Genomic DNA, 57,671 nt, shown 5'->3' with positions numbered 1-57,671 from the left:
TGGCTCTCTGTGGATTATGTACAACCTGAACATCAATATGATGCTCGACTAAAGAGTTGCCATTATGTTTAAGAAATACCTGCAAGTGACCAAACCAGGAATTATCTTCGGAAATCTGATTTCTGTGATCGGCGGTTTTCTCCTTGCCTCAAAAGGCTCGATAGATTATCCGCTGTTTATTGCGACTTTGCTGGGTGTATCACTGGTCGTGGCTTCTGGTTGTGTTTTCAACAACTACATTGACCGTGATATTGACCGTATCATGGAAAGAACCAAGAATCGCCCTTTAGTTAAAGGGCTGATTGACCCGAAAGTTAGTCTGATTTACGCAACTGTGTTAGGTATTGCAGGTGTTGTGCTGCTACTCGTAGCAGCTAATGCACTGGCAATGCTGCTGGCGATAATTGGTTTCATTGTTTATGTTGGCGTTTATAGCCTTTATATGAAACGTAAATCAGTATATGGCACATTAATTGGCAGCCTTTCTGGCGCAGCACCACCGGTTATCGGTTACTGCGCAGTCACAAATGAATTTGATGCAGGTGCTCTTATCCTGTTATTAATCTTCAGCTTGTGGCAAATGCCGCATTCCTATGCCATTGCCATTTTCCGCTTTAAGGATTATCAGGCAGCTAACATTCCGGTTCTGCCGGTTATCAAGGGAATATCTGTCGCTAAAACACATATCTTCTTGTACATCCTAGCGTTTATGGTCGCAACGTTAATGTTGGCAATCAGCGGATACGCTGGTTATAAATATTTAATAGTTGGTGCAGCAGTGAGCTTATGGTGGCTTGGCATGGCTATTTCGGGTTTCAAAACCGAAAATGATGACCGTGTTTGGGCAAGAAAATTGTTCATCTTCTCAATTGTTGCGATAACTTCGCTAAGTGTGATGATGTCAATCGACCCTATCGTTTCAAGCGATACTGTTATAGCACTCGTTAGATAATTTATTCATCATTAATGATAAGCATATATAAATGGCGGGGGCTTCCCTGCCATTTTTATTTATCTCTAACTGCTTTTGCAACTCACTTTTACTTATTCTGCCTATCTATATTAATCTATTTTATGGTTAAATAGCCGCTTGCTATTTATAAGCTAGATATTAAATGCACTATTAAAAATGCTAATAGCTTGATTTAAATTATTTTTGCTACAACATAACGTGTTTATTCAAAATAGTTCGTGTTGTAGCAAGGCGGCAAACGAGGATACCTTAGGGAGCATACATAAGTATGTGACCTAAGTAGCCAAGAGAAGCCAACACCGCTACAGCACGAAATATGAAGAATAAAAATGAATGATAACAAAATGACCCCCCTAGAACTCCGCGCCACTTGGGGACTGGGTTCTATTTTCTCCCTTCGCATGCTTGGCATGTTTATGGTCTTACCTATTTTGACCAGTTATGGCTTACATTTGCAGGGAGCCAGTGAATTTTTAGTGGGTGTTGCTATTGGTATTTATGGTTTAAGCCAAGCACTATTTCAAATCCCTTTTGGCTTGATGTCTGACAAAATAGGCCGTAAACCCTTAATTATTTTTGGTTTAGTCATCTTTATTATTGGTAGTGTTGTTGCCGCCCTCAGCGATTCTATATGGGGAATTATTATTGGTCGCGCATTACAAGGGGCTGGGGCAATTTCAGCTGCCGTAATGGCTCTTCTTTCAGACTTAACCCGTGAACAGAATCGAACCAAAGCCATGGCCTTTTTAGGCATTAGCTTTGGGGTAACCTTTGCGATCGCCTTAGTATTAGGGCCTATCATCACGCATATGGTTGGATTAAGTGGGCTATTTTGGGGAATTACGCTACTGGCCATTGGTGCCATCGTTGTGACGATTTTTGTCGTACCCAATAGCAGTCATCATACAGTGAACCGTGAGTCTGCTTTTGTAAAAAGTAACTTAAAAACCGTGCTGATGCATCCGCCACTACTTAAGCTTAATATCGGTATTTTATGTTTGCACGCACTCTTGATGTCGAGCTTTGTTGCACTTCCGTTGATCATGACCGACGCAGGTTATTTAGCTAAAGATCATTGGAAAGCCTATTTGATCACCATGTTAATCGCCTTTGTCACTGTATTGCCTTTTATTATCTACGCAGAAAAATACCGCAAAATGAAGCAGGTTTTCCTATTTTGCATTGTGGTTCTGGCACTTGCGGAAGTGACGTTGTGGTTATCTGGCAGCCATTTATGGGTAATTTTTATCGGTATTCAACTCTTTTTCATTGCATTCAATGTGATGGAAGCAATTTTACCTTCGCTCATCAGCAAAGAAGCGCCGGCGGGTTATAAAGGTACTGCGATGGGTGTTTACTCTACCAGCCAATTTTTAGGTGTCGCTATTGGTGGAATTTTAGGTGGATGGCTATATGACTTTGATGGTGCAAGCACGGTATTTATCAGTGGGTTAGTGCTCACTATTGTGTGGTTCATTATCAGCCTAACAATGCAACAACCCCCTTATGTCAGCAGTATTCGCTTAATATTACCCCATCGCTTTAAAAATATAGCGCGACTTCAGCAACAGCTTGAGTCTCAAGAAGGGGTAATGGAAGTCGTGATAATTGATGAAGAAATGAGCGTTTATGTCAAAATTGATAGAAAAGTGATTTCGCGAGAACAACTCGAAGCAATTATTCACGCTGATTAACATTTATTCGTCTTCAAACTATTCTTTTTAAATGTATTATTTTTAGCTAAATTAGCCCACATAAAGTGGGCTAATCGAAAATCAATCGTGTAAATTAATCGCGGAAATTATTAAATTGGAACGGTTGACCTAAATCACCAGAACGCACTAACGCCATAACCCCTTGTAGGTCATCGCGCGCTTTCCCAGTCACACGGACTTGCTCACCTTGAATTTGCGCTTGAACTTTTAATTTACTGTCTTTAATCAGTTTAATGATTTTTTTCGCGGTCGCAGCATCAATACCTTCTTGTAGAGTAACCTCTACACTATAGGTTTTACCACTATGGACAACGTCTTCAGGCACTTTAAGTACCGCGCCATCAATACCACGTTTTGACATTTTTTCTCGTAGAATATCAATCAACTGAAGAACCTGAAAGTCTGACGCACTGGTCACTTTTATAGATTCATTTTTTTCGTTCAATTCAATGCTAGCTTCTACGTTTTTAAAATCCCAACGGGTTGTAAGCTCGCGCTGAGCATTTTCTACCGCATTACGGACTTCATTCATTTCAACTTCAGATACAATATCAAATGATGGCATATTAAGGCCTCCTGATAATCAATGTTGTGCGCATAATAACGTTTTTAGTTGCCATACTTCAAGTTGTTGCGCGAGCTGTTGCATTGTTAGCTGCGCTTATTCACTTATCTGTGCTCTGTGAGTCTCATTCATTTACTCTCTTCCTACAACTTGAATTCGTTAGAGTATATACTGGATATCTATCTGATAGACTTTACAAGGTAAAGTTTAGATAGCCTATTTCAAAGTGGTATTATTTTAGAGGGGCCCGATGAAAATAACCCTTATTGGTTGCGGTGCGATAGGCAAGCTCTGGCTTGCTTCGCTGACCTTGCAAGGCCATGATACCCAAGGCTGGTTACGTATTGCTCAACCGGATTTATTTGTTGATGTCAATGAGCCCGATGGCCGTACTTTTCGCGAACTCATTCCTTGTAATAATATTAATCACCTTAATACCAGCGAGTTAGTGATTGTCTGTCTAAAAGCGTGGCAAGTTTCTGATGCATTGCTGCCACTACTTAGCAGTATTCCTGAAACTAGCCCCATTTTACTGCTCCATAACGGAATGGGGACAATTGAAGAGCTCGGCGCTTTACGACACCCATTTTTAAGTGGGGTAACAACTCATGCTGCTTGGCAAGAGCACAACCAAGTCTTTCATGTTGCTAATGGTATTACTCATATTGGTGCCGTCAATTCTCAAGCTGAATTTTATTACCCTATTGCTGATGTCCTACATGAAGCCTTACCTGACGTTGCATGGCACAATCAAATTATAACGACCTGTTGGCGAAAGTTAATTGCAAACTGCGTGATAAATCCGCTCACTGTCGAATATAATGATAAAAATGGTGCGCTTATTCATCACGTTAAACAAGTTGAACGCATTATTGATGAAATTTGTCAGGTCATGACCGCTGAAGGATTACATACCGACAAAGCCGAACTTACCGAGTACATTTATGGCATCATTGATAATACAAAAGATAACTATTCATCAATGCTGCAAGACATTCGTAATCATCGGCGCACAGAAATTGATTACATTACTGGATATTTGATAAAGCAAGCCAGAGCTCATGGTCTCCAAACGCCGGAAAATGACCGTTTATATCACTTAGTTAAAAATAGAGAACAACAATATGACGGCTTCAGTTCTAATATGCGTAGCCAATGGTAGTGAAGAAATAGAAACAGTCACTACGGCTGATTTACTTGTCAGAGCTGGTATACAAGTGACGCTAGCTAGCGTCACCGAAGATAGCTCCGTTGAAATTACTGCATCAAGAGGAATGAAGTTTATTGCGGATACCCCACTAATCAATGTGGCGGATGAGCCTTTTGATGCCATCGTATTACCCGGAGGACTCGCGGGTGCTGAGGTTTTTCGTGATAGTCCTTTAGTGGTTGAAAAAGTACGACGCATGCATCTTGATGGTAAAATTGTGGCCGCAATTTGTGCAGCTCCAGTCGTGGTTTTAGAATATCACCAGTTATTTCCATTCGGTAATATGACCGCCTTCCCGACATTGAAAGATAAAATTCCAACGAATAGATGGGTCGATAAACGTGTTTACTTCGATGAGCGCGTTAATTTGTTAACCAGCCAAGGTCCTGCAACCTCATTTGATTTTGCATTAAAACTGATTGAATTATTACTTGGTCGAAAAATTGCTGGCGAGGTTGCATCACAATTGGTTTTACCCAACGGGATCAATGATTATTTAGAAGATTAGTACCTTAAAAAGAGCAGGTTTATTGGTTCCCCTGCTCTTTTTAAATAAGCGATTACGGACGATAAACCTTAATATTATCAAACCCTTGTTCTTTCAAGTATAGCGCTTGCAAACGGCTCATGACCCCACGATCGCAATACAACAAATAGGTTTTTTCTTTCGGTAAATCACCGAACTGCGTACTTAAACGGTAAAACGGAATGTGTTTAACTTCAATACCGTCAATCACCAAAGGCTTATCTTCATGTTCATCCGGTGAGCGGATATCTAAGACGACTTCATTAGCCGCGGATAAATCACTAACCATTTCAACTTCAGGCACCTTCTCAAGGCTTTCCTGCGCGATTTGGCGAATATCAATATTTTGTGATTGCTGAACAACCGCATCTAAAATACTAAAATCAAAGTTAGCTTCTTCCGCTTCAATTTTAGCTTTAACCGCTTTAACTGTTGGACTTTTTGAGATAACGCCACAATATTCAGGCATCGTTCTTGAAAACTCTTCAGTTCCAATCTGGCGAGCTACTTTAATAATGTGCTCTTTATCATGGGAAATAAGTGGTCTTAAAATCAAGGTATCAGAGGCATTATCGATAAGACGCAAATTAGTCAGTGTTTGGCTAGAAACTTGCCCTAACGCTTCACCGGTGACAATCGCTTGAACACCATAACGTTCAGCAACTTTAGATGCAGCGCGAACCATCATGCGCTTAAGCACAACGCCCATCTGACCGTCATCAACTTTTTCTAAAATTTCAGCGACAACAGGTTCAAAGTTAACCGAAATAAAACGAACTTTGTGCGAGCTACCAAAACGATTCCATAAATAGTGCGCAATTTGCTTCACACCAATTTCATGTGCCGCACCACCAAGATTAAAGAAGCAGTAGTGAACACGGCAACCGCGGCGCATCAACATATAGCTAGAAACACCAGAGTCAAATCCACCTGAAATTAAGGATAAAACATCTTCTTGAGTTCCAATGGGGAAACCACCAATTCCTTCAATACGCGCTTTAACTAAAATAAGATTTTCATCTTCAATTTCTAAATGCACAGTTGTATCAGGATCAGTCAGTTTAACTTTTGCTGTCGCAATGTGTTGATTTAACCCACCGCCAATATAACGCTCTGCCTCAATCGAGGTAAATTCATGTTTACCTCTACGTTTTACTCGAACACAAAAGGTTTTATTTTCAAGTGAAGGCGCATAATATTCATACACCATCTCATAGATATGGTGCAAGCTGGTGAAGGGTTTATCTTCCACTTCAAGAATATGGTGAATACCAGGAATACGACTTAGCATATCGCAAATTTCGTCGTGTTGTGTTTCCCCTTTTACACGCACTTCAATGTTATCCCAATGACGGACAACCGCGATTTCTTCACCAAACGGTTTAAGGACGTTACGGATACTACTGGTTAGGATTTTAATGAATCGTATTCTAACAGTCTGGCTTTTAATGGTAATTTCTGGGAATAACTTAATGATAAACTTCATAATAGCGGCATGTTCAAGGTTATAGGGAAAAACGAACGTATTTTAAACGCGACACACGTACACTTTACCGATTGTCAATAATGGGAAACATTATAACACTATCTTGCGCGGCGAATCTAAAAACACCAATAATAAATTGTAACCACGCCGAGACTGCGTTAGTCTGCTAAACAATTAAAATACCTTCGAACAAGTGATTTAACATTACTGGTTAATGAATGATGGCTAAAGAAAAATCCCAAAAAGTTCCAACTGTTAGTTTTGAAAACTCGCTAAAAGAGCTTGAGCAAATCGTTGCTCGCCTTGAGTCTGGCGATCTTCCATTAGAGGATGCGCTAAATGAGTTTGAACGCGGTGTTCAAATTGCTAAGCAGGGCCAAAAAGTCTTACAACAAGCAGAACAACGTGTTCAAATTCTGCTTAGTGATGATGAAAATAAACCCCTTGATGATTTTTCACCTGATACAGAATAAATTATGTCCGAAAAATACCTAAATAATTTCGTTCAGCAACAGCAACAAGCCCACGAAAGAGTTAATCAATATTTATTAACAGCCTTAGATGCATTACCTTTTGCTGATTTACCTTTAGCTCAAGCAATGAAATATGGCACATTATTGGGTGGAAAACGTTTACGCCCATTTTTAACCTATGCTGTAGGTTCAATGCTGGGTGTATCCCAAGAAAACTTAGATGTGCCCGCTGCTGCCGTTGAATGCATTCATGCTTATTCGTTAATTCATGACGATTTACCTGCTATGGATGACGACGACCTACGCAGAGGTCAACCGACTTGTCATATCAAGTTTGGTGAAGGTAATGCAGTTTTAGCGGGTGATGCCCTACAAACATTAGCCTTTCAATTATTGTCATCAGCACAAATGCCAGATGTTTGCGACAAAGACAGAATTGCAATGATTGCAGAGCTATCTTATGCAAGTGGCCTCGCGGGTATGTGTGGCGGACAAGCTTTAGATCTTGATGCAGAAGGTAAACGCATTGATCTTGCTGCCCTAGAACGTATTCATCAACATAAAACAGGCGCACTCATTCGCTCAGCAATTCGTTTAGGCGCATATTCTGCAGGTGAAAAAGGTCATTTATTATTACCGGCTTTAGATAAATATGCTGAATCTATCGGCCTTGCCTTTCAGGTCCAAGACGATATCCTAGACGTTATTGGCGACAGTTCGGTGACAGGTAAGCGTCAAGGTGCAGATGCTGAACATGAGAAAAGTACTTATCCATCCCTGTTAGGCCTTGAATCTGCACAACAAAAAGCACGTGAGCTCTATCATAATTCAATTGCAGCTTTAGAGACTATCCAATCGCAAGGCTATAATATAGAAATGCTGAAAGCTTTAGCTAATTTCATTATTGAGCGTAAAAGCTGACAATATGCTTTGCCTTTTGGCATTCATAAGGCCGATAATTACAACATTATTACCCGATGTAATTTAAATTGTATGACGGGTTATACCCTAATAATTCAAATTGTAGGTAGACCTATCCCGAGGAGCATACAAAAGTATGAGACTTGGGTGGCATAGCGAAACCAACGCCCCTACAGCTTGAAGTATGACGGGTATTTTTTTATTAATTAAAAGTGAGCACCTAATGAGTATCGACATCGCTAAATACCCTACGCTGGCACTAGCCGAGACACCAGATGAACTTCGTCTGCTGCCTAAAGAGAGCTTGCCTAAGCTTTGTGATGAGCTTAGGCAATTTTTACTTAATAGCGTGGGACGTTCAAGCGGTCACTTTGCTTCCGGTCTTGGTGCCGTTGAGCTTACCGTGGCATTACATTATGTGTATAAAACTCCTTTCGACAACCTTGTCTGGGATGTTGGGCACCAAGCCTATCCACATAAGATTTTAACGGGTCGTCGCGATAGAATTGATACTATTCGCCAAAAAAATGGTTTGCACCCTTTCCCTTGGCGCGCTGAAAGTGAATATGACATTTTAAGTGTAGGTCACTCCTCAACCTCAATTAGTGCAGGTTTAGGTATGGCGATTGCCGCCAAAAAAGAGAATAAAAATCGTAAAACTGTCTGTGTAATTGGTGATGGTGCGATTACTGCGGGTATGGCTTTTGAAGCAATGAACCATGCGGGCGATGCAGAAACAGATATGTTGGTGATCCTCAATGATAACGAAATGTCTATTTCTGAAAACGTCGGTGCACTGAATAACCATTTAGCGCACCTACTCTCAGGCAAGCTGTATACTACGCTACGTGAAGGTGGCAAAAAAGTTTTCTCAGGCATTCCGCCTATTAAAGAATTATTGAAGAAAACTGAAGAGCACATAAAAGGCATGGTAGTACCTGGTACTATGTTTGAAGAATTAGGTTTTAATTATATCGGTCCTGTTGATGGCCATGATGTCGTTGCCTTAACCCAGACCTTAAAAAATATGCGAGACCTTAAAGGTCCTCAATTTTTGCATATTATGACCAAAAAAGGTCGTGGCTACGAGCCGGCAGAAAAAGATCCTATCAGCTGGCATGCAGTGCCTAAATTCGATCCAAGCACATTCACACTACCTAAAAGTAAAGAAACAGGTCCCACATTCTCTAAAATTTTTGGTGACTGGCTGTGTGAAGAAGCGCGAGATGACGAAAAACTGATGGCTATCACACCAGCAATGCGTGAAGGCTCGGGTATGGTTCGTTTCTCAAAAGAATATCCTGACCAATATTTCGATGTCGCGATTGCTGAACAGCACGCAGTTACCTTTGCCGCTGGTCTAGCTATTGGCGGTTATAAACCGATTGTAGCAATTTATTCGACTTTCTTACAACGTGGCTACGACCAAGTGATCCACGATGTGGCTATTCAAAAACTGCCCGTCATGTTTGCTATTGATCGCGCAGGAATTGTTGGTGCTGACGGTCAAACCCACCAAGGATCATTTGATATTTCATTCTTACGCTGCATTCCAACTATGATCATCATGACACCGAGTGATGAAGATGAATGTCGCCAAATGTTACATACAGGATATCAATACCAAGATGGCCCAACCGCAGTTCGTTATCCAAGAGGAACGGGAACCGGTGTGGAACTTAAGCCGCTATCGCCGCTGCCAATAGGTAAAGGTATTATTCGTCGTCAAGGTGAGAAAATCGCTATCTTATGCTTTGGTACTTTATTAAGCCACGCATTAGAAGCCGCTGAGCAACTCAATGCCACTGTTGTTGATATGCGCTTCGTGAAGCCACTTGATGAGGCACTAATCCTTGATATGGCAAACAACCATGAATTCATTGTGACACTGGAAGAAAATGCCATCATGGGTGGTGCAGGTAGTGGTGTTAATGAATTTTTGATGCGTGAAAAGAAAATTTTACCGGTATTAAATCTTGGATTACCTGATTTTTTTATCTCTCAAGGCAGCCAAGAAGAGCTAATCTCAGAACTTGGTCTAGATTGCGTTGGCATTGTTCGCTCGATCACCACTTATCTCGACAAACCTTAATCTTTAATTCAGTAGGCATTGCAATACGCAGTGCCTACTTCTATTTTATTGCATAAAAAGCAAACCACACCGAAGAACAGCTTCACACCGCTTGTGAGTAATAGTATTCATTTATATTACCATTTAAATATAAATAACTTTAAATCCTTTTTATTTACATTTTAAACGTATCCCAATATCATTCAATCTAATAAAAAAACATAATTAAAATTTATTTATAAGTAAAATAATTATTTTTACTTTTTATTAAAACAAGAACATCTGATTTAAATGTAAATATTACAAATAAAGGCATGCAAATTATTTTAAAATCTATTAGTATGAAGTGTATCACGGTGTTTCATGATAATTTAAATATTGAATTAATCTCATTAAACGCCCGTAGTCTGGGAATGCTTACCTTATGTATGCAGCGACTTAGACATAAGAAAGCAAATTTATAAAAGTGATAATATTAACTGTGTTAATTTAACAAATTTAACCCGAAATTAATTAATCGATATATTTATATTCTTATTTAATAACTTAATAACAGTTATTCACCAGTCAAACTAAAATTAGCATATAGTTTCTCTTTATTAGAAGAATTTAATTATTAGATTTTGGAGTGCTTATGTGTGGACAATATATTAATGAACCCTTGTATTTATCTATTGCAAGTTGGATCTTAAAGCAAGACCGTTGGACAACAGCCCGAGAAATATCAAATAATTTTGATATTCCGCATCCTAATGCGGTCAATATTATCTCTTATATTCTTTCAGATGTGACTGAGATCCAATGTGAAATTAAAATGATCCCAAATAAACTTGCAGGTAGAGGATGTCAGTGCCAAAGGCTGATTAAAGTCAAAGGTATTGATAACCAACTCTATTCTCGTCTTAGAGGCTATCAATCTGAAAAAGTAACGCTTAGCTCTCCTGCTAAAATGGCAGCAGTTCCGCCTACTGAGCTTAATAGAGAACAAAAATGGCAGTGGATGCTGTCAAAAGCACAGCGCCGTGAAGCGATTTAATATTGATCTGTAAAACGCAGGTTTATTGAATTTTTATAACTGCGTTTTACATTATCTAATCACGTAGAACTTATTTATTTACTGCCCTTTCGGTTTGACATCTGTTGTGCCGACTAGCAAAGGACGGTTTGCCTCGATCTCAGTTAATGGCATTGTTTCTTGTAATCCTAAATGGTATCGCCCCGCTAAATCTTGATATTCTTTGGTGTTTAAACGCTTCCAATACATTTCATCATCAGTGACTCGGCGAAGATAGCGAGCGGGACTGCCCACAAGAAGCTGCCTTGTTTCCCCAACAAACCCTGCTTTCACAAAGCTCATTGCCGCCACGATACTTTCATCGCCAATAACTGCACCATCCATAATCACACTGTGCATACCAATTAATGTATCACGACCAATAATGCAACCGTGCAGTATTGCGCCATGACCAATATGACCACATTCACGAACTATTGTTTCTACATTGCTGTATCCGTGCATAATGCAACCATCTTGGATATTTGCGCCAGCTTCAATAATTAAGCGTCCATAATCGCCACGTAAAGAGGCATGTGGCCCAACAAATACACCTTCGCCAATAATAACATCCCCAATAATAACAGCTGAGGGATGGATATAAGCGGTTGGATGAACCACGGGGATCACCCCTTCAAATGCATAAAAGCTCATAATGCCTCTATTATTACGTTAAGTTTAACGACCTTTCCAGTTTGGCTCTCTTTTCTCTGCAAATGCTAAAGGTCCTTCGGTCGCATCTTCAGAGTGAAGAACATCTGGATAATTTGTTAACGTACCACTGCGCATCAATTGATAGCCTTCCTCGACAGATAGCTCCGCTGTAGCACGGAAAATCTCTTTTAATGCGGCAACCGCTAATGGCGCACTCTGGGTGATTTGTTCAGCTATCTCACGTGCTTTAGTCATTAATTCATCGATAGGAACAACATAGTTAGCAATACCCCAGCGTAATGCTTCCTGCGCATCCATACGTCTGCCTGTCATCACCATTTCATTCACTATAGGCGCGGGTAATATTTTAGGTAAACGCAGGACACCGCCACTATCTGGTACGATACCTAATTGTGCTTCTGGCAAAGCAAAGCTGGCGTTTTCCGCACAAATAATCATATCTGCCGCGAGCGCAAGCTCAAATCCACCACCAAAAGCATAACCGTTTACCGCGGCAATAACAGGTTTATTCAGATTAAAAATTTCAGTTAACCCTGCGAAACCACCGGGGCCAAAATCTGCATCAGGGGCTTCGCCCTCAGCTGCGGATTTAAGATCCCAACCTGCGGAGAAAAATCGCTCCCCCGCCCCTGTAATAATCGCCACTCTCAGTGTTGGGTCATCACGAAAATTCAAAAATACTTCACCCATTTTGAAGCTAGTTTTAGCATCAATCGCATTGGCTTTTGGTCTATCGAGAACAATTTCCAGTACCGATCCATTGCGTGTTACTTTTAATGATTCGCTCATAGTTCAATCCCTTAATTATTAAAATACCTTGTGCGTTAAAATTGAAAACTGACAATTAAAAGTAAAATGATCAGTTCGCTCAATTATTTCAGATGCCTTTTCAACACCTTACCAGAACAGTTACGAGGCAGATCCTGACGAACCTCAACCCATGATGGCACTTTAAATTTCGCCATTTGTTTCTCACAAAAGGCAAAGAACTCTTCCTCAGTCAAAATTGCGCCTTCTTCGAGTACAATAAATGCCTTAATAGCCTCATCACGAATATCATCAGCGACACCAATCACCGCCACATCGACAATAGCCGGGTGTGATGCAATGATATTTTCAATTTCACTACAAGACACATTTTCACCACCGCGTTTAATCATGTTGCAACTTCGATCAACAAAGTAAAAAAAACCGTCGTCGTCTTGATAAGCAAAGTCGCCAGTATGTAGCCAATCATCGCTGTCATAAGCTTTTGCTGTTGCTTCGGGATTATTGTAATAGGCTTTAAATAACGTTTTTCCTCGTTCACCTTTCACACACAGTTCACCAATAACCCCCGTAGCGACGGGCTGATTTTGTTTATCGCGAATTTGTGCTTGATAACAAAAACCTACACGGCCAATCGATGGCCAACGACGCTTATCGCCAGGTCTATCACCAATCAAGCCCACAATGGTTTCGGTCATACCATAAGACGTTAAAAGCCGAACACCAAAACGTTCAATGAACTGGTCTTTTTCTTCATCGCTAAGATTGAGATAAAATAAAACTTCACGTAGTTGATGATTGCTTTCATTGTCAGCAATAGGCTGGCTCAATAAAGTTCGCATCATCATAGGAATACATTCAGTCACTGTGGCGCGATATTTGACTATTTGCTGCCAAAAACGACGAGCACTGTATTTTTCTAATAAAACGAAGGTGGCACCAACTGAAAAAGCTGCCATCGATGCAGTACATTGACAATCAATATGAAAAGCAGGCATGACAGTTAAATACACATCATCTGAACGTAGTGCGCACTGCCAAGAAGAGTAATATCCCGCAAAACGTAAATTATAATGGGTGATAACGACACCTTTAGGTTTAGATGTCGTTCCCGAGGTAAATAATATTTCAGCAGTATCACCAACATCGATTTCAATTAATTGCGTTAATTCTGGGGAGTGCTTAGCGAGTTCATGCATGAAATCTGATATGCCATCTTGTGGTTCAAGCGGCGTATCAGAAATAAGAAAAACATGCTCAAGTATTGTGCTGTTGTCATCTAAAATACGCTGATAAATATCAGCAAAATGAGGACGAGTGACGACCATCCGAGCTTGACAATTTTTCATGATCCAAGCACTTTCTTCATATCTAAATCTTGCATTCACCGGCACCATAATTGCGCCTATTTTTGCTAGACCAAACCAGCAAAAGAAAAATTCCGGGCAATTATCTAAATGCAAAGCAACTTTGTCTCCTTTTTGTATACCATGAGCTAAAAAGAGATTTGCAGTGCGGTTAATATGTTGATTCATTTGTGAATAACTTAACTCGCGTACATTCCCTTCACAGGATTCAAAGATAAGCGCAGTTTTATTTTTATAGGTATGAGCAAGGTCATCCCACATTTGGCGCAAATTTTGTTTACCGATTACATCCATCAATTGTTATCCCATCATTTCCCTGATGAATCTTCAGGCCAATTTAAGTTATTGACCTGATAATTCATTCAATTACTCAACAATTTTGGCCAGCCCCTTATCGACTAGCCCCCTAATATCATTTTCGTTATAACCAATATTTTTGAGGATATCGGTAGTATCCATGCCGTGTGATGGCATACCGCGCCAGATCTGCCCTGGATTATTTTTAAATTTAGGCATTACGTTAGGACCTTTACAGGTACGTCCATCCATTGCTTGCCACTCGGTAATGGATTCACGGGCAATATATTGTGGATTACTTTCAAGTTCAGGGATGGTCAAAACTTTCGCACTAGCAATGTTAATTTCAGATAACCTTGCTAGCACTTCATCTATCGAGCGAGCACCTAACCATTCGTCTAGCTTCTCTTCAACTAATGGGCCATAAGGGCATTCCACACGATGAATAAGCTGAGTGCCTTCTGGTATTTCAGGCGTTCCCAATAAATGCGCAAGACCAATGTCTTTAAAAATCTCTTGGATTTGCGAAATACCGACAATTTCCATCACGATATAACCATCGTTACAGCTATATAAACCACAACCTGCGTAGTATGGATCTTTCCCTTTGGTCATTCTTGGGCAAACTTCGCCACCATTAAAATAATCCATCATAAAATATTGCCCCATACGCAACATGACCTCGTACATGGCAACGTCAATACTTTCACCTTTTCCTGTTTCACGCGCTTTATACAATGCCGCTAATGCTGCGGTTGTTGCCGTCATACCTGAAAAATAATCAGCGGTATAAGGAAAAGCCGGCATTGGTTGGTCTTTATCACCATTTTGAATGAGGTAGCCACTAAATGCCTGAGCAATAGTGTTATAGGCTGCAAGGTTGGTATATTGCGGATCGCCATATTGACCAAACCCAGACAAGTGAGTGATAACCAATTTTGGATTATGCTGCCAAAGGACTTCGTCGGTAATACCACGTCGGGCAAAGGCAGGACCCTTACTTGCCTCAATGAATATATCGGTAGTTTCCATTAGCTTTAAGAATGCATCGCGCCCTTCATCCTTAAAAATATTCAGCGATAGTGCACGTAAATTACGGCGAGACAATTGTGGGTAGTTAGGCTGTACGCGAATCGTGTCTGCCCATGCGACGTTTTCTATCCAAATAACTTCAGCGCCCCACTCTGCAAACATTTGTCCCGCAAAGGGTCCTGCAATTTCAATCCCTGAAAAAACCACTCTGACACCAGAAAGTGGGCCAAACTGTGGCATTGGTAAATGTTCTGTCATGGTTAAATCTCCTGCGAAACTGGGTTGACCCACTAACTCAATGCTGAGCCAACCCGCGACAATTCAGCTATTAACGATACTGTTTCAGTACTGAGCGACCAAGTGTCAGTATTTGCATTTCATCAGAACCGCCAGAGACACGGTCAACACGTAAGTCACGCCAGAAGCGTGAAATTCGGTGTTCACCCGCTATACCTACACCACCAAGGACTTGCATTGCAGAGTCAACAACTTCAAATGCCGCATTTGCACAAAAGAATTTACACATGGCTGCATCACCAGAAGTGATTAAACCGTTGTCACTCTTCCATGCAGTTTCATATAACATGTTGCGCATTGAATTGAGCTTGATCGCCATATGTGCAAATTTTTCTTGAATCAGCTGATAACGACCAATGGCTTCACCAAATTGCACACGCTGATTTGCATAACGCGCCGCATCTTCAAATGCACACATCGCCGTACCGTAGTTGGTCAACGCCACCAAGAAACGTTCATGGTCGAACTCTTCTTTTACGCGATTAAAACCATTACCTTCACGACCAAACATGTCTTTTTCTTCAAGCTCGACGTTATCAAACGTGATCTCGCAGCAGCTATCCATGCGTAAACCCAGTTTTTCTAACTTGTTTACTTTGATGCCCGGTTTAGTCATATCAACAAACCATTCGGTAAAAATAGGTTTGTCAGGCGAACTTGCATCACGGCTCATCACCACCACATAAGGGGTATATGCACTACTGGTGATAAAACATTTGCTACCATTTAAGTAAACTTTGCCATCGCGACGCGTATAATTAGTTTGCAAACTACCTACGTCTGAACCTGCACCCGGTTCGGTGATCGCAGAGTTCCACATTTGTTTACCTGTACCGCGAAATGCCATAATTTTATCAATTTGCTCTTGAGTTCCTTCTCTAAGCACCGTATTAAAACCACCCGGCAATTGATACAGCACATAAGTTGGCGCACCTAAGCGTCCAAGTTCCATCCAGATAGCAGCAACGGTAATAAACCCTGCATCTAAGCCACCGTGTTCTTCAGGGATCAGCAGGTTATCAATTTCCATATCGGCTAATGCTTTAACAAAGCGTTCAGGGTATTTGCTGTCACGATCACACTGTGCGAAATAACCTTCCCAGTTTTCACTGGCCATCAGCTCTCTTACCCCGGCGACAAACAGTTCTTGCTCGTCATTCAATCTAAAATCCATATCAATAACCTCTTAAATGTTGTGTCTGTATAGGTAAATTAGTTGTCTTTCCAATGCACTTTTGCATCTTTAATAAAGGAGAGCGTTACCATGATGTTGACGAAAAAAAGTGGGCATCCTCCGGCAATGATTGCGGTTTGAATCGGTTTCAATCCCCCTAAAGCCAGTAAAACAATACCGATAACACCAACTAAGACCGACCAACCGATACGAATTAATAGCGGTGGCTCTTCGCCATCTTTCACAGCACGACAAGTCGACATGGCTAACGTATAAGAACAGGCGTTTATCAATGTTACAGTGGCAATAAAGCAGAGGATGAAGAAGCCCCAAATTGTTGCAGTGCTCAATGGTAAGGCAGCCCATGTTTCAATGATGGCGCGGGCAACGCCGAACTCTTCAATCAGTTGTGGAATGTTAATTAGATTTTTATCAATCAGTTGCAGTGTGTTACTGCCTAAGATGGTCCAGAGCAACCACGTTCCTGCGGTCAGTCCTGCGACCATTCCTAGACACAGCTCACGTACAGTGCGTCCTTTTGAAATTCGCGCGAGGAAAATACTCATTTGGATGGCATAGATAACCCACCACGCCCAATAGAATACGGTCCAGCCTTGTGGAAAGCCGCCTTTACCAATTGGGTCGGTATAAAACAGCATACGTGGCATATACATCATTAAAGTGCCGATAGATTCAGTAAAGTAGTTCACCATAAAGCTGGCACCACCTACGATAACAACCCATCCAAGCATTAAGAAACTGAGGTAGCTACGCACATCACTGGCAATACGTACCCCTTTTTGTAAACCAAATGCAACACAGATAGCATTCAATATTATCCAACAAAAAATAATGATGGCATCTAGCGCTAAGGTATGTGGAATACCAAATAAATACTGAATACACTCAGTAACAAGTGGTGTCGCCAAGCCTAAGCTAGTCCCCATTGCGAGTATTAAGGCGACTAGATAAAAGTTATCGACAATCGTACCGAACCAACCATTAACGTGTTTTTCGCCCACAAGTGGCACTAACGTACTACTTGGTCTGATAACTTCCATTTTTCGGACAAAAAAGAAGTAGGCAAAAGCAACTGAAAGGAAACTATAAGTCGCCCACGGTAAAGGCCCCCAGTGAAATAAGCTATAGGCGAGACCAATTCCTTTGGCTTGATTTGAATAAGGCTCAAAATCAAATGGCGGTGTTGAAATATAGTAATAAATTTCAATTGAGCCCCAAAAAAGTACCGCAGCGGAGGTACAAGATGCGAACATCATAAAAATCCAGCTCGCACGACTAAATTCTGGTTTTTCATCACCAAGACGTTTCTTGGCATAAGGACCAAAAATTAACCAGAACCAACCTCCGAACATGATAACCATGTACCATTCGAAGGCCCATCCCCACACATTAGTGACATAACTAAATACATCGTTGATAACGGCATTCGATGCATCTAAATCACGTACTGTTAACCAACACAATATTCCAACAATTATTAATGGCGGGAAAAAAACTTTAGGTTCTATTCCTGCCTTTTTGTTTTCTTTGCTCATAGGTGGATCCTAATTTATTATTTAATTTATAACCTTTAAAATAATAAATATTTAACATTCATGTAATAGTGTTTAAATAAATATTATTCCAACACACCCTCATTTATTTATCATTAAATTTAAATCAACTTAATTAATCATTAATTCACTATTCAAATCATGTCGGCTAGTCATTAACAATTCTGTTAGTAAGGTCACAATATTATTCGTGTTCATTAAATGTTATTGTTTTTTAATTTAAACAACTAAAAAAAACACAATAAATACAAATAGATAAAACATATTGTGACTTTAATGTTAATTAAAGCATTCAGTATTGGTGATTAGTGTACCAATATTGAACATTTCATTGCTAAGTGGATGATTTTTACAATATTGGTGAGTAGTGTAGCAACATGAAAACTTAAATCGCCTTTAATTTAAGGTTTTCAATATTGGTGACTTAGGTTTTATTTTTAAATATTAATTTAATGATAATTATATATTACTAAAACACAGACTATATCTATTAAACATATTTCCAGGAGATGTAATGAAAATTATTACATGCTATAAATCTGTCCCCGATGAGCAAGACATTATTGTTAATAGCTCAGATGGTTCTTTAGATTTTTCTCGTGCTGAGACTAAGATTAGCCAATATGATTTAAATGCAATAGAAACTGCAAATCAAATAAAAGCACAACAATCTGATAGCCAAGTTATTGCATTAAGTATTGGAGGCAAAGCGCTTACCAATATGAAAGGTCGTAAAGATGTACTATCTCGTGGCCCTGATGAATTAGTCGTGGTCATTGATGACCAATTCGAACATGCCCTTCCTCATCAAAGTGCAGTCGCTCTGAGTAATGCAGCAAAAAAAATTGGCTTCGATCTTATTATTTGCGGCGATGGTTCTGCCGATCTTAATGCTCAACAAGTCAGCATGCTACTGGGTGAAGAGCTTCAAATTCCAGCGATTAACGGCATTAAAAAAATTATTTCAATCACTCAAGACACACTTGTTGTTGAGCGTGAACTCGAAGATGAAATTGAAACTTTATCAATTACCTTACCTGCCATCATCGCCGTCACATCGGATATTAACGTCCCTACAATACCTTCAATGAAAGCGATTCTTGGCGCAGCGAAAAAGCCGGTTCAAGCTTGGAATATTGCAGATATTGGCTTAGATGAAGTGCCTACTTTGTCAGCACAAGTCATCGCAGCACCAAAACAAAAAGTACGTCAACGTATCATTATTGAAGGTGATGGCGATGACCAAATTGCACAGTTTGCTGAACATTTAAGAAAAATCATTAATTAATTGGGGGAGTTATGAGCAAATTATCGACCGTTTGGGTATTCAGTGACATGACTTCTCGCTTAGCTGAATTAATGGGTGGCGCACTAACGCTTGGTGAACAAGTGAATGTGCTCGCTCTAGATGAAGCGCAAAGTACACTCGCGTTTCAACTTGGCGCTACGCACGTTTTTCAATTAGATGGCAAGCCCGACGACCGCATTATTGAAGATTACGCAGATACCATTGTGAGCGTCATCAAACAGCATGGCGACACAGGATTACTTTTATTACCAAACTCACGTCGCGGTAAACTTTTAGCGGCACGTTTAGGTGCAAGACTGCAAGCTGCGGTGTCAAATGATGCAGCTTCTGTCACTGTTGATTCAGGCACTCCAGTAATCAAACACATGGTGTACGGAGGATTAGCCTTTGGTGAAGAAACGCTAAAAACAGTCTTTTCTGTTATCACCACAACGACAGGCACCTTCGAAGCAGCACAAAGTGATGCATCACGCACAGGAACAGCTCAATCGGCATCATGGGTGGCACCAAAACACGCAATTGTGCGTACCAATGTCCAGAAAAAAGAAAGCAGCTCAGTTGAATTAGATAAAGCTCGCCTAGTCGTCAGCGTAGGGCGTGGGATCGGTAGCCAAGAAAATATTGCTATCGCACAAGCACTCGCAACAGCAATTGGCGCTGAAGTTGCCTGTTCACGTCCTGTCGCCGAAAACGAAAAATGGATGGAACATGAGCGTTATGTTGGAATTTCTAATTTGATGTTAAAACCCGAACTTTATCTTGCTGTCGGGATTTCTGGTCAGATTCAACATATGGTCGGCGCCAATGGTGCACAATTCATTGTTGCAATTAATAAAGACAAAAACGCGCCTATTTTCCAATTTGCAGATTATGGAATCGTCGGAGATTTATTCAAAATCCTCCCGGCATTAACTCACCAACTGGCTAATTGACCTTAAAACAGTAGGGAAATCCTCCCTGCTGTTGTCGTAAATTTTGGAGAAACTATGTCCGATGATATTTTTGATGCAATCATTGTAGGAGCCGGTCTTGCAGGTTCCGTTGCTGCACTGGTTCTCGCCCGTGAAGGTGCTTCAGTTCTCCTAATCGAACGAGGAAACTATGCAGGCGGGAAGAATGTCTCAGGTGGGCGCATGTATGCTCACAGTTTAGAAAGGATCATACCTGGATTTACCCAAGAAGCGCCCATTGAACGCATGATCACCCGTGAAAAACTGTCTTTCATGACGGATACTGGCGCCGTTACCGTTGATTATCAAAATGGGGCAGAACAAAACCCAAATGAGACTTCTTGGTCAGTGTTACGTGGAAAACTCGACCCCTGGCTAGTAGAACAAGCTGAAAATGCAGGCGCTCAATGTATTACAGGCATTCGAGTCGATAAGCTGGTTGAACAAGATGGCAAAGTTATTGGTGTTGAAGCAGATGGTGACGTTCTCGAAGCGAGAGTCGTGATCCTCGCTGATGGCGTCAATTCATTACTCGCAGAGCAACTTGGCATGACTAAACCTGTTAGTGCTGAACATGTCGCTGTTGGTGTTAAAGAACTTATTGAATTACCAAAAGAAGTATTACAAAACCGCTTCAATCTACAAGATAAAGAAGGTGTGGCTTGGCTATTTGCAGGTTCCCCTACAGATGGTTTGATGGGGGGTGGCTTTTTATATACGAATGATTCAACCATTTCACTCGGACTCGTTTGTGGGTTACATCACCTTAAAGAGGCTAAAAAATCCGTTCCTCAGATGTTAGAAGACTTCAAACAACATCCTATCGTTGCGCCTCTTATTGAAGGGGGAAAAATGATTGAATATGCAGCTCACGTTGTACCTGAAGCCGGACTAAAAATGCAATCAGAGTTAGTCCGTGATGGCGTATTAATCGCGGGTGATGCTGCGGGTATGTGCATGAATTTAGGTTTTACCATTCGAGGAATGGACTTAGCGGTTGCCTCCGGCGAAGCTGCTGCGAATACGGTACTTAATGCCATGAAAAGCGCAGACTTTAGCAAACAAGGCTTAAGTGAATACCTTAAGTTACTGAATGATGGTCCATTACGTGATATGAAAATGTATCAAAAAATGCCTGATTTCTTGGACAACCCTCGTATGTTCGGTGCCTACCCGGAGATGGCCGTGGGTATCGCTAAAAAACTGTTCACCATCTCAGATGAAGCCCCAATTCCTTTACGTAAAACCATGATACAGCATGCAAAAAGAGTCGGTTTTATGAATCTGCTCAAAGATGGAATAAAAGGAGTGAGAGCGATATGAGTGCGCCTGTAAACGTAGATGTCAAACTCGGGATTAATAAATTTAATGTCGATGAAGAAAACCCACATATTGTCATAAAACAAAGTCCAGACATGCAAATTCTGGAAGTATTAACCAAAGCTTGCCCCGCAGGCTTATATAAAAAACAAGATGATGGTTCAGTTCGTTTCGATTACGCCGGCTGCCTAGAATGTGGAACTTGTCGCATTCTTGGGCTAGACAGTGCCTTAGAAAAATGGGAATACCCACGCGGCACATTTGGTATTGAATTTCGTTACGGCTGATTTTGCTAGGCTTTGACTCTCGGGGCTTAAGATTAACGGCTTCGAGAGTTTTACTTATTTGTCTAGGCTGACTCAGGGACTTATAATGCAACCGAAAAATTTTGATGATATTCAATTCTCCTCCGTGCATCGCCGCATCATGCTATGGGGCAGCGGAGGGCCTTTTCTTGACGGCTATGTATTAGTCCTCATTGGTGTTGCTTTAGAGCAATTAACTCCACTACTCAGCTTAGACAGCGAATGGATTGGTTTACTTGGTGCCGCCACTTTAGCTGGACTATTCATCGGTACGTCTCTGTTTGGTTATATTTGTGACCAAGTAGGGCGTCGAAAAATGTTTTTAATTGATATCGTTGCTATTGGCGTTATTTCAGTTGCAACCATGTTTGTCTCAACGCCTTTGCAACTACTATTAATGCGTTTTTTAATCGGTATTGTGATTGGCGCTGACTACCCTATTGCCACGTCAATGATCACCGAATTTTCAAATACTAAACAAAGAGCTTTTGCGGTCGGTTTCATCGCGGCCATGTGGTACGTCGGTGCAACCTGTGCCAATCTTGTCGGCTACGCATTATATGATGTACAAGATGGTTGGCGCTGGATGCTCGGCAGTGCTGTCATTCCTTGTGTCGTTATTTTAATTGGTCGTTTTGATTTGCCCGAATCTCCCCTGTGGCTAATACGCAAAGGTCGAATCAAAGAATGTAATCAAATGATGACCAAATTATTTGGCCAACCGGTTATTTTTGAAGCTGAAGCCCCTCAAAAAACACGATTTATTCAATTGTTTAATAAACGACATTTCTCCTTTGTTCTATTTACTGCCATCATTTGGACTTGCCAAGTGATCCCGATGTTTGCCATTTACACCTTTGGCCCACAAATTGTTGGTTTACTCGGTTGGGATCAAGGTAAAAGTGCCGCGCTTGGTAATGTGGTTATCAGCTTATTCTTTATGTTAGGTTGCATCCCAGCCATGTACTGGTTAAATAAAATGGGCAGGCGTCCATTACTGATTGGTAGCTTTGCACTAATGACCATAGCACTGGCCATCCTTGGATTATTTTCCAATCTCGGTATTTGCTTAGTTATCATCATGTTTGCCGTCTATGCTTTTTTCTCCGGGGGGCCCGGCATTTTACAATGGCTCTATCCGAATGAACTGTTTCCAACCGATATTCGCGCTTCCGCGGTCGGTGTTATTATGTCAATTAGCCGTATCGGTACTATTTTCTCGACATGGGCCTTACCAACGTTCATTAGCGAATATGGCATCAACAACGTGATGTTAATGGGGGCAGGCGTTTCGTTACTTGGACTAGTGGTATCGGTATTATTTGCGCCAGAAACCAAAGGATTAACCCTAGCACAAACATCAGTAATGGAAATGGGACGCAAGAAAAAATAGTAAAGACCGTACTAATACACTATTAATTAAGCATTAAACTTAGTCATAATAAATACTTTCAGTTTTCAGTTTTCAGTTTTCAGTTTTCACCAAAATTTATACTCTAAATAATTCAAGTTGTAGGTAGGCGGCGAGCGAGCTAATCCTTAGGAGCATACATAAGTATGTGACTAAGGTTAGCGAACGAAGCCAACACCCCTACAACTTGAAGTATGACGAGTATGATTAATTCGCAGAAAATGGCATCACATCATATATAACCAACAACCATATGGTGATATACGCAAAAATTGCCGCAATAATATCATCGATCATAATGCCGAAACCGCCACCGACTTTTCTATCAAAAATACGGATAGGCCACGGCTTCCACATGTCATAAATACGAAAAATAAAAAATCCAGTGATTACCCATTCAAAATTTAGAGCTGGAATAGCCATCAAGGTTATCCACATGCCAATAAATTCATCCCAGACAATGCTGCCATGATCATGAACTTTCATGTCATCTGAAGTACGTTGGCAAATCAAGCATCCAATCCAAAAACCGACCACAATGATAACCCAACAACTCCAGATTGGCATTTTTGCCATTAAGAGCCAAAAAGGGATCGCGGCTAACGAGCCCATTGTCCCCGGCACAATAGGAGACAAACCACTTCCGAACCCCGTCGCCAACAGGTGCCACGGATTACGCATACTTAGCCGTTTCTTTGCTTCATCCATAAATACCTTCCGAAACAAAATGATCAAAACCTTTTAGGCTGATATCCACCGCTTGGTTATGACAAAAATAGCTGATCCCTTCGGATTGTGGCTTAATTTGGCCAATACAAGTGAAACCTGAGCCTGTATGTGCCAATGCCACTTCTAAAGCGCCTCGATTTATCTCAGGAACAGTGAAACAAAGTTCGTAATCTTCACCGCCACTTAATGACCAAGTGCGCGCTTGCTCCGTTGTACAGCTTTGTTTTAATGCTTCTGACTGCGGTAATGCATCAAGATTAATCCGCGCACCACAGCCACTAGCTTTAAGCACATGGTTAAGATCAGACACTAAACCATCTGAAATATCGATTGCTGAAGACGCTAGATTTCTCAATGCTTGTCCTTGCAAAATTCGTGGTTGAGGTCGTAGATGTCGCCCCACTAACCATTCTTTATGCTGTAAGTTTTCAAGATGTAACCTATCTTGAAGTATAGCAAGTCCTGCTGCACTATCACCTAATGTCCCTGTCACATAGATCCAATCACCATTACGTGCGCCTGAACGTGACAGAGCCTTACCAACAGGTACTAAACCATGAACAGTGTAAGTTAAGCTCATTGGCCCACGAGTGGTATCACCACCAATTAATTGCATTCCATAATAATTGAGTTGTTCAAATAAACTATCACTGAAAGACGCTAACCAGGCACTATCGATTGAAGGTAGTGTAATTGCTAAAGAAACCCAAGCAGGGTCTGCGCCCATAGCCGCTAGATCGCTTAAATTTGATGCTAATGATTTATAAGCAAGGTCAGCAGGAGAAATATTAGGAAGGAAATGAATACCAGAAACTAAAGTATCAGTACTAACAGCTAATTGCTGTTTTTCCGGGATAGTCATCAACGCACAGTCATCACCAATACCGATATTTACATCACGTCGGTTTGTCGTTTGACGATTAAAATAACGCGCGATGAGGTCAAATTCGCCATATGACATGGTAGATTTTCCATTTTCGCTATACCTACTTTCATGTTACTTGAAATCAAGCCTATTACCTGAAATCAAGACACAAAAATACGAAGGTAGACCAAAATTCAGCCTACCTAATTATACTCTAGTGTTACAGGGGGGAACCCTGAATTTTTTATTTTTTACGACGAACTACAGGTGCTGCTTTATCTAATACACCATTAACAAATTTATGGCTATCTTCTGCACCGAATACTTTAGCAAGTTCAATACCTTCATTGATTGCAACTTTAAAAGGTACGTCTTGGCGATAGCTCAGTTCATACATAGAAATACGCAGAATCGCTTTTTCAACTTGGCCTAGCTCTTCAAGTTGACGAGACAAATAAGGCATCATCAGTTGATCAAGCTTAATTGCATTATTTGCAACACCTGACAACAATTCACGAAAATAAGGTACGTCTACGTCCGACATATCCTGTTCAGCAATAAATTCATATTCCACATTGGCAATTGGATTACCAGATAACTGCCATGAATAGATGGCCTGTACAGCACACTCACGAGCGCGGCGACGAGCAGCAGGTTTCACAAGATTCCCCTTAAATAAAAAAACTATATCAGCCTTTTATGGCTTTCATTACATTAATCATTTCTAATGCAGTCAATGCAGCTTCTGCACCTTTATTACCGGCTTTCGTACCTGCACGTTCAATCGCTTGCTCGATATTTTCAGTCGTTAACACGCCAAACGTGACAGGTACATTACTGTTCAACGCGACATGGGAAAGGCCTGAACTACATTCACCCGCAACAAATTCAAAATGCGCAGTACCACCACGAATAACGGTACCTAAAGCAATAACTGCATCATATTTATTGGTTTCAACCAGTGCTTTTACGGCTAACGGTAGCTCATATGCACCTGGGACCCACACGACAGCAATATTGTCTTGAGAGACTTGACCAATACGCTCTAACGCATCAATCGCACCGTCCAACAGACTATCATTAATAAAATTGTTAAAACGAGCGATAGCGATAGCAACACGCGCTTGTGGCGCGGCAACAACACCTTTGATTACGTTCATAGTCGTCCTCTAATATTAATTATAACCCGCGGGGCGCGGATTTTATCACATTCTTTCATCGACCGTGCGAGTGATTTTCAGCAAACGGTTAAAAAAATACAATTACCCTATTGGTCGGAGCCTAACTCGTAGGTCATTTCCGACTTTGGTCACATCAGTAAATTCAAATTTTGGCGCATCGGATAAGGCTGCTAATGGTGAAAAGTTCACTAGACCGCGCGCGCTATCACCCAGTAATTTAGGCGCAATATACACAATGAGTTCATCAACTAAGCCCTGTTTTAACAAGGCGCCTGCAAGTGTCGGTCCCGCTTCAACCCAAATGCTATTCACATTTTTCTTAGCGAGTTGCATCATTAACACAACTAAATCGATGCCATTGTCATCCGCAAGTACTGAGAATTGTTCAACCTGACCTTGCCAAGTGACATTAACGTCAGGCTTTGAACGTATTAACCAACATTCACCCTCTAACTGAGTCACTTTATGCTCAGGTGTCACCCGATTATGATTATCTAACACTATGCGGATAGGTTGGCGCAACTGAGCTTCTGGGTATATTTGTTGTATTTCAGTTGGTAATTCATTCCAACGCACCGTTAATGAAGGATCATCAGCGATAACCGTGTTGCTAGTGGATAAAATTGCACTGGCCTCAGCACGTAAAAGTTGCACATCTTGCCTTGCCGCTGGGCTAGTTATCCACTTACTTTCCCCTGACTCGAGAGCTGTTTTACCATCTAAAGAAGCCGCAAGTTTTAGCTGAATGTACGGAAACCCAGTCCGCATACGCTTTAAAAACCCGCGATTAAGCGCTTCTGAATCTTCTAATAAAATATTACTCGCAGTCTCAATACCCGCTTTAGAAAGCATATACAAGCCACGACCAGCGACTTGAGGATTAGGATCTTGCATTGATGCAACAACACGGCTGATACCCGCATTAATCAAAGCTTCTGCACAAGGTGGTGTACGGCCATGATGGCTACAAGGCTCAAGGGTCACATAAGCCGTTGCCCCTTGTGCTTTTTCACCGGCCATCCGTAAAGCATAAACTTCCGCATGAGGCTCTCCGGCTTTCTGATGATAGCCTTCCCCGACAATTTCGCCATCACGCACAATAACACAACCAACATTAGGGTTAGGAGATGTGGTAAAGCGACCTTTTTGGGCAAGTTCAAATGCCCGAGCCATATAAATGCGGTCTTGTTCAATCATCTAACTTAATCCTGTAATTTCGCTATTTCTTCACCAAATTCCCGGATATCTTCGAAGCTCCGGTAAACAGAGGCAAAACGGATATAAGCCACTTTGTCTAATTTTTTCAGTTCATCCATCACCAAACTACCAATCAATTTTGAAGGTACTTCTCGTTCACCAGTGGCGCGAAGCTGAGATTTGATAGAGATAATGGCTTGTTCTATAGCATCAGAACTAACAGGGCGTTTTTCTAAGGCTTTTTGCATCCCTCGATTCAATTTCTCTTCATCGAAAGGTTCACGGACTTCATCACTTTTAATTACCCGTGGCATCACCAGCTCGGCTACTTCAAAAGTGGTGAAACGTTCGTGGCAAAGCAGACATTGGCGACGTCTACGTACTTGGGAACCTTCACCAACGAGACGCGAGTCAATAACTTTCGTATCTACAGCGGAGCAGAATGGGCAATGCATAGCGTTTCCTGATTCTGTTTTCGGGTTAACAGTTTACCCTAGACTGGAATGAAAAACACCCTGTAAGGTAACTTACAAGGTGCTCGTGACTCTTCATACTTCTTATTGTGAGGTTGTTAGCTTCACTCCGCTACCCTAGTCACATACTTATGTATGCTCCTAGGGATATCGTCGCTTGCTGCCTACTCACAACAAGAATTATTTTGAGTATTAAATGCGATTCAAGTACTGAAAATCAATTTAATGTTGCTTAATAATTTTTCGAAATTAAGGCAATAAAGACTGTTGGTCGGCGCCTTCTTTCTCGACTTTCGCCTGAATTAAGTGCTCACGTTTCATACCCATTTTCAGTGCCAGTGCAGAAGCAACATAAATAGATGAAACAGTACCGATAGTCACACCGATTAACATAACCAGTGAGAAACCTTCCAGCATGCTACCACCAAACAAATACAGCATCAGAACGACCAACAAGGTTGTTGCTGAGGTCATAATGGTACGGCTCAATGTTTGAGTCAAAGAGACGTTCATGATTTCGTAAGGTGTACCACGACGAATTTTACGGAAGTTTTCACGAATACGGTCAGATACCACGATACTGTCATTCAGTGAGTAACCAATAACTGACATCAATGATGCCACAATGGTCATATCTACCTCTATATGAAATAGAGATAAAATACCCAATGTAATGACAACGTCATGAGCAAGTGCAATAACAGCACCCGCTGCCAAACGCCACTCAAAACGGAATCCAACATAAATCAAGATACAAATCAGTGCAGCCAACAAAGCTAAAGCACCAGTTTGAGCAAGTTCTGCCCCAACACTTGGCCCAACAAATTCGATACGCTTAACCGTTGCTTTATCATCCACATCAGTATTGATGATAGTGATGATTTCTTTACCAACTTCCTGACCCGCTGAGCCTTCAATTGGCGGTAAGCGGATCATGATATCGCGGCTACTACCGAAGTTTTGGATAAGCGGATCTTTGTGAGCCGAATTCGAAAGGCTATCGCGAATTTTATCCAAATCAGCAGGCTGACTTAAGTTGATTTCAATTACTGTACCACCGGTAAAATCAAGACCCCAGTTAAAGCCTTTAACACCAATAATGGCAATAGAGGCGATCAGTAATATAATTGAAATACTAAAGGCAACGTTGTCCCAGCGCATAAAGTCATAGACTCTACGCCCGTGGTTTAATTGTTCAACAGTATAATCCTGTGCCACAACGTGCTCCTTAAATTGACAGCTTGTTAATACGTTTACCGCCGTACAGTAGGTTCACAATTGCACGTGTTCCTATAATAGCTGTAAACATAGAGGTTGCGACACCTATAGCTGTCGTAATTGCAAAGCCTTTAATCGAGCCTGTACCTACTGCATAAAGAATAATTGCAGTAATTAGTGTCGTTAAGTTTGCATCGATAATACTTGAGAAAGCGCCTTTATACCCTTCATGGATCGCTTGTTGAACCGATCGCCCATTACGTAGCTCTTCTTTGATACGTTCATTAATAAGAACGTTAGCATCGACCGCTACCGCAAGGGTTAGAACGATACCTGCAATACCTGGCATGGTTAATGTTGCTCCTGGTAACAGAGACATCACTCCCACAATTAACACCAAGTTTGCCATTAGGGCACTACTCGCTATCAAACCAAATTTACGATAATAAATAATCATAAACAAAATAGAAGCTAATAGACCAGCAAGACAAGCTTTCAAACCTTGTTCAATATTCTGTAGACCAAGGGTTGGACCGATTGTACGCTCTTCCACTATTTGGATTGGCGCAATCAATGCACCCGCACGAAGCAGTAAAGAGAGCTGACGCGCTTCATTGCCGTTATCAATACCTGTAATACGGAATTTACTGCCAAAACGCGCAGAAATACGAGCCGCATTAATCACTTTCTCATCTTTTACCAAGATTGAACGACCGGCTGCATCTTTTTTGCCACTGTCTTTATATTCGACAAATAGCGTCGCCATTAGTTTGTCTTGATTATCACGAGTAAAGTCAGACATGATAGAGCCACCAGCGCTATCGAGACTAATACTGACTTGTGGTGCGCCGTTTTCATCCATTTCAGACGTTGAGTCTGTAATATGATCACCGGTTAAAATGACACGCTTATACAGGATGTATGGCACCCCATTACGATCAGATTTAACCTCTGAATCACCTGGAATACGACCAGTTTCAGCCGCTGAACTATCAACGCTAGTATTCACTAGACGAAATTCAAGTGTCGCGGTTGCACCTAAAATTTCTTTAGCGCGTGCGGTATCTTGAATACCGGGTAACTCAACGACAATTCGATCGGCACCTTGACGTTGAACTAAAGGTTCTGCAACGCCTAATTGGTTTACACGATTACGAATGATGGTGATATTTTGTGATACTGCATAGCTACGAGCTTCACGTAAACGCTCATCTGTCATAACAGCAATCATTGTGTTATTGCTGCCATCAGAAAATACGAGGTCTGGGTATTTACGTGCTAGCGTTTTCTCAGCTAAGCTACGATCATCTGAGTTACGAAAACGGACTTCGACACTATAATCATCGCTTTTACGAATAGAAGAGTACGCAATTCCTGCTTGACGCAAGTCATTACGCAAACCATCCATGTTTTGTTCCTGCAATTTACCTAATGCAGTATCCATATCAACTTCCATGAGGAAGTGAACCCCACCACGAAGGTCAAGACCTAGCTTCATCGGCTCACCGCCGACAGCTTCTAGCCATTTAGGCGTAGCAGGTGCAAGGTTTAATGCAACAACAAACTGATCACCTAACGCATTCATAATAACTTCACGAGCGCGTAATTGAACGTCTGAGTTGTTAAATCGGGCTAAAATTGCCCCATTTTCAAGAGTAATCGACTTACTCTGTATTTTATCAGTCTCTAAAGACTTTTGGACTTGGATCAGCGTTTGTTCATTGGCGGCGGTTCCCCGCACGCCAGTGATCTGAACAGCCGGATCCTCACCATATAGGTTTGGAAGTGCATAAAGCAAACCGATGAGGATCGCAACGATCAACATCAGATACTTCCACAAAGGATAACGGTTTAGCACGGCAGTTCCCTTCGGGACAAATCAGAATTAAATAGCTTTCATGGTGCCTTTAGGTAACACGGCAGCAACGAAATCACGTTTGATAGTTACTTCAGTATTCTCGCTCAGCTCAAGTACAACATAACCTGTCTCAGAAACTTTAGTAACACGTCCGATTAAACCGCCAGTAGTCAAAACTTCATCACCTTTAGCGATAGATTCCATCAGTTTACGATGTTCTTTAGCACGTTTTTGTTGTGGGCGCAGGATCATGAAGTAAAAAATCAGCGCGAAAACAACAAGCATGATAACCATTGTATATGGGCTACCTTGCCCTGGTGCGCCTGCAGATGCCGCAGCTTCAGAAATAAAAAAACTCATTCAACTTTCCTCATTGTTATTGAAAGCAATCTAAAACATACACTCTAAGTAATTCAAGTTGCATATAGTACATATAAATCAAAAGAATACATATGCCACTTGAAGTAAGACCTACTACGAACTCTAAATAGTGCAAGTTGCATGAAGACGACAAATAAAGCCATTCCGATAAACATAGAAATCTATGCCACTTATGTCACAGTGATTCGGATAGCTAGACGTCATCAACGCTTAAGCAGCTTGAAGTATGACCTACTTATGCTACACAGGTTATGACAACTTCGCACTTAAATTCATTCTAGATTTAACGAAGGTTGGCTTTTACCAATCTTCAAATAAAAATCTTTCGCGAACTCTTCAAAATTACCCTCTTCAATCGCTTGACGAATACCGGCCATCAAACGTTGATAATAGCGTAAATTATGAATTGTGTTTAACCTTGCACCTAGGATTTCATTACAACGATCAAGGTGATGCAAATAAGCACGGCTATAATGGCGACAAGTATAACAATCACATTCAGCATCGAGTGTTGAAGTGTCTGACTTATACTTAGCGTTACGAATTTTTACCACGCCGTTAGTCACAAATAAATGACCATTTCGTGCATTTCGAGTTGGCATCACACAATCAAACATGTCAATACCACGACGAACACCTTCAACTAAATCTTCTGGCTTACCAACGCCCATCAAATAGCGAGGTTTATCCGCTGGAATTTGAGGACAAACATGCTCTAAAATACGATGCATATCATCTTTTGGTTCACCAACGGCAAGGCCGCCTACAGCGTACCCATCAAAGCCGATTTCTACCAGTCCCTTAACAGAAATATCACGTAAATCTTCGTAAACACTACCTTGAATTATGCCAAATAATGCATTTTTATTATTGAGCTCATCAAAACGTTGGCGACTACGCGCTGCCCAACGTAAGGACATTTCCATTGACGTTTTGGCATAGTCCCAATCTGCCGGATATGGCGTGCACTCATCAAAAATCATCACGATATCTGAACCGAGATCGTACTGAATTTCCATTGATTTTTCAGGACTTAAGAAGACGTTATCCCCATTAATTGGATTACGAAAATGTACGCCTTCTTCTTTAATTTTACGCATCGCACCAAGGCTGAAGACTTGGAAACCACCGGAGTCCGTCAAAATAGGTCCTTGCCATTGCATAAAGTCATGGAGATCGCCATGTAACTTCATGATTTCTTGCCCTGGACGTAACCATAAATGAAAAGTATTGCCCAACAGGATTTGAGCACCGGTCTCTTTCACTTCTTCCGGCGTCATTCCTTTGACCGTACCATAGGTTCCAACTGGCATGAACGCAGGGGTTTCTACAACGCCGCGTTCGAAAACTAGACGACCACGACGTGCATTGCCATCGGTCGTGTGTAATTCATATTTCACATTGCTCTCCTAACATCAGAAAAACAGTCTGATGTTGTATATTAACTTAAGTAAATCAGTCACTATCAATAAGCCAACAGCGTCGCCGTCGCTGATTGAAAGTTATTCGCCCACTTGCTCAAAACGAGCGTTGGAATTTGGCGTGATGAACATTGCATCACCATAACTAAAGAAACGATATTTTTGTGTTATCGCTTCTTGATAAGCTCTCATGGTATTTTTATATCCCGCAAACGCAGAAACTAACATAATCAGTGTCGATTCCGGTAGGTGGAAATTAGTGATGAGCGCATCAATCACTTGATATTCATACCCTGGATAAATAAAGATTTGGGTATCATCAAAAAATGGAGCAATAAGTGCATTTTGGCTGGCTTTCGCGGCACTTTCTAATGAACGCACAGAAGTTGTCCCAACAGCAACAACACGATTTCCTCGTGCCTTGCAGGCCAATACCGCATCAACCACGTCTTGAGGCACTTCTGCATATTCAGAATGCATAATGTGATCTTCAATAGCATCAACGCGAACGGGTTGGAATGTACCGGCCCCAACATGCAGTGTCACAAACGCCATTTCAACACCTTTTTGACGCAGTGCTTCTAATAAAGGCTCATCAAAATGCAAACCAGCTGTTGGCGCAGCTACCGCACCTGGACGCTGGCTATATACTGTTTGATAAAGCTCTTTATCAGATTCTTCATCGGGGCGAGCAATATAAGGCGGAAGTGGCATATGACCGATTTGATTAAGAATGCTAAGCACATCTCGTTCATCATCAAAACGCAGTTCAAACAAAGCCCCATGGCGCGCCAACATTGTCGCTTTAACGCTCTCATCATCCCCTAATAAAAGCTCTGCGCCTTCTTTCGGTGCTTTTGAGGCTCTTACATGCGCTAGCACGCGATGTTCATCAAGCATACGCTCAATAAGCACTTCAATTTTACCGCCACTCACTTTTCGCCCAAACAATCTTGCAGGAATAACACGCGTGTTGTTAAACACTAGCAGATCCCCTTGCTCCAGCTTTTCAAGAATATCGGTAAAAACACCCTGCGTGAGCTTTCCTGTCTCACCATCAAGGCTTAACAATCGACATGAGCTGCGCTCTGTCTGAGGATAGTGGGCTATAAGTTCTTCTGGTAACTCAAAAGTAAAATCGGAAACACGCATTGTATTGACATCAATCTAAAAAAACAGGCGACTAGTCTAGTGCCGACCTGCCTCTAGCGCAAGATATAAGCGTAAAATCGCCGAAAAAAGCACCATTATTTAACAAATATTGAAGTAAACCGAAAAAATACTTCCCAACAACCCAATCGCCCGCTCAATTATTCCAACTTTATTTCAGTTCTTCAGTATTCCCGTTTTTAAACTCAATCCAATCCAATGTCCTATGGATTTCAATTCACAGGTAGGCGGCAAGATAAAAATATCCCGATGAGCATACAATAGTATGTGATTCGGGTATTTTTACGCAGCCAACACCCCTGTGAATTGAAAGACGACGGACATTAGGGGTATAGTAAGAACATGAATTATCTCGCTCACCTCCACCTGGCCCACACAGCCCAAAGCTCCCTACTGGGCAACATATTAGCCGACTTCGTTCGCGGCAACCCTACAGGTCTTTACGAGCCTGACGTTGTCTCGGGCATCTATATGCACCGTTCTGTAGACAAAGCTACCGACACACACCCATTAGTCAAACAGGCTCGCGCACTCTTTCGCCCCGATTACCGGCGAGTAGCGCCTATTACGCTTGATTTAATTTGGGATCATTTTTTATCTTTACATTGGTCTAAAATCGAAGCATCAATCACACTACCTGAATTTGTCAGTATGGCTCGAAATACCATTGAGCCGAATCTTTGTCATACTCCTGAAAAATTTCAGGAGTTAAATGAATATATGTGGCCCCAGCAATGGCTGACACGTTATAGTCAAAAGGATTATATTGGTAAATCACTTAACGGAATGGCGAGCAGACGACCAAAACTCAGTGCGCTTAGCGGCTCTTTCGATGATTTTTTGCTACAGTATGGGCAGCTTGAACAAATTTTCTTTCAGTTTTATCCACAAATGATGAGTAAAGCGCAACAACAACTTTTTGCACAATCCCTCACAATTAATGAGTTAAAGTAAATTAATGCTTGAACTTTAGTATAATAAAACTATCTTATTGATATTAGGTAGCTAAACCATTACTATTGATAGGTAAAAACTATCACAATGATTGGTTTTAATGTCTTTCTTACTAAGAGATAATTCCTTATCATCTTATAATCTATAAAAACCTTTAATTCACACTCATAGGAGTAAATTATGGTTCTGGTTACACGTCAAGCCCCCGACTTTACTGCAGCAGCTGTTCTTGGTAACGGCGAAATTAATGAAAATTTCAATCTGAAAAAACATATCGATGGCAAGCCTGCTGTCATTTTCTTCTGGCCAATGGACTTCACTTTTGTTTGTCCATCAGAGTTGATCGCATTTGATCACCGTTTTGAAGAATTCCAAAAACGCGGCGTAGAAATCATTGGTGTTTCTTTTGACTCTGCGTTTGTTCATGATGCATGGCGTAAAACGCCTGTAGATAAAGGCGGTATCGGTGAAGTTAAATATCCGATGGTTGCTGATATCAAACGCGAAATCATCAAAGCTTACGGTATTGAGCACCCAGAAGGTGTTGCACTGCGTGGTTCTTTCTTAATTGATAAAGAAGGCGTTGTCCGTCACCAAGTCGTTAACGACCTGCCATTAGGCCGTAATATTGATGAAATGCTACGTATGGTTGATGCACTGCAATTCCACGAAGAGCACGGTGAAGTTTGTCCAGCTCAGTGGGAAAAAGGCAAAGAAGGTATGAACGCATCTCCTAAAGGCGTTGCAGACTACCTGACTAAGAATGCTACTGCTCTGTAATTAAAACTGATTCAGTCTTTTAAAAGCGGATTTAGATCAAAGGTCTAAATCCGCTTTTTTTTAAAAAAAACCTCTCCATATGCAATTTAACAACCCTTTTTTGTAACAATTATTTCAAGTATCTCCCACTAGTTAATATTTCTTAACTCAAATGTTCAACCCTTCCCACCATTTCGTGCTATAAATTATAGATACAAATAATTAACAAATTATTTTTATTTAAATAACAATCAACGCAAATAGATATCACATCCACTGCTATCCGGAGATACTAATGATAAAAAAATCATCGGCACCCTCTGTGCTACTTCGCTCTTTATCTGTACTTTCTTTGCTTGTCTCAACACAACTGTATGCGGCTTCAGAGCCCGCAGTTGAAGCACAAAAAGGTATGGTTGTTTCATCCCAACATTTAGCCTCTCAAATTGGCGCTGACATTTTAAAGTCTGGTGGTAATGCCATCGATGCCGCTGTCGCGGTAGGCTATGCTCAAGCAGTTGTAAATCCCTGCTGTGGCAATATTGGTGGAGGTGGTTTCATGACTATTCACCTTGCCGATGGTAAAGACCTATTTATCAACTTCAGAGAGACTGCCCCTGCCGCCTCTAACGCGGATATGTATTTAGATAAAGATGGAAAATTAATCAAAGATGCGAGCCTGTACGGCTACCTAGCTTCCGGGGTTCCCGGTACAGTCAAAGGCTTAGATTATGCATTAGAAAAATATGGCACGATGAACCGCCAGCAAGTCATGGAACCTGCGATTAAACTTGCCAGAGACGGCTTCACGTTAACTCGAGCGGATACCGATGTTTTAGACACCACGACAGAACGATTCAAACAGGACCCCGAAGTAGCCCGCATATTCTTAAAACCAGATGGAAGCACTTACCAACCCGGTGACAAACTCGTACAAACGGATTTAGCTAATACTCTTGAAAAAATTGCTAAAAATGGCCCTTCAGCCTTCTATGAAGGTGATATTCCAAAAATTGTTGAAGAAGCCGCCAAGAAAAATGGTGGAATTCTCACCGCTAAAGATTTTGCAGACTACACCATCAGTGATACTACACCAATTAGCTGTACCTATCGTGGCTACAAATTTATTTCTGCACCACCACCGAGTTCTGGTGGAGTCACTATCTGCCAAACTCTCAATATTTTAGAAGGCTACGACTTAAAAGAAATGGGGTTCAATTCAGCTGATTACGTTCATACACTCACTGAAGCAATGCGCCATACCTATATGGATCGCAATACCTTCTTAGGTGACCCTGAATTCGTCAATAACCCAACAGATAAGCTACTTAGCAAAGCTTATGCTGAAGAACTACGCAAAGAGATCAAACCGAATCAAGCCACTGCATCCACACAGGTACAACCGGGTATCGGTCCACATGAAAAACCAGAAACTACCCACTATTCTGTCGTTGATGACAAAGGTAATGCCGTTTCCACCACTTATACGATTAATGGGCGTTTTGGTTCTGTGGTTATTCCACCCGGAACAGGCTTTTTCTTAAATGATGAAATGGATGACTTCACCACTAAAGTAGGTGAAAAAAATCTTTATGGCTTGGTACAAGGGGAACGAAATTCTATCGCCCCCGGTAAGCGCCCACTATCTTCCATGAGCCCAACAATCGTGACGAAAGATGGTAAAGTTTTCTTAGTGCTCGGCTCCCCGGGTGGTTCAAGAATTATTTCAATTACCTTGCAAACCGCATTGAATATTATTGATCACGGAATGCCACCACAAGAAGCGGTCAATGCGCCCAGAATTCACCATCAATGGCTACCAGATGAAGTTTACTATGAGCAAAGAGGCTTATCTAAAGATAGCTTAGTGTTACTAGATAAAATGGGATACAAGATGGTTGAACAAACACCTTGGGGTGCAGCCGAACTGATTATGGTTGGGATACCTGAAGGCGCGGGTGTTAGTACCAAATCATCAGGTAACGACTCGGCGGTTTCAGGAAAAGTACGAGAGGGCTTTATCTACGGCTCTAACGATGTCCGTCGACCAGCAGGTAGTGCAGTAGGTGTTAATTAATGCATTAATCAACTGATGGCTATAAATGATAAAACCCACTGACAGTGGGTTTTATCACAATACAAGCACAATTAATTAAGCTTGTTTATGTACAACTGAAGGTGAAATAAATCTATCGCAAAGCACTGCAATAACCAATACCACTAAAGATGGTAATAACCACATAAGGTCTTGCTTATACAATGGAATCGACGTCATCCATTCTGGGATATACGTTTTCAGATTATCCGAGGCTTTCACTGCGCCAATTAATCCCACTACGAAGCTTGTCAGCATCGTTGGTGCAATCACGACCGTTGGATTTCGCCACCATCTCAGCGTAAAACTCATTAATATAAGCACAATACAAGGTGGATAAATCGATACCAACACAGGTAATGAGAATGCAATTAATTTGCTCAGGCCTAGGTTAGAAACAACCATCGAGAAGAGGCCCAATATCAACACTAAGCTACGATAAGAAATCGGCACATAGCGACTGAAGAATTCGGCACATGCACAAGTTAGCCCAACTGCGGTCACCATACAAGCAACGAAAATCAATACCGCAAGGAAGAAACTACCGTAATCGCCAAAGGTATATTGCACATAAGTATGCAAAATATCTGCGCCATCCGCCGGATTCGGAATCAAAGAACCACTGTTTTCACCGAGTTTGAAAAGTGAAAGATAAACCAGTGTGAGCAGGACCCCCGCAATTAACCCAGCCCACATAGTGTAACGGGTTAACAATGACGAATTATCAATACCTCTTGAACGTGCTGCATTCACAATCACAATACCAAATACCATCGCCCCAAGTGTATCCATGGTGAGATAGCCATTAATAAAGCCATTTGAAAATGCCATATCGCGATATTCGATAGTAGACGGGATAGGAGAACCGGCAGGCCATAACACCGCAGCAACACCTAGAAGCGCAAGTGCGAGCATTTTAACGGGTGCAAGTATATGACCGACGCTATCGAGTAATTTGCCTGGGTAAAGTGAAATACCAATCACTAAGACAAAATAAACCACGCTGTAAATCAATAATAACATATCAGATTCACCACCAAACAATGGGGCGATACCGACTTTATACGATACGGTGGCGGTTCTTGGTGTTGCGAATAATGGACCGACGGATAAGTATGCGACAACAGCGAGTAATAACCCGGCTTTTTTACCTACTGGGGTACTTAACGCTTCAATACCACCACCCACTTTTGCCAGTGCGATAATGGTTAAAACGGGAAGACCGACACCAGTAACCAGAAAGCCAAGTGCAGCCGTCCAAACTTGTTCACCTGCTTGCAAACCAACCATAGGAGGAAAAATGATATTTCCTGCTCCAACAAATAACGCAAAGGTCATAAAACCTAACGCGATAATATCTCTTGATGATAAACGATGAGCCATATTATGTTAATTTTAAGTAACGAAAATAAAAAGATATGGGTATTTAACTAGCAACCCTTTGAAATTTATATGACGAGATAGAATTCTGATAAAACATATCATTAACAATATAAAATATATGATTTATTAAATCATTTGAAATGAAACGTTAAAAAACAGAAAAAATCGCCAATAACTGACGACAAGTAAAACTTTTATAGGGCAAAAAGGCAATAGCAAACCCCAAAACAAGAATAAACAACCAAACTAATTTTCAGAACTAGTGATTACTGTCAGTAAAATTAGAATATCCGTTATATGATTTGTTTAAAAAATCATCACTTAGTCATTTTATCACTCATCGTTTTTATTAAAAGGTAGGATAAGATAAAAAAATATAAATAGTTTTAGGGAGAATATGTCGCGACTATTAAATAAATTGCGAATTTAATAAATATCACAGATAAATTCACCTTACTAACCCCATGATTAATATTAATAAGGTGATTATTTTCCCGGTTTTAGCTTTTTTTATCAGACACAATTAAAACAGGAGGGAGTGTAAAAGAAAATTCACTACCTTTACCTAATTGACTAGTAATTACGAGTTGACTACTATGGTGCTGAACTGCATGTTTCACAATAGCTAATCCAAGCCCCGTTCCACCACCACCTTGGCGCGAACGCGCTTTATCCACTCGATAAAAACGCTCCGTCAAACGCGATATATGCTCCGTAGGGATACCAGGGCCATTATCACTGACACTAAAACGAGCACCATGACTGGTTTTCTGCCAATCAACCCGTATTTTAGTTCCCTCAGGTGTGTGGTTAATGGCATTGTACACAAGGTTAGCAACGGCACTACGTAGTTGCTCTTCATTGCCATTTACGCGTAATTTTTCATCAACATTAAACTCAAATTGGTGCTGGCCGTGACTCAGACTCTGCGCTTCTTGTTCAATCATCTTAAGAATAACGGGAATATTAACTTGTTCGTCCAGATTAATATGAGGGGCGATTTCAATTCGTGATAACTGCAATAACTGCTTGATCAGATTATCCATTCGATAAGCTTGCTCTTGCATCACATTCAAGGCTTTTTTGTTAACCGCAGAGGTCCCTTCTTGATCATCCATCACTTCAAGATACCCTTGAATGACCGTTAATGGTGTACGTAATTCATGACTCACGTTAGCAAAAAAGTCTCTACGAGCCTTTTCTAATCGTCGTTTTTCCGTCACATCCCGGGCAACCATTAAAAGCTGCCCCTCGGTGTAAGGCAAAATACGAAACTCGACAATTTCACCACTGTTAAGCTCAATTGTCAGCGCTTGATCATAACTCTTAACCGTAAAATAGCGGCTAAAATCAGGATAACGCAACAGATTAAAAATATGCTGCCCATTATCTTCAGGCCAACGAAAACCTAATAAATGCTGCGCATGGCGATTACACCAAAAAATATTACCTTCCGTTGTCATCATCACTACCGCATCGGGTAATGATTCAGCCCCGCTGCGAAAACGCTTAATTAGCTGCCCTAGCTCACGACGACGTTTACGGTTACGTTGCTGCATTTGATAAATGCCATAAAATATTGGCTCCCAACCCCCTTTACCTGCGGGTGGAAGCATACTTTTATCTAACCATAACCAATAGGATAATTTTAGCAGGTTATACCCGTGCCAAAATAATGCAGCTAGCAAAGAAATGACTAAAAGCCATGCAAGATGGCCTATAAATACCGATAATATGAGTGCGGGTAAAATAAATAAAAACAGCCCCCAAATTAGCTGTTTTATGGATAAACGTTCAAGCACTTGGGTCTCTCCCTAATGAATTCTCAGTAACGAACAGAGAAACGGTATCCAGTACCACGTACTGTTTGCACCATTTTATCATGCCCTTCTGTTTCCAGTGCTTTTCTTAAACGACGAATATGAACATCTACAGTTCTATCTTCAACATAAACATTGGCCCCCCAAACATTATTTAATAGCTGTTCACGGCTATAAACACGCTCCGGATGAGTCATAAAAAAATGTAATAATTTATATTCGGTTGGTCCCATATCAATAGGAATTTCACGACAAGTAACACGATGAGAGGTTGGGTCAAGCATCAAGCCATTCATTTCAATAATATCTTCTGTCGCCATTGGCGAAATTCGGCGTAAAATCGCTTTTACGCGAGCAATTAATTCTTTTGGCGAAAAGGGTTTGATTAAAAAATCATCCGCGCCCACTTCTAAACCTTTCACGCGATCCTCTTCCTCACCTCTGGCAGTCAACATCATGACAGGGACATCGCGAGTCGCGCTATCACGCTTCATATGTTTAATAACCTGAATGCCAGAGCCACCTGGGATCATCCAATCGAGTAAAACTAAATCAGGTAACGGGTCAACAAGCTGCGCAATTGCAGAGTCATAATCATCAGCTTCAATCGGCTGAAAACCATTCTGTTCCAATACAAAACAAACCATTTCACGGATGGGCGTCTCATCTTCAACAACTAGAATGCGTCTTGCCATGATTGTTCCTGTAAATAAGAAGATATTTTTAATGTGAACGCATTATGCGTCACTTTTATGACAGAATTATGACTATTATCGGTGATGACTGATATTCCACCTAATAATTACAGGAAAAGATCATCTAAGTGAAACATTAATCACATAGCGCAATATAATTATCATCCATTTGCAGACTAATAATTATCTTACTGTAATAACAATTTTAACGGCTTTATTCATATCACAGCATCATTTTCCATTGCATAACACTCCATCGTATTACCGCGATAAGGTATACTGACCGACAGAATATCGAGTCCTCTTCACTAATAAAATGGCACAATCACAAGGAATGATAGCTCATGCGCATGATCCACACTTCTGACTGGCACCTTGGCCAATATTTTTTCACTAAAAGTCGTGCCGCTGAACATCAATGTTTTTTAAATTGGCTTATTGAACAAGTTACGCTCCATCAGGTTAGCGCAGTGATTGTCGCAGGGGATATTTTTGATACTGGCTCACCGCCAAGCTATGCACGAGAACTCTATAATAAATTTATCGTCGATTTACAAAAAACTGGATGCCAGTTGGTTATTTTAAGTGGAAACCACGATTCCGTTTCCGTTCTCAATGAATCCAGCGCTTTGCTGGCTTACCTCAATACCAGCGTAATAACCTCTGGCGCTGAACCTAATATTATTACTTTAATGGATAACCAAGGATTGCCTAGCGGCCTCGTCTGCGCCATCCCATTCCTGCGCCCTCGAGACATTCAGATAAGTATTGCAGGACAAAGTAGCGAAGAAAAACAATTATCACTGCAAACGGCAATTCATGACTATTACCAAGCCAGCTACCAACTTGCCGTCGCACAACGAGAAACATTAGGGCTTGATATCCCGATTATCGCGACAGGGCATCTCACCGTTGTCGGCGCAGCGCTGACAGATTCAGTCCGCGACATTTATATTGGCACACTTGACGCGTTTCCTTCTGGCGCATTTCCACCCGCAGATTACATTGCCCTAGGGCATATTCATCGACCCCAAGTCATTGGTGGCCAACAACATATTCGTTATTGCGGTTCACCAATTCCATTAAGTTTTGATGAAGCACAACAACAAAAAAGTGTCTGTCTGGTTGAGTTTAATGGCAGCACGCTTACTGATATCACTCAATTACCAATTCCAATTTCGCAGCCACTACAAAGTGTCAAAGGGTCTCTAAAAGAAATCCAGCAACAGCTGGAAGTTTGGCAAGACTATCAAGGTGATAAACCGGTATGGTTAGATATCGAAGTCGCGTCACAAGACTATCTTTCAGATATCCAACAACGTATAGAAGCCTTAACCCAAACCTTACCAGTTGAGGTCGTATTACTGCGCCGAGCACGTAAACAAAAGCAAGGACAGCAAAGTGTATTAGCCAATGAAACACTCAATGAATTAACTGCTGAAGAGGTCTTTTTACGCCGTCTTGCAGAAGAATCACTTGACGATGCCGAACAAGAACAACGCTTGCGACAACTGTTCAAACAATCTTATGACGCACTACGTTCAGAACAAGAGGGTCAAGCATGAAAATCCTGAGTCTTCGCTTAAAAAATATTAATTCACTAAAAGGCGAATGGAAAATTGATTTCACGCAAGAACCTTTTGCTAGCCAAGGATTGTTTGCGATAACTGGTGCGACCGGTGCAGGTAAAACCACCTTACTGGATGCAATTTGTCTCGCGCTTTACCATCAAACACCTCGTTTAGGCTCTCTATCTGCTAGCCAAAATGAGCTCATGACGCGCCATACGGGCGAATGTTTAGCGGAAGTTGAATTCGAAGTGAAAGGTATTGCTTACCGCGCATTTTGGAGTCAACGTCGTGCAGGCGGTAAATCTGAAGGAAACCTTCAACAACCTAAAGCCGAGCTAGCGACGGTAGCTGATGGGCAAATACTTGCGGTTAAAGTCACTGAAATTAGAGAGCGGATCACTCAAATTACGGGACTCGACTTTGGCCGTTTCACTAAATCGATTCTACTTTCCCAAGGGGATTTTGCCGCCTTTTTAAATGCAACAGAAAAAGAACGAGCTGACCTTTTAGAAGAGATAACTGGGACTGAAATCTATAGCCAAATCTCAATTTATATTTATAACCAACACAAACAAGTCAAAACCGAATTAGACTTACTGAAGGCGAGAGCACAAAGCATTAATTTGCTGACTGAATCTGAGCACCAACAACGATTAGAACAACAAACGGTACTCGCGCAACAAGCCGCACAAATCAGTCATAAAAAAAATCGTTATCAACAAGCCATAAATTGGTGGCAACAACAGCACCAACTGACTCTACGCTTACAACAATTACAAGCAGAGCTAGACAAGTCAGAACAGGATTTTCAGGCTGCAAAACCCAGTCTACAAAAATTAGCAGACAGCGCTCCCGCAGAGGCTTTGCGTCCTTTATGGCAAGATGTTCAGCGCCAACAACAGTCGTTAGCTGAACACAATGAAAAGCAACAACATCTTCAACAAAGTCTTGAGGAAATGCAGAAACAACTTGCACCACTGAAAGCAAAACAAGATCAAGCTAATAATGAAAATACGCAATTTTTGGCGTATATGCAGCAGCAGAATAAATTAATTGATAACGAAGTTCGCCCGTTGGATAACCAAATAACGCATCTTAACCAACAACTCAGTGAACTCTCTAAGCTTGTAACCCAATTTCAATCTGAATATGACCAAAAACAACAGTCTATCAATGAAGCCGAGGTGAAGTTACAACACGCAAATAACCAACTGAAACAACTAAATGTTTTTCTAAAAGAAAAACAAAAAGATGCAGAAATTAGCGGGCAACTAGGCAGTTGGAAGCAACAAGCACGTTACCTCAATGAACTTACTGAACAGCTCTCGATACTAACCCAAAAGCAGCACAAAATTTCACAAGAACTGCAAGTATTACAGGCAGAAAAACAAACGCAATCCGCTCAGTTGACGCAAACGCAAACGGCTTTAGACAAAGAAACTGACGCGTTTAATCAATTAGAAAATAACTATAAAAACTGCCAAGAAAAACAGAATATTAATGAAGTAAATCACTCTATTGTACAACTACAAACCAAGCTACAACATGCGCAATTATTACCCTTTATATTGTCACAGTGTCTCGCTCAACAAGTTCAATCACAAAAGCAAGCAACACAGCAGATTTTATTAATTGAATCAATTGCTCAAACTGAAAAAGAATTAGCATCAGTACAAACGAATATCAGCAATTTACAGCCCCATATTCAAGATCTCACACAACAACTGCAATTAGAGCAAAAAATTGTTAGCTTAGAAAAAGAGCGCCAGCAACTCATTGAAGGCTCCCCGTGTCCACTTTGTGGCTCTCACGAGCACCCTGCGGTTGAGGCCTATCAATTAATAAAATCCTCAGATACACAACAGCGCTTAAAACAACTCACTGAGCAACTCGATAGCAATAAGATCAAATTATCAGAGCAACAATCGTACTTACAAAATCAAAAGTTGCGTCAAAGTGAAAATTTACAGCTCAAAACACAATTATCCGAGCAGCTTGATGAATTAAATCAAAAATGGCGTAGTACCTGTGAGCAAGCACTTACTCCAGAATTAGCGCAAACCGAACAAGCGGTTAATTTACTTCTTGCTGATTTAAAAACACAGTTATCCACACAACAAAAAGTGATTACGGATTTCACGCTATTAGAACGCGATTATCAGCAGGCTAAAAATCAATTAAATGAGCAACAAGCGCTCGTTAAACAACAGCAAGCCACTCTCGCATTACTCGAAGAACGTCTTAAATATCACGCTCAGATGTTTGATGAGATACAAAAAGAACAAAATCAGCTACAACAACGCAAAAATGAACAAACAGAGCAATTACAGTCAGCCCTCACTCAATTTCAGTTAATATTGCCCGAAAATAATGATTTTGATGCATGGTTCAGCAACATTGAACAACGCAGTCAATTCTACGAATCACAAAAAATAGCGGCACAGAAACTCACGCAACAAATAGATGTCAGTAATGCGACATTAGCGGCTGAAATAGCACAAAAAACGCAATTATTGAAACAGCTCGAAAATGGAAAACAACAGCAATTACAATGCAGTAATGAGCTGATTGAGAAAAAAAATCAACGCCAAAACTTATTAAATGGACTCACTGTCAGCCAATTTATTGAAGGGATGCAGGAAAAACAAACTCGTTTAGCCCATCAATTAGAACTCTTAACCAAAAATATCAATGACATTGAAAGAAATATTTCCGTCCTCAATGGCAGCCATCAAGCCATCATTGAATCGGTTAAGAAAATCACTCAATTATTGATAAATGCACAAACACAATTTAATCAAGCATTAACCCAAAGCCCATTTGATTCACAGCAAATCTTCCTCAATGCATTACTAGCCACTGAAGAAAAAACACAATTAGAACAGCTAAAACAAAATATTAGCCAAGCATTACTGCAAAGCGAAACCCGTCATAAAGAAGCTTTACTGGCGCTAACCGCCCATGAACAACAACGTCTTGAAGATTTTACAGGCATTTCACAAGAGCAATTAAAACAAGCAATTGCTCAATTTGATGAAGAAATAAAAAATCTTAATCAAGAACAGGGTAGAATTATCAGCCAGTTAGAAACGGATAAACAGCAGCGCCATCAGCAACGAGATTTACTACAACAAATTGAAGATGGGCAGCTTAGTTATGATGATTGGAGTTATCTCAGCACGCTCATTGGCTCCGCCGAAGGGGATAAATTCCGCCGTTATGCACAAGGCTTAACACTTGATTGTCTCATTACCTTAGCCAACCAGCAGCTCGATAAATTACACGGGCGCTATCTACTACAACGTAGTCATCAAACTAACCTTGAACTACAAGTTATCGATGGGTGGCAAGCTGATAGTCTCAGAGACATCAAAACCTTATCAGGTGGTGAAAGCTTCTTAGTCAGTCTCGCATTAGCCCTAGCACTATCCGATATGGTGAGTAACAGAACCCAATTAGAGTCACTATTTTTGGATGAAGGCTTTGGCACACTCGATGCCGAAACCTTAGATATCGCTCTCGATGCATTAGAAAGTTTAAATGCATCCGGTAAAACGATTGGGGTGATCAGCCACGTTGAAGCCATGAAAGAACGAATTCCAGTGCAAATTCCGGTGAAAAAAGTGAATGGTCTCGGATTTAGCGAGTTGCCAGCGCAGTATCGAATCAATTAACCCACTATGATTTAGCCAAATAAATGGCAGAGAGTTTAAATTCTCTGCCATCATGGAGTAAGTTAAACTGCGTCTAGCGCTAGCTGTAACGCATATTTCAAATCATCGACATTTTCAATGCCAATAGATAAACGCACTAAATTATCGCTGATGCCGATATTTTGACGAACAGTTTGCGCTACACCTGAATGCGTAGTCGATGCAGGGTGGCTCGCTAATGACTCTGTACCCCCTAAGCTCACCGCAAGTTTAAATAACGCCAAATTATCTAAAAAGCGAAAGGCATCGGCTTCATTTTCGCCAACATTGATTGAGAATGTAGAGCCTGCGCCTGAGCATTGTTGTTGATAAGCGCGATACTCTGCACTGTCTTTCGGCAAAAATTCAGGAAAATGAACTTTACCGACTTTAGGATGCTGGTTGAGAAAATGGGCCAAAATTTTTGCATTATCATTGGCTCTTTCCATCCTAAGTTGCAGTGTTTCTAAAGATCTCCCCAACATCCAACTTGAGTGTGGGTCGAGCTGTGTCCCAATCGCATTACGCTGCGCTTTGACTTTTTTGACTAAATCGCGACTTCCAACAACGGCACCCGCAACCAGATCAGAGTGCCCACCGACATATTTTGTTAGTGAGTACACACTTAAGTCAGCACCGAGCGCAATAGGTTTCTGGAATATGGGTCCCAGTAACGTATTATCACAAATCAATAATGGAATTTCGCCATCTTGTTGATGTGCAATTTGCTTGGCAGCTTGACTGAGCAGTTGAATATCCACCACCGTATTTAGCGGATTTGATGGTGTCTCAATATAAATCGCCGCAATTTTTTTACCTGCCCCAATCCCTTTTACTACATCAAGAATAGCCGCTAAATCACAACCATTTTGAAAAGGAACTGAAGTAATACCAAAACGTGTTAACGTATTCAAAAATAAGGTTTCGGTACCACCATATAGAGGTTGAGAGTGTAGCAATACATCACCTGGTTTTAAGACTGCCATCAAGCAAGTCGTAATAGCCGACATACCCGATGAAAATAAAGCAGCACTTTGCGCCCCTTCATAAAGAGCCAATCTATCTTCAACAATTTCACTATTGGGATGATTGAAGCGCGAATAAACCAAACCTTGTTTTTGGTTATCAGGCGCTTGTACGCGCCCGCTAACCAAGTTAAAAAAATCTTTACCTTCTTGAGCCGTTTTAAAGACAAAAGTTGATGTCAGAAACACAGGAGGTTTTATCGATCCTTCCGATAATTGTGGGTCGTACCCATAGCTCATCATTAATGTTTCAGGGGATAGTTCTCTCCCATTTAAATCTTTTTTATCGCTTTTATCTGACATTCACAAGCTCCAACTTTTTATTCATAAATCATCACATTATCAGTTATACAATATTACTATTGTTAATAATTTGCTCGTACTCGTGAGGATAAAATTGGCGAGTAACAGATAAATGGGAACGCAAACGGCCTTTAATGACATTTTTGCCTAAATTGGTAAATAATGGATTTAAAGGATCGCTATCAGGCCCCAACGCTTGTTGAGCTAAATAGGAAGGTAGTGGCAATAAGGGAACTTCATCAGCAAAAACACTTGGGGTAATAAAATAAGCGATAGAATAACGTGAATCGCTATTTTTCCCCCTAACAACCTGATGAACATTTGCACGTAAATAACCATTGGTTGCTAATTCAAATACCTCACCAATATTTACTACAAATGCATCTTCTAATGGTGCAACATCTATCCAACCATTATCTGTCTCAACTTGTAGTCCACCGCTATTATCTTGCCAAAGCAGTGTCAAAATCCCCGCATCTTTATGAGCACCAACGCCTTGCTCTCCCTCATGATTATCAGTACGAGCAGGATAATGAATTAATTTTAATAAATGCTGAGCCGGTTCCGCGATAACACTATCGAAACTGTTTTCAGGCAACTCAAGTGCAACTAAAAAGGCTTTAATTAATTTAATCGCGATATCTCGCATCTCTTTTTGCCATGCAAGGGCTTGTGTTTTCAGCTCAGGCAATGCCTGTGGCCATTGATTTGGTCCTTGTAAATTCAGCCAAATCGGATCTTGGTCAGTTAGTTGTAAAGCCGGCAATTCCTCACCAATATCAATTTGTTCACGAAAATCAGGCTGATTTCGCGTACTCTCTTGTGTTGAGGCTGTATATCCGCGAAAGTGTCTTGAATGACTCATTGAGATTTGTTCTTTGGCATCCTTTGGCAAAGCAAAAAACTGTTTTGTTATTGCCAACAATTGCTCCCGAGTTTCAGGCGTAATATTATGTCCAACAAGGTAAAAAAAGCCAATTTCCCGCGCAATGAAGCGTAATTTCTTATAAAAATCTGCTTGCGTCTCTGGGTTATCAAGTTCATTCAAATCAATAATAGGTAATTGAGTCGCTGACATATTTAATCCTTTTCACTCTCTGTATTTATAGAATATGACTTTAGTGAATAATAAAAATAGCTATTCATCTATTTAACAGTCGATTAAATACCAACTTTAAAAATACTAATAATAATATAAAACTATATCGATATAACCATTTCAATGAATAGATACTTTCTAATCCATATAACAAAAAACACAAATAAATAATTAAATATTATTTATAAAAGTAAGATCTTGTCTGATTAGATATTACTAACAAATAACTAATGAGAATTTAAAATGAAAAAAATAACTGCATTAATATTGGCATTGTCGGTTTCTGCTTTAACGGCTTGCTCACCTGAGGACAGCACTGCTGAAAAAGCACCTCAACAAAAAGATCCCAAACAAAAAATCATCGTTGGCAGCCATGGCAGTGATGCTGATATCTGGAATTTTATCGCGGAATCTCAAAGCGCTAAAGATGCAAATTTAGATATTGATGTTAAAATCATTGACGATGGGATCACCTTGAATGTCGCCACCATCGATGGTGATGTGGATGTCAATGCCTTTCAATCGTGGGGATTTCTAAAAGATTTCAATAAAAATCATGATAATAAGCTCGCACCAATCTTCACGACTTATTTTGAACCGATGGGGATCTATTCTGTAAAATATAAAAACTTAGCTGATTTACCCAACAAGGCGATTGTCGCGATCCCAAACGATGCAGCCAATCATGCAAGAGCACTTAAACTATTAGAGAACTCAAAGTTAATCAGCTTGAAACCTGAATTCAATCAAGCCACGGGATCTATTAGTGACATTACAAATAATCCTAAAGAATTAGTCTTTAGACAAATAAAATATGCACATGGTCCTAGAGCGCTACCGGATGTAGACATTGCAGTAATCGGAAATACTGCTGCACAAGAAGGTGGACTTAACGTTTTAAAAGACTCTTTATTTAGAGAGCAAAACGATGACACCATTAAAAATAATATTAATATCTTAGTTACTAAATCTGATAATAAAAACGATCCTAAATTTGCTAAATTAAACGATCTCTATCATAGCGAAGCCGTAAAGAAATACATTGATGATAATTTTGGCGGTACAAAAATACAAATTAAAAAGGATCTCAGCGAATTGAATTAACCTTAATACATATCATTAACCGAGAAGCATAGATAAACTATGTGACTCGGTTAAAATCGATTAGTCAATAATCATGTAACTTTCAGTGTGATGAACATTAATGGAAACAAAAAATCTCATCGATATGTCTTTTTCTATCCTTTTTCCTCAATATTTTTATACTCACTATCCCATTTTTTGCCCACTTGATGATAGAAATATTATTTTGTAAGATACTATTTCATATATCACTCTGATTTAAATGAAGTTAATCTCTTTAAGATCTACACGCAAAAATTTGAACCTTATCGTTAAATTTTTTTCCTATGATTTTTAAGCTATCTCGCTATAGTAATAACCATCGAAACAATCTGCGGCTTCTGAGATTTATTCAATAACTGCCGTGTGCTAACTAAAGCTAGGAGACAACATGTCTAACGCATTTATCGAAATGATTAAAAACCGTCGTACAATTTATAACCTTGGCGATGCATTACCCGTATCTGAAGAACATGTCACAAAATTAATTAAAGAAGCGGTTAAACATTCTCCATCTTCATTTAACTCACAGACTTCTCGCGTCGTTGTTTTATTTGGTGCTGAGCATAAGAAACTGTGGAATATGGTGAAAGAAACTTTGCGCGCTATCGTTCCTGAGCAAGCTTTTGCAGGTACAGCACAAAAAATTGATAGCTTCGCTGCTGGTGCTGGCTCTATTTTATTTTTTGAAGATAAAGATGTAGTTACTGGGTTACAAGAGCAATTCCCATTATATGCGGACAATTTTCCTGTTTGGTCTGAACAAGCAAGTGGTATTGCTCAATTTGCCGTATGGACTGCATTAGCACAAGAAAATGTCGGTGCATCTCTACAGCACTATAATCCGATTATTGATAGCCAAGTTCAAAAGGAATGGAATATTCCAGCTAACTGGATATTACGCGCTCAGATGGTATTTGGTTCAATTAATGAGCCCGCTGGCGATAAAGGCTTTATGGATGACGAAGTTCGTTTCAAAATTTTCAAATAAGCACTAGCTTTAAATTAATTTTCATCTGAGTTCTCTCACTTATCTTATTATTGAGAGAACTCAGTTTTAATCAATTTAAGTTGATAATATATGCCAATATCAGGGTAAAATAATACTTAACAAATAAAACAACAATAATAAATAAACCTATCTTAAATTAGTTGTAATATTTTCTTATTTATAAATAAATAATACACTTAAAAACATTAACGAAACAAACATTCCTCATTACAACCCCCCTATTAACATATCTATATATTTAATTGATTTTCAATCAATCGAACAACATTTAGCTTATGTTTTTTTGATTTAAAATCAACACATTAAATCACACCAAAGATATTTTTAAAATAATTTCCATTTTTTATTATGTATTATCAATATTTGAACTACACTAAATATAAGAGCAAAATTGCACAGTTAAATGTTAGTTAGTGCTATTATCGAGGTGGACTATGAAACGTTTATCTTTATTTACAACCATTGTAGCAATACTCATTTCAAGCAGTTCTTTTAGTTATGCAACTTCTAATTCTACAGGAGGAACAATCTCGTTTTCAGGCTATGTATATGAGCCTCAATGTGAAATAAATTTAACCAATAAAAGTCAAATAAATGTTCAGTGCTTTAGAAATGGTAAAAACATATCGACGACTGGCTCATTGAAAGATGGGAAAAAAATAGAGTCTGACTATGTAAAAGTTGAATATGATAGAACAAGAAAATTACCTATGTTGAATGTAATTTATGAATAAATTAATGAAATTCGAAATAATCATAATTCAGGATACTTAATTTATTATCAGTTCTAAGTATCCTGAATTTTATTAATAATCTAAATTTAACTTATTCGCAAATTAACAACCGTAATTAAGGTAAATAACCTTAACCGCTTTTTCAATATACTGCATATGAAAAAGCCTACCAATCCTTGGTAGGCCATTATATCTCAACTAAGATAATTACTTCTCAGTTAAGTCTACTTGATAAATTGCAAAACCGATTTCATCAGTACCCACTTGCTTCATAGGATATTGAGCATGTTCTTTAATGAATTCAGCTGCTTTATCGCTTGGTGAAGTTTCAAAACGAACATCTAACTTCTTATCCGTTTTAATTGGTGTGAATGACCAATTATTATCAGCCTTAGACGTTATTTCACCTTTCTCTTTAGAAACTTTCGCAATATAAGCCGCTAAGATTGAACGGTTTTCATCTGGAGAAGCAAACGCAATGTTGTTATCGCCTGTTCCTGCAAATTTACCGCCGTATCCACGATAGTTGTTGGTAGCGACTAGGAATGTTGCTTTCGGATCAATTGGCTTGCCTTGGTAAGTGACATTTTTGATTCTATTCGCATCTTTATTTACAGTTTGGCAATCAACATCGTATTTAGCAGGTTGCGTTAAATCAATTTGATAATTAACACCACTAATTGTATCAAAATTATATGTTCTGAAACCGCCCCAGTTAATCAAACTTTGTGGTGCTGTTGATTGTGGGTCAATTTGATTAAACATACCTGCCGAGCATTCTAACCACTCAACCACATCTGCACCTGTTGCTTTTACAACAACTAAAGTATTTGGATAGAGGTAAAGATCCGCAGCATTACGGAAGGTTAGATCACCCTTTTCAACTTCGATAAATTCAGATGGTGCATTTTTACGACCGCCCGCTTTAAACGGTGCTGCCGCAGCTAATACCGGCAAATCTGCAAGATCTGGATCGCCTTGAATAAAGGTTTTGGTGTAATCAATCTGTGCATCATTAACAATTTGAACGGTTGGATCGCTTTGAACCAAGGCCAAATAACTGTACATATTTTCAGATGCTTTACCAATTAACTTACCGACGAAGTCACGAGTACCTTCGTGTTGTTCATTGATAATTTTAACCAGGCTTTCATCACGCTCTACGAGTGCCTTTTTATTGGCTTTATCATAGACAGGGCGCGCATGTGCCGCTGCATCAACAACTTCCCAGTTACCTTTGTCATTGTTGACTACAAGATCAACCACACCTAAGTGATCGCCCCACTGACCCGGCATTACTGCTGGAACGCCATTAACGGTTCCTTTAGTGAGATCAACGCCTTTGATGTCTGCAAACTCTTTACTTGGGAAAACCCCATGTGAGTGGCCAAACATGATGGCATTAATACCCGGTACTTCACTGAGATAATAAACCGAGTTTTCGGCCATTGCTTTGTATGGCTCTTGTGAAAAGCCTGAGTGAGGGATAGCAACAATAATATCTGCTCCCTCTTTTTTCATTTGAGGAACGAATTTTTTAGCTGTTTCAGTAATATCATTAACAACCACTTTTCCTTCTAGATTTGGCTTATCCCAAATTAGAATTTGTGGTGGCACAAAGCCGATATAACCAATTTTTAGATTATGCGTTTTACCATCACGATCCTTAACTGGGGTATCAACAATGATATAAGGATTGAAATAGTTTTTACCTGTTTTCGCATCTATAATATTGGCATTAATATATGGGAATTGTGCACCTGCAATAGCTTTTTGCAGGTATTCTAAACCAAAGTTAAATTCATGATTACCAAAGTTACCCACGGTATAACCCATGGTGTTCATCAAACTATGCGCAGGATGTGACTCCCCTTTTTTCAAGCCTTTGCCTGCCATGTAATCAGCAAGCGGGCTACCTTGGATCAAGTCACCATTGTCGACTAAAACGGCATTAGTCGCTTCTTTTTTAGCGGCTTTAATCAAAGTCGCTGTACGTACCAAGCCAAACTGCTCTGTTGGCTTATCTTTATAATAATCAAAATCAATCAGATTACTGTGAACATCTGATGTTTCCATAACACGTAAATCAACAGTTGCTGCATTCGCATTAAATGCGACTAGCAAAGCAAGCGATGATAATTTCAATACTTTATTCACTATGAATCCCCTTAGCTGCCCTTAACGAGACAAAGTTGCCTCTCGAATCGTTATATTCAGTTCTAGCCCATTGGTTAAATAAACAACGAAATTAGGACTACAATTGTCTACAATGTGCATTACTTCAATTTTTAATGATATTACACTGCAAACAGTAACCATTAAATGTGACTAAATCACGGTTTTAGTCTTTTTATAGACCCCGACTTTAATATCGGTCACAAAAATGAATTAATGTTGAGTTATAAAGCCAAAATTATTGAAGTTATATGAACAATAACCGACTCAATTTTAGTGCTGAAATAAAGGGGTGTGATTTACATCACTTATTGCAGCAATACGGCAATAAGTATCATTAAAAATAGAGTCAGAAAAATTAAATTTGTGGCAAATAAGCTATATCAGAAATTTTTATTTAATTTAACCTAAAGTCCTTCATTTGAATATTTGCTAAAAACTCATCACCTCAGACTCTTCACTTGAATTTTTGTCTAAAGTTTTTTACCTGAAATTTTATACTCTAAATAATTCAAATTGTAGCTGAGCGCAGCCAACACCCCTACAGTTTGTAGTTTTCGCCTAAAGTTCTTCACTTAAATTTTTATCTAAAGTTCTTTACCTGAAATTTTATACTCTAAATAATTCAAATTGTAGGTAGGCGGCAAGCGAGGACATCTCGGGGAGCATACACAAGTATGTGACCCGAGTAGCTGAGTGCAGCCAACACCCCTACAGTTTGTAATTATGACGAGTATAACCAACACCCCTACAGTTTGTAATTATGACGAGTATAACCATGCGGCGCCGCGCACCCCGCTCGAATCTCCATGCACCGCTTTTCGAATTGGCGTATCACACTCTCGACCAAACACCCAATTGCGAATTTTTTCTGGCAGCGCATCATACAAACTATCGACATTGCTCATTCCCCCGCCTAACACGATGACGTCGGGGTCCAGCATATTAATCGCTTGAGCCAGTGCTTTTGCTAAACGTGTTTGGTAGTGCTCCATTGCTATGGCGGCTTGTTTATTGCCTTCTTGCGCTAACTTAACAATTTCCAAACCTGTTTTTTGTTCCCCTGAAAGCTTTTTATAATCAGCGATGAAGCCTGTACCTGAAACAAATAACTCTGTACAACCTGTTAGGCCGCAGTAGCAAATCTCATCATCGAGAAATAATCTGTCTTTATCATCCTGCCAAGGTAGAGGATTGTGTCCCCATTCACCGGCAACTCCATTTCCACCTGAATGAACTTGCCCATTGATAGCAATTCCTGCGCCGCAACCGGTTCCAATAATGACGGCAAAAACAACTTTAGCGCCTGCGCCTGCACCATCGACCGCTTCAGAAACAGCAAGGCAATTAGCATCGTTTGCCACCTTTACTGGACGTTCAAGCAACTTAGACAAATCTGCATCAAAGTATTGCCCATTTAACCATGTTGAATTGGCATTTTTCACTTTCCCCGTCACAGGAGAAAGTGTCCCTGGAATTCCAACACCTACAGTACCTGTCATACCGGTTGCTGCTTCAGCCTCATTAACCAAGCCTACAATTGCATTCAATGTGGCTAAATAATCCCCCCGCGGGGTCGGTATACGCTTTCTAAACAAGGAGTCACCCGCATCATCTAATGCAATCACCTCTATTTTTGTGCCGCCTAAATCAATACCGATTCTCATTGTGACTCTCTCTTATTATCAATTTCACATATCATTGCCTATATACATTATTGATATCAATATGCAGAAAGTAAAATTGAGAGACGATTGATAAAATTAACTAAAAAGAAAGATAATTGCTAAATGACATTTTTTTTCGCTTAATAACTGACAATTCGCTATCATAGCTCCCGGCTATAACTGGCAATTTTTCAACAAAGGTAGGTTTTTCATGTGGTTCAAGAATATATTGGTCTATCGCCTAAATCGTGATTTGGCGCTCTCTGCAGATGATTTGGAAAGACAGCTTGCCCCGCTCGCCTATCAGCCATGTGGCAGTCAAGATATGATGAAAACAGGTTGGGTATCCCCTATGCGCGGTGCAGATGCACTGACTCATGCAGCAGGTAATCAAATTCTTATTTGTGCAAAAAAAGAAATGAAAATGCTGCCATCTCCTGTCATTAAGCAAGAATTACAAGATAAAATTGAAAAAATTGAAGCAGACCAAGGCCGTAAACTGAAAAAAACAGAGAAAGACGCCTTAAAAGATGAAGTCGTCCATACCTTACTGCCTCGTGCTTTCAGTAAATTTAGTAAAACTTACATTTGGATTGATACCGTCAATCAATTAATTATTGTCGATGCCGCAAGTGCCAAACGAGCTGAAGATAACCTAGCTTTATTACGTAAAAGCTTAGGTTCATTACCCGTTGTTCCTCTAACTTTTAAAGATCCTATTGAGCTCACACTCACTGAGTGGATCCGTTCTGGATCTTTACCTCAAGGTTTTGCCGTTATGGATGAGGCAGAGTTAAAGGCTATCTTAGAAGAAGGCGGTATTATCCGCTGTAAGAAACAAGATCTCATTTCAGATGAAATTGCGACCCATATTGAAGCGGGTAAACTCGTCACTAAATTAGCCATAGATTGGGAAGAAAGAATTCAATTTATGCTATCTGAAGATGGTTCTCTAAAAAGATTAAAATTCAGCGATACCTTAAAAGAACAAAATGACGATATTGGCAAAGAAGATTATGCGCAAAAATTTGATGCTGATTATATCTTAATGACTGGTGAATTGAGTGCGCTGATTGCTCGCTTAATCGATGCCCTTGGTGGCGAAGCCGAGCACTAGTTTTATCGTACCAGACTTTTGTGGTACCAATTATTTATCGCTCCATTTTCGCCCATCGAACTCATCTCACAATGGCAACTTACCTTAAACGTAAGTTGCCATTACTTTTTAGACACAACCTGCATAGCCATAAGGAAGTCATTGACTGGCAGTGCAATCTCTGGTTGATTGAATTATCGCTATATTCATCATGATACTAAATATAGAGCTGTTGCCTATATCGTTTCGAATTATGTTGTCTACATATAGCAACTTCATCGCAATGTTTTTATCCAAAAAAATAATAAATAAATTTCTCCATCATTGGAGTTGTGGTCAATATTCAATCGAAGGAAATGTTATGAAAGAACTCATTGAGCCTGAGGTGGATGAAAATTCCCTTGTCACACTGCAAAAAGTAACAGCAGACAATTTTTCTGAAATTTGCCTGTTAAGTCATACACTAAGTGAAGCACAACGCAACATGGTAGCTGATAATGCCT

50 protein-coding genes (2 of these 50 running past the window's edge) are annotated in these 57,671 nt (G+C 40.3%); 24 read left to right on the top strand and 26 right to left on the bottom strand.

Translation table 11 applies throughout. From position 1 onward, the window contains the following. The 3 genes from AAZR93_RS19190 to AAZR93_RS19180 all read left to right on the top strand — a co-directional run. Window positions 1-52 carry the end of a cytochrome o ubiquinol oxidase subunit IV gene (locus AAZR93_RS19190; protein ID WP_294108439.1) on the top strand. It extends 281 nt beyond the left edge of the window, so 52 of the gene's 333 nt are visible here — the last part of the coding sequence; its start codon lies beyond the left edge, outside the window; its stop codon occupies window positions 50-52. A gap of 12 nt (window positions 53-64) precedes the next feature. Beyond that, complete coding sequence (gene cyoE / locus AAZR93_RS19185; RefSeq protein WP_294108437.1) at window positions 65-952, top strand: heme o synthase; 888 nt, start codon at window positions 65-67, stop codon at window positions 950-952. A gap of 350 nt (window positions 953-1,302) precedes the next feature. Next, window positions 1,303-2,667, top strand: coding sequence for an MFS transporter (locus tag AAZR93_RS19180; RefSeq protein WP_434720760.1), 1,365 nt, complete (start codon window positions 1,303-1,305; stop codon window positions 2,665-2,667). Window positions 2,668-2,761: 94 nt separating this feature from the next. Here the strand turns inward: AAZR93_RS19180 and AAZR93_RS19175 are convergent, their stop codons facing one another. Beyond that, window positions 2,762-3,253 (bottom strand): YajQ family cyclic di-GMP-binding protein, encoded by a 492-nt coding sequence (locus AAZR93_RS19175; RefSeq protein WP_294109116.1) that lies wholly within the window; start codon window positions 3,251-3,253, stop codon window positions 2,762-2,764. Window positions 3,254-3,503: 250 nt separating this feature from the next. Between AAZR93_RS19175 and panE the strand changes: the two genes are divergently transcribed. Next, window positions 3,504-4,415, top strand: a complete 912-nt coding sequence (gene panE / locus AAZR93_RS19170) for a 2-dehydropantoate 2-reductase (RefSeq protein ID WP_294108434.1) — start codon at window positions 3,504-3,506, stop codon at window positions 4,413-4,415. Continuing rightward, the gene (gene yajL, locus AAZR93_RS19165) at window positions 4,378-4,971 is read left to right on the top strand and encodes a protein deglycase YajL (protein ID WP_294108432.1); all 594 of its coding nucleotides are present in this window, start codon (window positions 4,378-4,380) and stop codon (window positions 4,969-4,971) included. Before panE ends, yajL begins: the two co-directional genes overlap by 38 nt. A 52-nt stretch (window positions 4,972-5,023) precedes the next feature. Here the strand turns inward: yajL and thiI are convergent, their stop codons facing one another. Further along, window positions 5,024-6,475: a tRNA uracil 4-sulfurtransferase ThiI gene (thiI, locus tag AAZR93_RS19160; RefSeq protein WP_294108430.1), complete on the bottom strand. Its 1,452-nt coding sequence runs from the start codon at window positions 6,473-6,475 to the stop codon at window positions 5,024-5,026. Between the two features lie 221 nt (window positions 6,476-6,696). Between thiI and xseB the strand changes: the two genes are divergently transcribed. From xseB to caiF, 4 genes are all read left to right on the top strand, one after another. Then, window positions 6,697-6,948, top strand: a complete 252-nt coding sequence (gene xseB, locus AAZR93_RS19155; RefSeq protein WP_294109109.1) for an exodeoxyribonuclease VII small subunit — start codon at window positions 6,697-6,699, stop codon at window positions 6,946-6,948. A gap of 3 nt (window positions 6,949-6,951) precedes the next feature. Beyond that, entirely contained in the window at window positions 6,952-7,869 is a 918-nt protein-coding gene (gene ispA / locus AAZR93_RS19150; RefSeq protein ID WP_434720759.1) for a (2E,6E)-farnesyl diphosphate synthase, read from the top strand. Window positions 7,870-8,092: 223 nt separating this feature from the next. Further along, window positions 8,093-9,961, top strand: a complete 1,869-nt coding sequence (gene dxs / locus AAZR93_RS19145; protein ID WP_294109102.1) for a 1-deoxy-D-xylulose-5-phosphate synthase — start codon at window positions 8,093-8,095, stop codon at window positions 9,959-9,961. A 613-nt stretch (window positions 9,962-10,574) separates the two neighbouring features. Then, complete coding sequence (gene caiF, locus AAZR93_RS19140; protein ID WP_294108426.1) at window positions 10,575-10,976, top strand: carnitine metabolism transcriptional regulator CaiF; 402 nt, start codon at window positions 10,575-10,577, stop codon at window positions 10,974-10,976. 78 nt (window positions 10,977-11,054) lie between these two features. Here caiF and caiE read toward each other — a convergent pair whose 3' ends face one another. The 6 genes from caiE to caiT all read right to left on the bottom strand — a co-directional run bounded on the left by caiE (window position 11,055) and on the right by caiT (window position 18,160). Continuing rightward, window positions 11,055-11,648, bottom strand: a complete 594-nt coding sequence (gene caiE, locus AAZR93_RS19135; RefSeq protein WP_434720758.1) for a carnitine operon protein CaiE — start codon at window positions 11,646-11,648, stop codon at window positions 11,055-11,057. A 24-nt stretch (window positions 11,649-11,672) separates the two neighbouring features. Next, entirely contained in the window at window positions 11,673-12,458 is a 786-nt protein-coding gene (gene caiD / locus AAZR93_RS19130; RefSeq protein WP_294108421.1) for a crotonobetainyl-CoA hydratase, read from the bottom strand. Window positions 12,459-12,541: 83 nt separating this feature from the next. Next, on the bottom strand, window positions 12,542-14,098 hold the full coding sequence (caiC, locus tag AAZR93_RS19125) for a crotonobetaine/carnitine-CoA ligase (protein ID WP_434720757.1): 1,557 nt from the start codon (window positions 14,096-14,098) through the stop codon (window positions 12,542-12,544). A gap of 72 nt (window positions 14,099-14,170) precedes the next feature. Next, window positions 14,171-15,391 (bottom strand): L-carnitine CoA-transferase, encoded by a 1,221-nt coding sequence (caiB, locus tag AAZR93_RS19120; RefSeq protein ID WP_294108417.1) that lies wholly within the window; start codon window positions 15,389-15,391, stop codon window positions 14,171-14,173. Window positions 15,392-15,461: 70 nt separating this feature from the next. Then, window positions 15,462-16,604, bottom strand: coding sequence for a crotonobetainyl-CoA dehydrogenase (gene caiA, locus AAZR93_RS19115; RefSeq protein WP_294108415.1), 1,143 nt, complete (start codon window positions 16,602-16,604; stop codon window positions 15,462-15,464). 38 nt (window positions 16,605-16,642) lie between these two features. Next, window positions 16,643-18,160: an L-carnitine/gamma-butyrobetaine antiporter gene (gene caiT, locus AAZR93_RS19110; protein ID WP_434720756.1), complete on the bottom strand. Its 1,518-nt coding sequence runs from the start codon at window positions 18,158-18,160 to the stop codon at window positions 16,643-16,645. 532 nt (window positions 18,161-18,692) lie between these two features. Between caiT and fixA the strand changes: the two genes are divergently transcribed. From fixA to AAZR93_RS19085, 5 genes are all read left to right on the top strand, one after another. After that, window positions 18,693-19,466 carry a putative electron transfer flavoprotein FixA gene (gene fixA, locus AAZR93_RS19105; protein ID WP_294108412.1) on the top strand — a complete coding sequence of 258 codons (774 nt, stop codon included), beginning with the start codon at window positions 18,693-18,695 and terminating at the stop codon, window positions 19,464-19,466. A gap of 11 nt (window positions 19,467-19,477) precedes the next feature. Then, window positions 19,478-20,419, top strand: a complete 942-nt coding sequence (locus tag AAZR93_RS19100) for an FAD-binding protein (RefSeq protein ID WP_434720755.1) — start codon at window positions 19,478-19,480, stop codon at window positions 20,417-20,419. Between the two features lie 54 nt (window positions 20,420-20,473). Further along, window positions 20,474-21,760 (top strand): FAD-dependent oxidoreductase FixC, encoded by a 1,287-nt coding sequence (gene fixC, locus AAZR93_RS19095; RefSeq protein WP_434720754.1) that lies wholly within the window; start codon window positions 20,474-20,476, stop codon window positions 21,758-21,760. Beyond that, window positions 21,757-22,044: a ferredoxin-like protein FixX gene (gene fixX, locus AAZR93_RS19090; RefSeq protein WP_336430909.1), complete on the top strand. Its 288-nt coding sequence runs from the start codon at window positions 21,757-21,759 to the stop codon at window positions 22,042-22,044. Before fixC ends, fixX begins: the two co-directional genes overlap by 4 nt. Before the next feature lie 82 nt (window positions 22,045-22,126). Next, window positions 22,127-23,455, top strand: a complete 1,329-nt coding sequence (locus AAZR93_RS19085) for an MFS transporter (RefSeq protein WP_294109082.1) — start codon at window positions 22,127-22,129, stop codon at window positions 23,453-23,455. A gap of 225 nt (window positions 23,456-23,680) precedes the next feature. On the opposite strand, the gene pgpA is transcribed toward AAZR93_RS19085, so the two are convergent. The 11 genes from pgpA to queA all read right to left on the bottom strand — a co-directional run bounded on the left by pgpA (window position 23,681) and on the right by queA (window position 33,948). After that, window positions 23,681-24,181, bottom strand: a complete 501-nt coding sequence (gene pgpA, locus AAZR93_RS19080; protein WP_434720753.1) for a phosphatidylglycerophosphatase A — start codon at window positions 24,179-24,181, stop codon at window positions 23,681-23,683. After that, entirely contained in the window at window positions 24,174-25,163 is a 990-nt protein-coding gene (gene thiL, locus AAZR93_RS19075) for a thiamine-phosphate kinase (RefSeq protein ID WP_336430907.1), read from the bottom strand. Before thiL ends, pgpA begins: the two co-directional genes overlap by 8 nt. Before the next feature lie 148 nt (window positions 25,164-25,311). Further along, window positions 25,312-25,728 (bottom strand): transcription antitermination factor NusB, encoded by a 417-nt coding sequence (gene nusB / locus AAZR93_RS19070; RefSeq protein ID WP_294108399.1) that lies wholly within the window; start codon window positions 25,726-25,728, stop codon window positions 25,312-25,314. A gap of 28 nt (window positions 25,729-25,756) precedes the next feature. After that, entirely contained in the window at window positions 25,757-26,227 is a 471-nt protein-coding gene (ribH, locus tag AAZR93_RS19065; protein WP_336430905.1) for a 6,7-dimethyl-8-ribityllumazine synthase, read from the bottom strand. A gap of 102 nt (window positions 26,228-26,329) precedes the next feature. Further along, the gene (ribD, locus tag AAZR93_RS19060) at window positions 26,330-27,442 is read right to left on the bottom strand and encodes a bifunctional diaminohydroxyphosphoribosylaminopyrimidine deaminase/5-amino-6-(5-phosphoribosylamino)uracil reductase RibD (protein ID WP_434720779.1); all 1,113 of its coding nucleotides are present in this window, start codon (window positions 27,440-27,442) and stop codon (window positions 26,330-26,332) included. Window positions 27,443-27,450: 8 nt separating this feature from the next. Then, window positions 27,451-27,900 (bottom strand): transcriptional regulator NrdR, encoded by a 450-nt coding sequence (gene nrdR / locus AAZR93_RS19055; protein WP_294108395.1) that lies wholly within the window; start codon window positions 27,898-27,900, stop codon window positions 27,451-27,453. A gap of 267 nt (window positions 27,901-28,167) precedes the next feature. Then, window positions 28,168-29,136, bottom strand: a complete 969-nt coding sequence (gene secF / locus AAZR93_RS19050) for a protein translocase subunit SecF (RefSeq protein ID WP_294108393.1) — start codon at window positions 29,134-29,136, stop codon at window positions 28,168-28,170. Between the two features lie 10 nt (window positions 29,137-29,146). After that, complete coding sequence (gene secD, locus AAZR93_RS19045) at window positions 29,147-30,994, bottom strand: protein translocase subunit SecD (protein ID WP_434720752.1); 1,848 nt, start codon at window positions 30,992-30,994, stop codon at window positions 29,147-29,149. A gap of 27 nt (window positions 30,995-31,021) precedes the next feature. Continuing rightward, the gene (gene yajC / locus AAZR93_RS19040) at window positions 31,022-31,354 is read right to left on the bottom strand and encodes a preprotein translocase subunit YajC (protein WP_294108388.1); all 333 of its coding nucleotides are present in this window, start codon (window positions 31,352-31,354) and stop codon (window positions 31,022-31,024) included. Window positions 31,355-31,647: 293 nt separating this feature from the next. After that, window positions 31,648-32,775 (bottom strand): tRNA guanosine(34) transglycosylase Tgt, encoded by a 1,128-nt coding sequence (tgt, locus tag AAZR93_RS19035; protein WP_336430904.1) that lies wholly within the window; start codon window positions 32,773-32,775, stop codon window positions 31,648-31,650. Between the two features lie 102 nt (window positions 32,776-32,877). After that, complete coding sequence (gene queA, locus AAZR93_RS19030) at window positions 32,878-33,948, bottom strand: tRNA preQ1(34) S-adenosylmethionine ribosyltransferase-isomerase QueA (RefSeq protein ID WP_434720751.1); 1,071 nt, start codon at window positions 33,946-33,948, stop codon at window positions 32,878-32,880. Between the two features lie 360 nt (window positions 33,949-34,308). Here queA and AAZR93_RS19025 point away from each other — a divergent pair, with 360 nt between their 5' ends. The 3 genes from AAZR93_RS19025 to ggt all read left to right on the top strand — a co-directional run bounded on the left by AAZR93_RS19025 (window position 34,309) and on the right by ggt (window position 37,756). Then, window positions 34,309-34,920 carry an ACP phosphodiesterase gene (locus tag AAZR93_RS19025; RefSeq protein ID WP_434720750.1) on the top strand — a complete coding sequence of 204 codons (612 nt, stop codon included), beginning with the start codon at window positions 34,309-34,311 and terminating at the stop codon, window positions 34,918-34,920. Between the two features lie 180 nt (window positions 34,921-35,100). Next, a complete protein-coding gene (locus AAZR93_RS19020) occupies window positions 35,101-35,700 on the top strand; it encodes a peroxiredoxin C (RefSeq protein ID WP_294108380.1) in 600 nt (199 codons plus the stop codon). 274 nt (window positions 35,701-35,974) lie between these two features. Beyond that, window positions 35,975-37,756 (top strand): gamma-glutamyltransferase, encoded by a 1,782-nt coding sequence (gene ggt, locus AAZR93_RS19015; RefSeq protein WP_434720749.1) that lies wholly within the window; start codon window positions 35,975-35,977, stop codon window positions 37,754-37,756. Window positions 37,757-37,831: 75 nt separating this feature from the next. On the opposite strand, the gene brnQ is transcribed toward ggt, so the two are convergent. The 3 genes from brnQ to phoB all read right to left on the bottom strand — a co-directional run bounded on the left by brnQ (window position 37,832) and on the right by phoB (window position 41,672). Continuing rightward, a complete protein-coding gene (gene brnQ / locus AAZR93_RS19010) occupies window positions 37,832-39,157 on the bottom strand; it encodes a branched-chain amino acid transport system II carrier protein (protein ID WP_434720748.1) in 1,326 nt (441 codons plus the stop codon). Window positions 39,158-39,657: 500 nt separating this feature from the next. Further along, on the bottom strand, window positions 39,658-40,959 hold the full coding sequence (phoR, locus tag AAZR93_RS19005; RefSeq protein WP_434720747.1) for a phosphate regulon sensor histidine kinase PhoR: 1,302 nt from the start codon (window positions 40,957-40,959) through the stop codon (window positions 39,658-39,660). Between the two features lie 23 nt (window positions 40,960-40,982). Beyond that, window positions 40,983-41,672: a phosphate regulon transcriptional regulator PhoB gene (gene phoB / locus AAZR93_RS19000; RefSeq protein ID WP_336430902.1), complete on the bottom strand. Its 690-nt coding sequence runs from the start codon at window positions 41,670-41,672 to the stop codon at window positions 40,983-40,985. A 344-nt stretch (window positions 41,673-42,016) separates the two neighbouring features. Between phoB and sbcD the strand changes: the two genes are divergently transcribed. Further along, on the top strand, window positions 42,017-43,237 hold the full coding sequence (gene sbcD, locus AAZR93_RS18995; protein WP_434720746.1) for an exonuclease subunit SbcD: 1,221 nt from the start codon (window positions 42,017-42,019) through the stop codon (window positions 43,235-43,237). Further along, the gene (locus AAZR93_RS18990) at window positions 43,234-46,917 is read left to right on the top strand and encodes an AAA family ATPase (protein WP_434720745.1); all 3,684 of its coding nucleotides are present in this window, start codon (window positions 43,234-43,236) and stop codon (window positions 46,915-46,917) included. The genes sbcD and AAZR93_RS18990 overlap by 4 nt, the downstream gene beginning before the upstream one ends. Before the next feature lie 62 nt (window positions 46,918-46,979). Here AAZR93_RS18990 and AAZR93_RS18985 read toward each other — a convergent pair whose 3' ends face one another. Continuing rightward, on the bottom strand, window positions 46,980-48,263 hold the full coding sequence (locus AAZR93_RS18985; RefSeq protein ID WP_434720744.1) for a cystathionine gamma-synthase family protein: 1,284 nt from the start codon (window positions 48,261-48,263) through the stop codon (window positions 46,980-46,982). A 43-nt stretch (window positions 48,264-48,306) separates the two neighbouring features. Continuing rightward, on the bottom strand, window positions 48,307-49,341 hold the full coding sequence (locus tag AAZR93_RS18980; protein WP_434720743.1) for an isopenicillin N synthase family dioxygenase: 1,035 nt from the start codon (window positions 49,339-49,341) through the stop codon (window positions 48,307-48,309). 264 nt (window positions 49,342-49,605) lie between these two features. On the opposite strand from AAZR93_RS18980, the gene AAZR93_RS18975 reads away from it, so the two are divergent. From AAZR93_RS18975 to AAZR93_RS18965, 3 genes are all read left to right on the top strand, one after another. After that, on the top strand, window positions 49,606-50,466 hold the full coding sequence (locus AAZR93_RS18975; protein ID WP_434720742.1) for a MetQ/NlpA family ABC transporter substrate-binding protein: 861 nt from the start codon (window positions 49,606-49,608) through the stop codon (window positions 50,464-50,466). 409 nt (window positions 50,467-50,875) lie between these two features. Next, window positions 50,876-51,475, top strand: coding sequence for a nitroreductase family protein (locus AAZR93_RS18970; protein WP_294108358.1), 600 nt, complete (start codon window positions 50,876-50,878; stop codon window positions 51,473-51,475). A gap of 455 nt (window positions 51,476-51,930) precedes the next feature. Then, window positions 51,931-52,230, top strand: a complete 300-nt coding sequence (locus tag AAZR93_RS18965) for a hypothetical protein (RefSeq protein ID WP_294108356.1) — start codon at window positions 51,931-51,933, stop codon at window positions 52,228-52,230. Window positions 52,231-52,437: 207 nt separating this feature from the next. Here the strand turns inward: AAZR93_RS18965 and AAZR93_RS18960 are convergent, their stop codons facing one another. Next, a complete protein-coding gene (locus AAZR93_RS18960) occupies window positions 52,438-54,390 on the bottom strand; it encodes a bifunctional 2',3'-cyclic-nucleotide 2'-phosphodiesterase/3'-nucleotidase (RefSeq protein ID WP_294349985.1) in 1,953 nt (650 codons plus the stop codon). Between the two features lie 776 nt (window positions 54,391-55,166). Continuing rightward, window positions 55,167-56,072 carry a fructokinase gene (gene mak / locus AAZR93_RS18955; protein WP_434720741.1) on the bottom strand — a complete coding sequence of 302 codons (906 nt, stop codon included), beginning with the start codon at window positions 56,070-56,072 and terminating at the stop codon, window positions 55,167-55,169. A gap of 211 nt (window positions 56,073-56,283) precedes the next feature. Between mak and rdgC the strand changes: the two genes are divergently transcribed. Then, entirely contained in the window at window positions 56,284-57,189 is a 906-nt protein-coding gene (gene rdgC, locus AAZR93_RS18950; RefSeq protein ID WP_294108351.1) for a recombination-associated protein RdgC, read from the top strand. A 340-nt stretch (window positions 57,190-57,529) separates the two neighbouring features. Continuing rightward, window positions 57,530-57,671: the 5' portion of a GNAT family N-acetyltransferase gene (locus AAZR93_RS18945; RefSeq protein ID WP_434720740.1), read on the top strand. Its footprint extends 371 nt past the window's final position; only the first 142 of its 513 coding nucleotides appear in the window; it begins with the start codon at window positions 57,530-57,532; its stop codon lies beyond the right edge, outside the window.

The organism is Providencia sp. Je.9.19, assembly GCF_051129765.1.
In the GTDB taxonomy this organism is placed as follows: domain Bacteria; phylum Pseudomonadota; class Gammaproteobacteria; order Enterobacterales; family Enterobacteriaceae; genus Providencia.
This window is presented reverse-complemented; position numbering and strand designations above follow the sequence as displayed.

Bases quoted from the DNA above. Each gene is read 5' to 3' on its own strand.
- AAZR93_RS18980 (WP_434720743.1), bottom strand. From the start codon at position 49,341: ATGTCAGCGACTCAATTACCTATTATTGATTTGAATGAACTTGATAAC.
- ribH (WP_336430905.1), bottom strand. From the start codon at position 26,227: ATGAACGTAATCAAAGGTGTTGTTGCCGCGCCACAAGCGCGTGTTGCT.
- panE (WP_294108434.1), top strand. From the start codon at position 3,504: ATGAAAATAACCCTTATTGGTTGCGGTGCGATAGGCAAGCTCTGGCTT.
- caiF (WP_294108426.1), top strand. From the start codon at position 10,575: ATGTGTGGACAATATATTAATGAACCCTTGTATTTATCTATTGCAAGT.
- caiC (WP_434720757.1), bottom strand. From the start codon at position 14,098: ATGGATGTAATCGGTAAACAAAATTTGCGCCAAATGTGGGATGACCTT.
- caiT (WP_434720756.1), bottom strand. From the start codon at position 18,160: ATGAGCAAAGAAAACAAAAAGGCAGGAATAGAACCTAAAGTTTTTTTC.
- sbcD (WP_434720746.1), top strand. From the start codon at position 42,017: ATGCGCATGATCCACACTTCTGACTGGCACCTTGGCCAATATTTTTTC.
- fixX (WP_336430909.1), top strand. From the start codon at position 21,757: ATGAGTGCGCCTGTAAACGTAGATGTCAAACTCGGGATTAATAAATTT.
- AAZR93_RS18990 (WP_434720745.1), top strand. From the start codon at position 43,234: ATGAAAATCCTGAGTCTTCGCTTAAAAAATATTAATTCACTAAAAGGC.
- AAZR93_RS18975 (WP_434720742.1), top strand. From the start codon at position 49,606: ATGAAAAAAATAACTGCATTAATATTGGCATTGTCGGTTTCTGCTTTA.
- thiI (WP_294108430.1), bottom strand. From the start codon at position 6,475: ATGAAGTTTATCATTAAGTTATTCCCAGAAATTACCATTAAAAGCCAG.
- AAZR93_RS18965 (WP_294108356.1), top strand. From the start codon at position 51,931: ATGAAACGTTTATCTTTATTTACAACCATTGTAGCAATACTCATTTCA.
- dxs (WP_294109102.1), top strand. From the start codon at position 8,093: ATGAGTATCGACATCGCTAAATACCCTACGCTGGCACTAGCCGAGACA.
- AAZR93_RS18985 (WP_434720744.1), bottom strand. From the start codon at position 48,263: ATGTCAGATAAAAGCGATAAAAAAGATTTAAATGGGAGAGAACTATCC.
- phoB (WP_336430902.1), bottom strand. From the start codon at position 41,672: ATGGCAAGACGCATTCTAGTTGTTGAAGATGAGACGCCCATCCGTGAA.
- pgpA (WP_434720753.1), bottom strand. From the start codon at position 24,181: ATGGATGAAGCAAAGAAACGGCTAAGTATGCGTAATCCGTGGCACCTG.
- yajC (WP_294108388.1), bottom strand. From the start codon at position 31,354: ATGAGTTTTTTTATTTCTGAAGCTGCGGCATCTGCAGGCGCACCAGGG.
- xseB (WP_294109109.1), top strand. From the start codon at position 6,697: ATGGCTAAAGAAAAATCCCAAAAAGTTCCAACTGTTAGTTTTGAAAAC.
- AAZR93_RS19020 (WP_294108380.1), top strand. From the start codon at position 35,101: ATGGTTCTGGTTACACGTCAAGCCCCCGACTTTACTGCAGCAGCTGTT.
- mak (WP_434720741.1), bottom strand. From the start codon at position 56,072: ATGAGAATCGGTATTGATTTAGGCGGCACAAAAATAGAGGTGATTGCA.
- AAZR93_RS18970 (WP_294108358.1), top strand. From the start codon at position 50,876: ATGTCTAACGCATTTATCGAAATGATTAAAAACCGTCGTACAATTTAT.
- AAZR93_RS19175 (WP_294109116.1), bottom strand. From the start codon at position 3,253: ATGCCATCATTTGATATTGTATCTGAAGTTGAAATGAATGAAGTCCGT.
- thiL (WP_336430907.1), bottom strand. From the start codon at position 25,163: ATGTCATATGGCGAATTTGACCTCATCGCGCGTTATTTTAATCGTCAA.
- nrdR (WP_294108395.1), bottom strand. From the start codon at position 27,900: ATGCATTGCCCATTCTGCTCCGCTGTAGATACGAAAGTTATTGACTCG.
- fixA (WP_294108412.1), top strand. From the start codon at position 18,693: ATGAAAATTATTACATGCTATAAATCTGTCCCCGATGAGCAAGACATT.
- rdgC (WP_294108351.1), top strand. From the start codon at position 56,284: ATGTGGTTCAAGAATATATTGGTCTATCGCCTAAATCGTGATTTGGCG.
- AAZR93_RS19100 (WP_434720755.1), top strand. From the start codon at position 19,478: ATGAGCAAATTATCGACCGTTTGGGTATTCAGTGACATGACTTCTCGC.
- ggt (WP_434720749.1), top strand. From the start codon at position 35,975: ATGATAAAAAAATCATCGGCACCCTCTGTGCTACTTCGCTCTTTATCT.
- caiA (WP_294108415.1), bottom strand. From the start codon at position 16,604: ATGGATTTTAGATTGAATGACGAGCAAGAACTGTTTGTCGCCGGGGTA.
- brnQ (WP_434720748.1), bottom strand. From the start codon at position 39,157: ATGGCTCATCGTTTATCATCAAGAGATATTATCGCGTTAGGTTTTATG.
- ispA (WP_434720759.1), top strand. From the start codon at position 6,952: ATGTCCGAAAAATACCTAAATAATTTCGTTCAGCAACAGCAACAAGCC.
- cyoE (WP_294108437.1), top strand. From the start codon at position 65: ATGTTTAAGAAATACCTGCAAGTGACCAAACCAGGAATTATCTTCGGA.
- caiB (WP_294108417.1), bottom strand. From the start codon at position 15,391: ATGACAGAACATTTACCAATGCCACAGTTTGGCCCACTTTCTGGTGTC.
- yajL (WP_294108432.1), top strand. From the start codon at position 4,378: ATGACGGCTTCAGTTCTAATATGCGTAGCCAATGGTAGTGAAGAAATA.
- caiD (WP_294108421.1), bottom strand. From the start codon at position 12,458: ATGAGCGAATCATTAAAAGTAACACGCAATGGATCGGTACTGGAAATT.
- queA (WP_434720751.1), bottom strand. From the start codon at position 33,948: ATGCGTGTTTCCGATTTTACTTTTGAGTTACCAGAAGAACTTATAGCC.
- AAZR93_RS19180 (WP_434720760.1), top strand. From the start codon at position 1,303: ATGAATGATAACAAAATGACCCCCCTAGAACTCCGCGCCACTTGGGGA.
- fixC (WP_434720754.1), top strand. From the start codon at position 20,474: ATGTCCGATGATATTTTTGATGCAATCATTGTAGGAGCCGGTCTTGCA.
- AAZR93_RS19025 (WP_434720750.1), top strand. From the start codon at position 34,309: ATGAATTATCTCGCTCACCTCCACCTGGCCCACACAGCCCAAAGCTCC.
- caiE (WP_434720758.1), bottom strand. From the start codon at position 11,648: ATGAGCTTTTATGCATTTGAAGGGGTGATCCCCGTGGTTCATCCAACC.